The organism is Sphaerisporangium sp. NPDC051011 (assembly GCF_040653595.1).
Classification (GTDB): domain Bacteria; phylum Actinomycetota; class Actinomycetes; order Streptosporangiales; family Streptosporangiaceae; genus Sphaerisporangium.
Genome location: NZ_JBFAGG010000001.1, coordinates 749,731 through 806,761 on the forward strand (window position 1 = coordinate 749,731; position 57,031 = coordinate 806,761).

51 protein-coding genes and 1 tRNA gene (1 of these 52 cut by a window edge) are annotated in these 57,031 nt (G+C 70.8%); 18 read left to right on the top strand and 34 right to left on the bottom strand.

The annotated features are described in order from the left end of the window. Nucleotides 1-208: 208 nt before the first annotated feature. Both AB0H21_RS03280 and AB0H21_RS03285 read left to right on the top strand, forming a co-directional pair. On the top strand, nt 209-781 hold the full coding sequence (locus AB0H21_RS03280; protein WP_358510869.1) for an NADAR family protein: 573 nt from the start codon (nt 209-211) through the stop codon (nt 779-781). A 163-nt stretch (nt 782-944) separates the two neighbouring features. Next, the gene (locus AB0H21_RS03285; RefSeq protein WP_358510872.1) at nt 945-1,925 is read left to right on the top strand and encodes an acetamidase/formamidase family protein; all 981 of its coding nucleotides are present in this window, start codon (nt 945-947) and stop codon (nt 1,923-1,925) included. Here AB0H21_RS03285 and AB0H21_RS03290 read toward each other — a convergent pair. Next, nucleotides 1,898-2,836, bottom strand: a complete 939-nt coding sequence (locus tag AB0H21_RS03290; RefSeq protein ID WP_358510875.1) for an aminoglycoside phosphotransferase family protein — start codon at nt 2,834-2,836, stop codon at nt 1,898-1,900. The genes AB0H21_RS03285 and AB0H21_RS03290 overlap by 28 nt on opposite strands. Nucleotides 2,837-2,921: 85 nt before the next feature. On the opposite strand from AB0H21_RS03290, the gene AB0H21_RS03295 reads away from it, so the two are divergent. Together AB0H21_RS03295 and AB0H21_RS03300 are read left to right on the top strand one after the other, a co-directional pair. Next, nucleotides 2,922-3,974 carry an NAD(P)/FAD-dependent oxidoreductase gene (locus tag AB0H21_RS03295; protein ID WP_358510878.1) on the top strand — a complete coding sequence of 351 codons (1,053 nt, stop codon included), beginning with the start codon at nt 2,922-2,924 and terminating at the stop codon, nt 3,972-3,974. A gap of 62 nt (nt 3,975-4,036) precedes the next feature. Next, on the top strand, nt 4,037-4,426 hold the full coding sequence (locus AB0H21_RS03300; protein ID WP_358511371.1) for a TraR/DksA C4-type zinc finger protein: 390 nt from the start codon (nt 4,037-4,039) through the stop codon (nt 4,424-4,426). 168 nt (nt 4,427-4,594) lie between these two features. Here the strand turns inward: AB0H21_RS03300 and AB0H21_RS03305 are convergent, their stop codons facing one another. Then, on the bottom strand, nt 4,595-5,386 hold the full coding sequence (locus AB0H21_RS03305; protein WP_358510881.1) for an inositol monophosphatase family protein: 792 nt from the start codon (nt 5,384-5,386) through the stop codon (nt 4,595-4,597). 183 nt (nt 5,387-5,569) lie between these two features. Between AB0H21_RS03305 and AB0H21_RS03310 the strand changes: the two genes are divergently transcribed. Together AB0H21_RS03310 and AB0H21_RS03315 are read left to right on the top strand one after the other, a co-directional pair. Next, complete coding sequence (locus AB0H21_RS03310; RefSeq protein WP_358510884.1) at nt 5,570-6,709, top strand: histidine kinase; 1,140 nt, start codon at nt 5,570-5,572, stop codon at nt 6,707-6,709. Between the two features lie 13 nt (nt 6,710-6,722). After that, nucleotides 6,723-7,379 carry a response regulator transcription factor gene (locus AB0H21_RS03315; protein WP_358510887.1) on the top strand — a complete coding sequence of 219 codons (657 nt, stop codon included), beginning with the start codon at nt 6,723-6,725 and terminating at the stop codon, nt 7,377-7,379. On the opposite strand, the gene AB0H21_RS03320 is transcribed toward AB0H21_RS03315, so the two are convergent. Next, nucleotides 7,352-7,990, bottom strand: a complete 639-nt coding sequence (locus AB0H21_RS03320) for a DUF2306 domain-containing protein (protein WP_358511373.1) — start codon at nt 7,988-7,990, stop codon at nt 7,352-7,354. The two genes, AB0H21_RS03315 and AB0H21_RS03320, sit on opposite strands and share 28 nt — an antisense overlap. A 471-nt stretch (nt 7,991-8,461) precedes the next feature. After that, a complete protein-coding gene (locus AB0H21_RS03325) occupies nt 8,462-10,561 on the bottom strand; it encodes a hypothetical protein (RefSeq protein WP_358510890.1) in 2,100 nt (699 codons plus the stop codon). A gap of 238 nt (nt 10,562-10,799) precedes the next feature. On the opposite strand from AB0H21_RS03325, the gene AB0H21_RS03330 reads away from it, so the two are divergent. The 3 genes from AB0H21_RS03330 (at nt 10,800) to AB0H21_RS03340 (ending at nt 14,298) form a co-directional block, all read left to right on the top strand. After that, entirely contained in the window at nt 10,800-12,218 is a 1,419-nt protein-coding gene (locus tag AB0H21_RS03330; RefSeq protein WP_358510893.1) for a S41 family peptidase, read from the top strand. A gap of 125 nt (nt 12,219-12,343) precedes the next feature. Continuing rightward, nucleotides 12,344-13,645 (top strand): histidine kinase, encoded by a 1,302-nt coding sequence (locus tag AB0H21_RS03335; protein WP_358510896.1) that lies wholly within the window; start codon nt 12,344-12,346, stop codon nt 13,643-13,645. Further along, on the top strand, nt 13,642-14,298 hold the full coding sequence (locus AB0H21_RS03340) for a response regulator transcription factor (protein WP_358510898.1): 657 nt from the start codon (nt 13,642-13,644) through the stop codon (nt 14,296-14,298). Before AB0H21_RS03335 ends, AB0H21_RS03340 begins: the two co-directional genes overlap by 4 nt. A 140-nt stretch (nt 14,299-14,438) precedes the next feature. On the opposite strand, the gene AB0H21_RS03345 is transcribed toward AB0H21_RS03340, so the two are convergent. After that, the gene (locus AB0H21_RS03345; RefSeq protein WP_358510901.1) at nt 14,439-15,119 is read right to left on the bottom strand and encodes a response regulator transcription factor; all 681 of its coding nucleotides are present in this window, start codon (nt 15,117-15,119) and stop codon (nt 14,439-14,441) included. Next, nucleotides 15,116-16,270 carry a sensor histidine kinase gene (locus AB0H21_RS03350; protein ID WP_358510904.1) on the bottom strand — a complete coding sequence of 385 codons (1,155 nt, stop codon included), beginning with the start codon at nt 16,268-16,270 and terminating at the stop codon, nt 15,116-15,118. Before AB0H21_RS03350 ends, AB0H21_RS03345 begins: the two co-directional genes overlap by 4 nt. A 158-nt stretch (nt 16,271-16,428) precedes the next feature. Here AB0H21_RS03350 and AB0H21_RS03355 point away from each other — a divergent pair, with 158 nt between their 5' ends. Further along, a complete protein-coding gene (locus AB0H21_RS03355; protein WP_358510907.1) occupies nt 16,429-17,646 on the top strand; it encodes a lipase in 1,218 nt (405 codons plus the stop codon). On the opposite strand, the gene AB0H21_RS03360 is transcribed toward AB0H21_RS03355, so the two are convergent. Together AB0H21_RS03360 and AB0H21_RS03365 are read right to left on the bottom strand one after the other, a co-directional pair. Beyond that, on the bottom strand, nt 17,634-17,897 hold the full coding sequence (locus AB0H21_RS03360) for a sigma factor (protein WP_358510910.1): 264 nt from the start codon (nt 17,895-17,897) through the stop codon (nt 17,634-17,636). The two genes, AB0H21_RS03355 and AB0H21_RS03360, sit on opposite strands and share 13 nt — an antisense overlap. Nucleotides 17,898-18,176: 279 nt before the next feature. Next, nucleotides 18,177-19,136, bottom strand: coding sequence for an NADP-dependent oxidoreductase (locus AB0H21_RS03365; RefSeq protein WP_358510913.1), 960 nt, complete (start codon nt 19,134-19,136; stop codon nt 18,177-18,179). Between the two features lie 146 nt (nt 19,137-19,282). Between AB0H21_RS03365 and AB0H21_RS03370 the strand changes: the two genes are divergently transcribed. The 3 genes from AB0H21_RS03370 (at nt 19,283) to AB0H21_RS03380 (ending at nt 22,176) form a co-directional block, all read left to right on the top strand. Next, a complete protein-coding gene (locus AB0H21_RS03370) occupies nt 19,283-20,152 on the top strand; it encodes a LysR family transcriptional regulator (RefSeq protein ID WP_358510916.1) in 870 nt (289 codons plus the stop codon). Nucleotides 20,153-20,358: 206 nt separating this feature from the next. Then, a complete protein-coding gene (locus AB0H21_RS03375; RefSeq protein WP_358510918.1) occupies nt 20,359-20,892 on the top strand; it encodes a TetR/AcrR family transcriptional regulator in 534 nt (177 codons plus the stop codon). A 141-nt stretch (nt 20,893-21,033) separates the two neighbouring features. Further along, nucleotides 21,034-22,176: an acyl-CoA dehydrogenase family protein gene (locus tag AB0H21_RS03380; RefSeq protein WP_358510921.1), complete on the top strand. Its 1,143-nt coding sequence runs from the start codon at nt 21,034-21,036 to the stop codon at nt 22,174-22,176. Between the two features lie 449 nt (nt 22,177-22,625). Here AB0H21_RS03380 and AB0H21_RS03385 read toward each other — a convergent pair whose 3' ends face one another. From AB0H21_RS03385 to AB0H21_RS03400, 4 genes are all read right to left on the bottom strand, one after another. After that, nucleotides 22,626-26,087, bottom strand: coding sequence for an endonuclease/exonuclease/phosphatase family protein (locus AB0H21_RS03385; protein WP_358510924.1), 3,462 nt, complete (start codon nt 26,085-26,087; stop codon nt 22,626-22,628). Between the two features lie 498 nt (nt 26,088-26,585). Then, entirely contained in the window at nt 26,586-26,897 is a 312-nt protein-coding gene (locus AB0H21_RS03390; protein WP_358510927.1) for a hypothetical protein, read from the bottom strand. A 142-nt stretch (nt 26,898-27,039) separates the two neighbouring features. Then, nucleotides 27,040-27,894, bottom strand: a complete 855-nt coding sequence (locus AB0H21_RS03395; protein ID WP_358510930.1) for an MFS transporter — start codon at nt 27,892-27,894, stop codon at nt 27,040-27,042. Nucleotides 27,895-27,944: 50 nt separating this feature from the next. Next, nucleotides 27,945-28,091, bottom strand: a complete 147-nt coding sequence (locus AB0H21_RS03400) for a hypothetical protein (RefSeq protein ID WP_358510933.1) — start codon at nt 28,089-28,091, stop codon at nt 27,945-27,947. Between the two features lie 44 nt (nt 28,092-28,135). Here AB0H21_RS03400 and AB0H21_RS03405 point away from each other — a divergent pair, with 44 nt between their 5' ends. Beyond that, nucleotides 28,136-28,255, top strand: coding sequence for an ALQxL family class IV lanthipeptide (locus AB0H21_RS03405; protein ID WP_358510936.1), 120 nt, complete (start codon nt 28,136-28,138; stop codon nt 28,253-28,255). 101 nt (nt 28,256-28,356) lie between these two features. On the opposite strand, the gene AB0H21_RS03410 is transcribed toward AB0H21_RS03405, so the two are convergent. Both AB0H21_RS03410 and AB0H21_RS03415 read right to left on the bottom strand, forming a co-directional pair. Continuing rightward, nucleotides 28,357-30,234: a propionyl-CoA synthetase gene (locus AB0H21_RS03410; protein ID WP_358511375.1), complete on the bottom strand. Its 1,878-nt coding sequence runs from the start codon at nt 30,232-30,234 to the stop codon at nt 28,357-28,359. Between the two features lie 123 nt (nt 30,235-30,357). Beyond that, nucleotides 30,358-31,881 (bottom strand): aldehyde dehydrogenase family protein, encoded by a 1,524-nt coding sequence (locus tag AB0H21_RS03415; RefSeq protein WP_358510939.1) that lies wholly within the window; start codon nt 31,879-31,881, stop codon nt 30,358-30,360. 208 nt (nt 31,882-32,089) lie between these two features. On the opposite strand from AB0H21_RS03415, the gene AB0H21_RS03420 reads away from it, so the two are divergent. Further along, complete coding sequence (locus tag AB0H21_RS03420; RefSeq protein WP_358510941.1) at nt 32,090-33,727, top strand: GAF domain-containing protein; 1,638 nt, start codon at nt 32,090-32,092, stop codon at nt 33,725-33,727. Nucleotides 33,728-33,737: 10 nt separating this feature from the next. Here the strand turns inward: AB0H21_RS03420 and AB0H21_RS03425 are convergent, their stop codons facing one another. From AB0H21_RS03425 to AB0H21_RS03500, 16 genes are all read right to left on the bottom strand, one after another. Continuing rightward, nucleotides 33,738-34,508, bottom strand: a complete 771-nt coding sequence (locus AB0H21_RS03425) for a triose-phosphate isomerase (RefSeq protein WP_358510944.1) — start codon at nt 34,506-34,508, stop codon at nt 33,738-33,740. Nucleotides 34,509-34,639: 131 nt separating this feature from the next. Continuing rightward, complete coding sequence (locus AB0H21_RS03430; protein ID WP_358510947.1) at nt 34,640-35,110, bottom strand: ribose-5-phosphate isomerase; 471 nt, start codon at nt 35,108-35,110, stop codon at nt 34,640-34,642. Between the two features lie 217 nt (nt 35,111-35,327). Continuing rightward, on the bottom strand, nt 35,328-36,428 hold the full coding sequence (locus AB0H21_RS03435) for an alcohol dehydrogenase catalytic domain-containing protein (RefSeq protein WP_358510950.1): 1,101 nt from the start codon (nt 36,426-36,428) through the stop codon (nt 35,328-35,330). Next, a complete protein-coding gene (locus AB0H21_RS03440) occupies nt 36,425-38,269 on the bottom strand; it encodes a dihydroxyacetone kinase family protein (RefSeq protein ID WP_358510953.1) in 1,845 nt (614 codons plus the stop codon). Before AB0H21_RS03440 ends, AB0H21_RS03435 begins: the two co-directional genes overlap by 4 nt. A 41-nt stretch (nt 38,270-38,310) precedes the next feature. After that, the gene (locus tag AB0H21_RS03445) at nt 38,311-39,117 is read right to left on the bottom strand and encodes a DeoR/GlpR family DNA-binding transcription regulator (protein ID WP_358510956.1); all 807 of its coding nucleotides are present in this window, start codon (nt 39,115-39,117) and stop codon (nt 38,311-38,313) included. A 212-nt stretch (nt 39,118-39,329) separates the two neighbouring features. Further along, entirely contained in the window at nt 39,330-40,325 is a 996-nt protein-coding gene (locus tag AB0H21_RS03450; RefSeq protein ID WP_358510958.1) for a D-ribose ABC transporter substrate-binding protein, read from the bottom strand. A 60-nt stretch (nt 40,326-40,385) separates the two neighbouring features. After that, nucleotides 40,386-41,513, bottom strand: coding sequence for an ABC transporter permease (locus AB0H21_RS03455; protein ID WP_358510961.1), 1,128 nt, complete (start codon nt 41,511-41,513; stop codon nt 40,386-40,388). Continuing rightward, nucleotides 41,510-43,096: a sugar ABC transporter ATP-binding protein gene (locus tag AB0H21_RS03460; protein ID WP_358510964.1), complete on the bottom strand. Its 1,587-nt coding sequence runs from the start codon at nt 43,094-43,096 to the stop codon at nt 41,510-41,512. The genes AB0H21_RS03455 and AB0H21_RS03460 overlap by 4 nt, the downstream gene beginning before the upstream one ends. Continuing rightward, nucleotides 43,093-43,698 (bottom strand): DUF2291 family protein, encoded by a 606-nt coding sequence (locus tag AB0H21_RS03465; RefSeq protein WP_358510970.1) that lies wholly within the window; start codon nt 43,696-43,698, stop codon nt 43,093-43,095. The genes AB0H21_RS03460 and AB0H21_RS03465 overlap by 4 nt, the downstream gene beginning before the upstream one ends. A 680-nt stretch (nt 43,699-44,378) precedes the next feature. Then, a tRNA-Val gene (locus AB0H21_RS03470) sits at nt 44,379-44,453 on the bottom strand. A 36-nt stretch (nt 44,454-44,489) separates the two neighbouring features. Next, nucleotides 44,490-45,818: an ROK family protein gene (locus tag AB0H21_RS03475; RefSeq protein ID WP_358510973.1), complete on the bottom strand. Its 1,329-nt coding sequence runs from the start codon at nt 45,816-45,818 to the stop codon at nt 44,490-44,492. 360 nt (nt 45,819-46,178) lie between these two features. Then, nucleotides 46,179-46,463, bottom strand: a complete 285-nt coding sequence (locus AB0H21_RS03480) for a hypothetical protein (RefSeq protein WP_358510976.1) — start codon at nt 46,461-46,463, stop codon at nt 46,179-46,181. 93 nt (nt 46,464-46,556) lie between these two features. Further along, nucleotides 46,557-47,018, bottom strand: coding sequence for a peroxiredoxin (locus tag AB0H21_RS03485; RefSeq protein WP_358510979.1), 462 nt, complete (start codon nt 47,016-47,018; stop codon nt 46,557-46,559). A 99-nt stretch (nt 47,019-47,117) separates the two neighbouring features. Then, nucleotides 47,118-47,546 (bottom strand): DUF3052 domain-containing protein, encoded by a 429-nt coding sequence (locus tag AB0H21_RS03490; protein WP_358510982.1) that lies wholly within the window; start codon nt 47,544-47,546, stop codon nt 47,118-47,120. 136 nt (nt 47,547-47,682) lie between these two features. Then, a complete protein-coding gene (locus AB0H21_RS03495) occupies nt 47,683-48,090 on the bottom strand; it encodes a secondary thiamine-phosphate synthase enzyme YjbQ (protein ID WP_358510984.1) in 408 nt (135 codons plus the stop codon). A gap of 10 nt (nt 48,091-48,100) precedes the next feature. Continuing rightward, nucleotides 48,101-48,295, bottom strand: coding sequence for a DUF1918 domain-containing protein (locus AB0H21_RS03500; protein WP_358510987.1), 195 nt, complete (start codon nt 48,293-48,295; stop codon nt 48,101-48,103). A 122-nt stretch (nt 48,296-48,417) separates the two neighbouring features. Here AB0H21_RS03500 and AB0H21_RS03505 point away from each other — a divergent pair, with 122 nt between their 5' ends. Together AB0H21_RS03505 and AB0H21_RS03510 are read left to right on the top strand one after the other, a co-directional pair. Beyond that, entirely contained in the window at nt 48,418-50,058 is a 1,641-nt protein-coding gene (locus tag AB0H21_RS03505; protein WP_358510990.1) for an ATP-binding protein, read from the top strand. Next, nucleotides 50,055-50,717 (top strand): response regulator transcription factor, encoded by a 663-nt coding sequence (locus tag AB0H21_RS03510; protein WP_358510992.1) that lies wholly within the window; start codon nt 50,055-50,057, stop codon nt 50,715-50,717. Before AB0H21_RS03505 ends, AB0H21_RS03510 begins: the two co-directional genes overlap by 4 nt. A 79-nt stretch (nt 50,718-50,796) precedes the next feature. Here the strand turns inward: AB0H21_RS03510 and AB0H21_RS03515 are convergent, their stop codons facing one another. The 4 genes from AB0H21_RS03515 to AB0H21_RS03530 are packed head-to-tail and all read right to left on the bottom strand — an operon-like array spanning nt 50,797 to nt 54,314. Beyond that, complete coding sequence (locus tag AB0H21_RS03515) at nt 50,797-51,996, bottom strand: ABC transporter permease (RefSeq protein WP_358510995.1); 1,200 nt, start codon at nt 51,994-51,996, stop codon at nt 50,797-50,799. Continuing rightward, nucleotides 51,993-52,748 carry an ABC transporter ATP-binding protein gene (locus AB0H21_RS03520; RefSeq protein ID WP_358510998.1) on the bottom strand — a complete coding sequence of 252 codons (756 nt, stop codon included), beginning with the start codon at nt 52,746-52,748 and terminating at the stop codon, nt 51,993-51,995. Before AB0H21_RS03520 ends, AB0H21_RS03515 begins: the two co-directional genes overlap by 4 nt. Continuing rightward, nucleotides 52,745-53,797: a peptidoglycan-binding domain-containing protein gene (locus AB0H21_RS03525; protein ID WP_358511000.1), complete on the bottom strand. Its 1,053-nt coding sequence runs from the start codon at nt 53,795-53,797 to the stop codon at nt 52,745-52,747. The genes AB0H21_RS03520 and AB0H21_RS03525 overlap by 4 nt, the downstream gene beginning before the upstream one ends. Then, complete coding sequence (locus AB0H21_RS03530; protein WP_358511003.1) at nt 53,790-54,314, bottom strand: hypothetical protein; 525 nt, start codon at nt 54,312-54,314, stop codon at nt 53,790-53,792. The genes AB0H21_RS03525 and AB0H21_RS03530 overlap by 8 nt, the downstream gene beginning before the upstream one ends. 372 nt (nt 54,315-54,686) lie before the next feature. On the opposite strand from AB0H21_RS03530, the gene aceE reads away from it, so the two are divergent. Continuing rightward, nucleotides 54,687-57,031, top strand: the 5' portion of a protein-coding gene (gene aceE, locus AB0H21_RS03535) for a pyruvate dehydrogenase (acetyl-transferring), homodimeric type (protein WP_358511005.1). 412 nt of this gene lie beyond the right edge of the window; 2,345 of the gene's 2,757 nt are visible here — the first part of the coding sequence; it begins with the start codon at nt 54,687-54,689; the stop codon falls past the right edge of the window.

The window sequence follows — 57,031 nt, forward strand, 5'->3', positions numbered from 1 at the left end:
CGGGCCGACCATTTCCGGGTGACCTGGAAAATCCTTGACTGACGCCCTGTGGTCCGACGCTATATAAAGCGACCGAATCCCTCGATTCCCCACCCGCGGCGCGGCCGGATCCACGTTTCCCCCAGCCCCCGAGAACGCCCCGTCGACCCAGGGTGACGACGGGGGTTGCGATATGCGATGGCAGGCAGGCGTCCGGACATGTCACTGTATGACGGTGTCCGAGGCCCTCACCCTGCCGTGCTCCGTGGACGAGGCCGTCGCCGCCGAGAAAGCCGGCCGCGGCCTGCGCTATCTGTTCTTCTGGGGCCACCGCCCCGCCCGCGATGGCGGCGTCGGCCCGGGCGTGCTCAGCCAGTGGTGGCCGGGCGACTTCACCGAAGACGGCCACCTGTTCCGGTCCGCCGAGCACTACATGATGGCCCACAAGGCATGGCTGTTCGGCGACGGCGAGACCGCCGCCGCCGTCCTCGCCGCGGACCACCCCGCCGAGGCCAAGGCGCTCGGCCGCAGAGTGCGCGGCTTCACCGACGAGACGTGGAACGCGCACCGGTCCGAAATCGTGACCCGCGGCAACATCGCCAAGTTCGGCGGGGATCCCGAGCTGAAGGCCTTCCTGCTCGCCACCCGGGACCGCGTCCTGGTCGAGGCGAGCCCGCGCGACCGGATCTGGGGCATCGGGCTCGCGGCCTCGGACGAGCGCGCGGCCTCCCCCGCCACGTGGCAGGGCCTCAACCTGCTCGGATTCGCCCTCATGAGGGCACGCGACGCCCTGGCGGCCTGAGCCATGAAGGCCGCGATGCCCGGTCGATACCTCTGCCGGTTCGTCCCCGGCGGGGAACCGCGCCCTCCGGGCCGGGTGCGCCCCTCGCCGCCCCCGCCCTAGCCTGAGCGGGCCCGCGACGTCCCGAAGAGAGGCCATCCCCGTGACGCCACCGCCGCGCCCCGTGTCCGTAGACGCCGTGCTGAAAACCACGCGGGAGACCGCGATCTGGGGCCACTACCCCGACGACCGGCCGCCCGTACTCACGGTCGCCTCCGGCGCGGTCGTCACCATCGACGCCGTCAACATGTTCGGCGCCTCCGCCCCGGAGGGCCCGGTGGCGTACTTCGAGGCGCTCGGCGTGCCCGCGGGCGAGGTGCTGCCCGAGCTGGCGGAGGTCGCCGCGAACCCGCGCCCGCCCGGCGCCAGCGGTCACATCCTCACCGGGCCGATCCATGTCGAGGGGGCCAAGCCGGGCGACGTGCTGGAAATCCAGGTCCTGGACGTCTCGCCGCGCGTCGCCTACGGGGTCAACGCCACCGGGCCGGGCGCGGGGGCCTGCGGCGACCTCCTGGAGGAGGTGTCCGTCCGCCTGCTGCGGCTCGACGAGACGGGCCGCCACTACCGGTTCGCGGACGGCATCACGATCCCGCTGCGGCCGTTCATGGGCATCATGGGCGTCACGCCGCCGGCCTCGGCGGGCTTCGTGTCCGCCAACCCGCCGGGCAGATGGGGCGGCAACCTCGACTTCCGCGACCTCACGGCCGGCTCGACGCTGTACCTGCCGGTCTTCCGGCCCGGTGGCCTGTTCTACACCGGTGACAGCCACGGCGCCCAGGGACACGGCGAGGTAGGCCAGACCGCCGTCGAGCACTCGATGTCGCTGACCGCCCGGTTCTCCGTGCGCACGGACATGCGGCTCGAATACCCGCGCGCGGAGAACGACGCCTACGTGTGGTGCATGGGCATCGACGCGGACCTCGACATCGCGCTGCGCGTCGCCGTGCGCGAGGCCGTCGCCTACCTCGTCGAGGCCACCAAGGGAGCCCTCAAGCCGGCGGACGCGTACGCGCTGTGCTCGATGGCGGTCGACTTCGTGGTCGCCGAGGCGGTGAACGTCACCAAGGTCGTCGTGGCCTACATTCCCAAGTCCCTGCTCCCCTGAGCACCGCCGGCCGCGGCGTCCGGGTACAGCCGTTCCAGGGCGGCGAGGCTCTTGGACAAGTAGACGTCCTGGCCGGGGTTCAGGCCGTAGGCCAGGTCCTCCAGCAGAGAGCACCTGGCGTAGAAGGCGGCGCGGGCGGCGATCCCGTCGCCCGGGTAGCGGCTCAGGGCGCGGTCGAGCGCGGCGGGGCCGAGGTCGCGGTAGAGGAGGCCGAAGTCGTAGGCCGGGTCGCAGATCGCCGCATCACTCCAGTCGATGACGCCGGTCACCGTCCCTGTGGCCGGGTCGAGGAGGATGTGCTCGACGCCTAGGTCGTTGTGGGAGAACGCCAAGGCTTCGGGGCCGGGCGGCGGGGGCGCCTCCAGGAATGCCTCGATGGCCGGGCGGCGCGCCGCGGGCACCCGCGCGGCGACCGTCGCGTACATCTGCGCGGCCTCCTCCAGCCACACCCGGGGCGGCTGGTGGTCGACCTCGACCAGAGGGACCAGGTGCTCGTCCGCGGCGCCGTGCAGCGCGGCGAGCAGCTCGCCGGCGGCGGCGCCGACCGTCTCGGCGTGCTCCGGCCACCGCGACAGGGGGACGCCGGTCAGCGGCAGGCCGGGAAGCTTGCGGTAGGCCAGGCAGCCCCGCTCCGCGTCGGCGAAGCACGGCTCGGGTACGGGCAGCGGCGCGAGGTCCGCGACGGCGGCGAGCAGCCGGGCCTCGCCCTCGACCCGCGCGGCCCTGACCTCCGGGTCGGGGTCCTTGGCGAAGCGGACGATCAGCTCGCCGCCGACGCCGGTGACCTGGTAGGCGACGTTGTCCTCGCCCTCGCCGAGCAGCGTCACGGACCTGATGGCGTACCCCGGAAGGCGCGCCGCCACGATGTCGCGGACGTCCCGGCAACGGCTCCCCGCCTCGTCGTCGTTCATGCGTCCCATTTGCCAACACGGCAAAGAAATTCGTCAACCCGACAAGGGTTCCCGCACGATCTGCCTCGGAACGGAGGCAACACACATGAGCGAGCAATCAGGCCCTCTCACCGGCGGCGATCGGCGTTACGACGTGGTGGTGATCGGGGGCGGCGCCGCCGGCCTGAGCGGGGCGCTCACGCTGGCACGGGCCCGGCGGTCGGTGGTCGTCGTCGACGACGGCCGGCCGCGCAACGCCCCGGCCGACGGGGTCCACGGCTACCTCGGCCGCGAGGGCACCCCGCCCGGCGAGCTGCTGGCCACCGGACGCGAGGAGGTCCGCGCGTACGGCGGGCTGATCACGCGAGGCACCGTCGTGGCGGTCGAGCGGGACGCGGCAGGCTTCACCGCCCGCCTCGACGACGGGAACGCGATCCGCGGCAGGCGGCTGCTGGTGACGACGGGGCTGGTGGACGAGCTGCCCGAGGTGCCCGGCGTGGCCGAGCTGTGGGGCGAGGACGTGCACCACTGCCCGTACTGCCACGGATGGGAGGTACGCGACCAGGCGCTCGGGATCCTGGGGACCGGCCCCCTGACGGTGCACCACGCCCTGCTGTGGCGGCAGTGGAGCGACGACGTGACGCTCTTCCTGCACACCGCCCCCAAGCCCACCGACGAAGAGTTCGAGCGGCTCGCCGCGCGCAGCGTCGTCGTGGTGGACGGCGAGGTGAGCGCCCTTGAACGGTCCGGCGGCCGGCTGACCGGCGTGCGCCTGGCCGACGGCACGGTGATCCCCCGCCAGGCGCTGGTCGTGGCTCCGCGGTTCACCGCCCGCGCCGGCCTCCTGAGCGACCTCGGCCTGGAACCGGTCGAGCAGGAGATGGCCGGAGAGGTGATCGGCACGTACATCGCCGCCGACGCCACTGGGCAGACCGCCGTGCCGGGGGTGTGGGCGGCCGGGAACATCACCGGGCTGTTCGAGGGGGTCATCGGCTCCGCCGCGGCGGGCGTCCGCGCCGCCGGGGCGATCAACGCCGACCTGATGGCCGAGGACACCCGCCTCGCCGTGACCGCCCGCCGCGCCGGCGCCGCCTTCTCCCCCGAGATGGAACACCGGTCCGGCGCACGCGTGCTGGGCGATCTCCGCCACGGCCTCTGACGCCCGCGCCGGATCCGGCGTGGCGCCCGTGAATAAGCTGGAGGGGGAGGTGAGGCACCGTGATGGCAAAGCGATCCCGGGGGCCCGTGCTCTCCCCCTCCGAGCGGGCGGACTTGCGCGATCTCCTCGGCGCCGACCGCGAGTTGACCTTGGCGCGGATCGGGTCGCTGACGCACGACTGGGACGACATCGTCGAGTCGTCCGCGCTGGCGGGGAGCGACGACGAGCACGACCCCGAGGGGTCGGCCACCGCGTTCGAACGCGAGCACGTCCAGGCCCTGCTCCACCAGGCGCGTAAGCACCTCACCGACCTGGAGACGGCGCTGGAGCGGCTCGACGACGGCACGTACGGGGTGTGCGAGGGCTGCGGCGGGCCCATCGCCGTCGAACGGCTGAGGGCCCGCCCGGCGGCGAGGACCTGCATCGCCTGCGCGTCCGCCGTCCAGCACTGAAGCGACCTCCAGGGGTCAGCGCGCCGGCGCGGAGTGATCCTCCATCTCGTGTTCCGTCCCCGGCCGTCACCCGGTGCGAGGCCAGAAGGACCATGATCGAGAAGCCTCACTTCAAGATCTTTGGGCCGCCGGCCTCGGGCGCGCGCGGAACACTCGGGTGAACGAGGATCAGGCCTCGCGGGCCAGCTCGAGGATCTCGGCGAGGATGCCGGGGGCGGCCGCGATGGTCGCCGAGGACCGGGTCGTGTGCGGGGTGCCGTCGAGGTCGGTGACCAGCGCTCCGGCCTCCTTGGCGATGACGACGCCGGCCGCGGTGTCCCAGGGTTTGTTGGCCAGCATGAGACAGGCATCCGTCCTGCCCTCGGCGACCCACACCAGGTCGATCGCCGCCGAGCCGAACATGCGGATGCGCTGCACCTGGGACGCCAGCCGCCAGGTGATCGCGTGGCGCGCCCGGTTGCGTTCCACGGCGTCGTCGCCCACCGCGTAGTCGCCGACGGACACAAGGGCGGCGTCCAGGGTCGAGGCGCCGCTGGCCTTGATGGGCTGGTCGTTGACGGTGGCCCCCTCGCCCTCGGCCGCCGCGTACAACGAGCCGAGGAACGGCAGGCCGATGACGCCGAGAATTGCGGTGTCCCCGCGGACCAGTGCGAGGGAGACGCCGCACAGCGGCAGGCCGTGCAGGAAGTTGACGGTGCCGTCCACCGGGTCGAGGACCCATTGGAGCCCGTCGCCGATACGCCCGTCGGCGCCGCTTTCCTCGCCGAGGAATCCCACCGCGGGGGTGCGCAGGGCGAGGTGGTCGCGTACCGCGCGTTCGACGGCGTAGTCCACTTCGGTGGCCATGTCGCGGTCGCCCTTGGCGGTGACCAGGCCGGGCAGGCGCGTGGTGATCAGGTCGCCGGCGATGGCCGCGGCTTCCAGAGCGACGGGCAACAGGGCTCGGGCGTCGTTGGTCATGAGGCTCCCACTGGTGCGGCGCGGTCCTGGCCGGAAACGGGCAACAAGCTACCCGGCACGCCGCCGCCGCGCGATCCCCCTCACGTGCGTACGGGGAAGGAAGCACGCCGTCGGGACCGAAGGGTATGCCGTTGTCGTACTTTGGGCTGATCCGCAGGGGCGTGGGCTGCGTACGATATTTGCGTGCACGCCCTTGTTCGCTCCGTGTGGAACGAGCCCCGTCCCCCCAACCCGCCGGCTCGCGGATGGCGGGACTGGGCGCTCGTGGTGGTCCTCATGGCGGTCACGGTGCTCGAAGGGGTCCTGCGGCCGGACCTTCACTGGCGGGCCGTCTCCGTGACCATCACCGCCGGGCTGGTGCTCACGCTGTTGTGGCGCCGGAACAGGCCGCTGCTGACGGTCGCGATCGCCTTCGGCGTCTGCGCCCTGTCCCCGCTGGTGATGAACGGCGACCCCCTGGAGATGTACACCCTGGTGTTCCTTCTCCTGCTGTCGTACGCGTTGTGCCGGTGGGGGTCGGGACGCGAGGTCGTGATCGGGCTGGTGATCATCCTCGTCAAGGTGAGCGACTCGATGGTCTCCGACCATCCCGGCCTCCCCGACGTGATCGGCGGCTGGGCCGTCATATCCGTGTCCATCGCCGCGGGCGGGGCCCTACGGTACCGGGCGCGGGCGAGAGCGCGCGAGCTCGACAAGGTGAAGCTGCTCGAACGGGTGCAACTGGCCCGCGACCTGCACGACACCGTCGCCCACCACGTCTCGGCGATGGCGATCCGCGCGCAGGCGGGCCTCGCCACGTCGGCGTCGCACCCGGACGCCGCGACCGACGCGCTCCGCGTGATCGAGGCGGAGGCGTCCCGCGCCCTTGCGGAGATGAGCACCATGGTCCGCGTCCTGCGGCAGAACCAGCCCGCGGACCGGGAACCCGGACGGCGCGTCACCGACCTCAGAGAGCTCGCGAGCCGGGGCCGCTCCGGCCCGGCCGTCGACGTGGAGATCTCAGGCGACGTCGACGACCTCCCTCCCTCGGTGGAAGCCGCGATCTACCGCCTGGCCCAGGAGTCGATCACCAACGCCCGGCGGCACGCCCGCCACGCCACCCGCGTCGAGGTCCGCGTCACCGCCGACGACACGTCGGTGCGCCTGCGCGTGACCGACGACGGGGACGGCGGCCCCGCGCACCCGGCCTCACGGCCCGGGTACGGGCTCATCGGCATGAGCGAACGCGCCGGCCTGCTCGGCGGCACCTGCCAGGCCGGCCCGAACCCCGACCGGGGCTGGACCGTGACCGCGGTCCTCCCGCGCACCGGGACCGCGTCGTGAGCGAGGCGGGCCGATGAGCGTCCGCGTGCTCGTCGCCGACGACCAGGAGATCGTCCGCACCGGGCTCACGATGATCCTCAACGCCCAGCCGGACATCGAGGTCATCGGCGAAGCCGGCGACGGGCGGCGTGCCGTCGAGCTCGCGCAGCGGCTGCGCCCGGACGTATGCCTGTTCGACATCCGCATGCCCGGCCTCGACGGCATCGAGGCCACCCGCTCCCTCGCCGGACCGGGCGTCGAGGACCCGCTGCCCGTCGTCGTCATCACCACGTTCGACCTGGACGAGTACGTCTACGCCGCCCTGCGGGCCGGCGCGCGGGGATTCCTGCTCAAGAACGCCGGCGCCGACCTGCTCTCCCAGGCCGTCCACGCCGCCGCCAACGGCGACGCGCTCATCGCTCCGAGCATCACGGCACGGCTGCTCGGGACGTTCGCCCGCACCCGGCCCGCCTCACCGCCGGTGCAGCCCATCGAGGCGCTGACGTACCGGGAAGAGCAGATCCTGGCCACGGTGGCGCGCGGGCGGACCAACGGCGAGATCGCCGACGAGCTGCACATCTCCCTCAGCACCGTGAAGTCCCACATCGCGAGCCTGATGGCGAAGCTCGGCGCCCGCAACCGCGTCGAGATCGCCATGTGGGCCTATGAAACCGACCGCGTCAGGCCGTGATCCGGCCGTCGGAGACCGGTGTGGACGGAGGTCCGGGACCGCCCGCGGATGAACCATTCGGCCACGGCCAGGTTGATCACCCACGCGGCGCCTGAGAGCAACGCCCGGGGGAGTTCACTCGGCATGCCAGCGATCAGGATCCACGGCAACTGCGTCAGCGCCTGCGTGCCCGCCCCCACACCGATCGCGTAACCGCGCATGATCCAGGCGCGGTGCCCGGCGAAATCCCTCCGCCGCACGGCGACGAAGGCGAGAACGATGGACACGACCATGCCGACGCCGAACACGAGCCGAAATGCGGCGAGAAGATCACCGTCATTCACGGGCCGGGGATAGAACAAGGTCATCCACAGGCCCGAAACCGCCGTGCCGAGCCCGCACACGACCAGCACCCGCCCGGCGATCCGATGCCACCGAGGCCACCGACGCCGGAAACCCGCCACGAACTGAAAGGCCCCGAGAAGGCTGAACGGAAGAGCGGTGAGAACGTGCACCAGCACCGGCACGGGCTGCGCGAAGAACCGCGCGTTCGCCGCCGTTACCGCCGCCCCGCCGCTCAGTTCCCCCACCCGGACGACACCCGCGACAGCCGGAATGAGGCTGAGCACCACCAACCCCACCGGCACGAGCCACCCCGCCCTCCCCGAGGAGGACTCCGGCCGCCTGCTCCGAGACGGCACCGGCGCCTTTACGCCTACGCTCTGATCACCCATGCCCCGATCGTGCCAAGCGAAGCCATACGGACTCATCCGCAGAACAGCCCGTTCCGAGCCACCCGATGGTCCGCCAATCAGGCGTACTTTCGGCCGATCGCCGCCCGCTCTACTCAGAAAGCCGCCCACGGCGTGGAGCGTGCAATGGTTCCGGGCTACCTCGTGCGACTCAAAGACAAAGGGCCGGCCGTGAGGAAGGCTCGGGAGCTAGATACGTCCAGCGGCCCAGTGGGCCCCTCTGGATCCCAAGTAGAAGGAAGCCCTCGAATGGCCTCACGGCCGGGGGGCGAGGAAGGCGGGAAGACTAGAGATTCACTAAAAGGTGAGTGGAGAAGGAAGTCCTCCCATGGCCTCGCAGCCCCGACCTTATCAGGCGGGGATCAGCTCGTGCAGCGTGCTCGGCGTGTACACGCGCGCCCCCGACGGCAGACCGGCCGGAGCCTGCAAGCCGATATGGGTGGCCTGCCCGGACGCGGAGCCCTTCGCGCGCATGAGATCGACCAGGTAGCCGACGCGCAGGTGGTCACGCTCGACCATCGAGCGCACCAGCAGGGACGCGGTGACCCGGTTGCCCTCCACCTGGTTGAAGTGGGGATGCCCCTTCAGGTACAGATGCAGCCACTTCGCCCGCCAGCCGCCGTCCTCCCCGCGCAGGAAGACGAGCGGCAGCGCGATCCGGCCCGAGCCGCGCAGGTCCGACTTCATCCGCACGGTGCGCGGCTCGAACGGCGCGCCCTGCTGCGCGGCGTCCCTGGTCATGAAGCCGAAGAAAGCCTCGGCCGCCTCGTCGAACCGCTCCCCGGCGTAGATGTTGACCTGGGGGATGATGATCGGCCGGGACGCGGCGGCGAGGTCGATGTTGATGAACTCCGTCGCGCCGTCCGGTGCCGAGGTGAGGTCCCCGGAGTACTGGGCGAAGCCGTTGGTGTAGTTCGTCCACGAGATGTGCGCCGGGTTCGCGTAGGAGGCGTCGAGCATGAGCGCGGACAGGTCGTAGTCGGTGCGCTCCTCGGCCTGGCGCCAGTACACGAAGAACCTGAGCAGCTCACCGTCCACCGCCGACAGCGAGCCGCGGGGCAGCATGCCGAGCCCGGGCGCGACGGCCTTGCCCGACAGCGGCAGGGCGACGTCCAGCACGTCCGGGTCCACGGTGATCTCGCCGGGGTCGGGCAGGCGGCGCGTGATCTCCTCGTCCAGGGCGGCGAGCACCGACGCCAGCGCCTTGTCCTCCAGCGGCGGGCGGGAGTCGGGCGAGGTCCAGGCCCGGCCGTGCCGGTTGGTGAAGACGCGGCCGGCGGCGGGGGTGAGCCGGTTCTGCAGGTGCTCGCGCAGGGACAGCAGGACACGGCCGGACGCCTGGGGCACGGCCCTCTCGACGGCCTCCAGCACGGACGGGCCGGTGCGCAGCAGGTGGTCCAGGCGGCGCAGCAGCGCGCCCGGCGCGTTCTCCAGCAGCGCTACGGCGTCCGCGGTACGGCTCTGCGCCAGGGCGGCCTCGACCCGGCCGTCGAGGCTCGCGGCCCGGCGCAGACCCCTTGCCACCTCGAACACCTGGGCGGCGCGCGGAAACGCCGGATGCTCGTAGGGGTGCAGCCGCTCGCCGAGCCGCTTCCACTGCTCCCGGTGGCGTCCCACGTCACCGAGCTTCGCGGGAGAGGCGACCTGGTCCAGAGCCTGGAGCAGCGCACGGCGCTCGGCGCGGCGGAACGAGCGGAACCGCGTGGGGACGGTCAGCGTGACATCTCCGCCGGAGCAGCCGCAGGCCAGCCGCAGCACGTCGGTCACCGTGTCCACCAGGAGAGGACGTCCGGCGGCCAGCCGCACCTCGTTGATGACGGCCCGGTTCTCCCGCATGGGGATCCGCTCGGGCTCCTCAGCGCAGGACGAGGCCAGCGTCCGCAGCGCCACCAGGTCCTCGGCGGCGAGCGGCGCCTCGGAGCCCGCCAGCGAGAAGTACAGCTCACGCGCCTCCGCCTCCAGGCTGCCGCCCAGCTCAAGCACGGTGATCCGGTCCCCGGCCAGCGGGATGAGCTCGGCGTGCGCGGCGAGCAGGTCGGCGTAGGTGTGCTGGTAGGTGCCGTAGCGGGGCAGGTCGAGCAGGTTCAGCGCCGGCCCCTGCAGGCGCGCGGCGGCGACCGGGTCGAGCATGGCCTCGACCAGCAGACCCGCCCAGAACTCCAGGGTGTCGGGGACGTTGGCCGGGAAGTCGACGAAGTAGGGGTTGTGCCGCACGTGATCGCCCACCAGGTGGCGAACGACGGCGAGGACCCGCACCCCCAGGTCCATCACGGTCTCGCCGGGCAGCCGCGACAGCCGGTCGAGTAGGTCCGGCGAGCACGTGAAGCCGACGCTCAGCAGGGCGGCGTCGAACTGGCGGGCGGCGACCTCCCCCCATCCGGGCGCGGAACCGTCCAGGCTGTCGAGGGGGACACGTAACCGCCGGGCGATGACGAGGGCTTCCAGATCCACGCTCGGCACCCTATAGCCCGATCAACACGCCCGCTGAGCATATTTCCGGCCGCCCTGTCACGGCTACGACCCGCTTTCCTGGCCGCATCAGCTCCTGCGGGGGTGCGATTCTCGGCGTGGCGATGCGCCCGTCGGAGGTGACAAGGACCCCGCGGATCGGGTCACTCCCAGGAGGGAGCCGCCGGATGGTCCTCCGGGGTGACGCCGGTTACGGGACCGCGTTCATACCGTCGGCGCCATGAAAGAGAGCGGAACACGGATCACGGTCGCGGCTCTGGCGGCCGTCACGGTCATGGTGGCAGCGCCCACCGCGACGGCGGCCGACGGCGCGCGGGACGCCACCCTCGACGGCGTGTGGCAGACCGACGGCTACGGCACGATCATCACCGTCGAGGGGGACAAGCTCCGGTACTTCGACACGACGGCGATCAGTTGCCTGGCGGGAGTCATGTCGGCCGAACGGCGAGGCGCCCCAGGGTCGTTCGTCGCCGACGACGGCTCCCGCCAGATGACGATCAGGCTCCAGGGCCGGCAGCGGGCGCGGCTGCGCTACGTGGGCGCCGTCGGGGAGATCGGCCTGCGCCGGCTGCCCGCCCTTCCCGCCCGCTGCTCGGTGAAGGCCCCCGCCGTGGACCCGGTCACGGTGTTCGACGTCTTTTGGACCACGTTCGCGGAGAACTACCCGTTCTTCGCGACGAAGGGCGTCGACTGGCAGGCGGTGCGCGACCGGTACCGTCCCCGGATCGGCCCGAACACCACCGACGCCGAGTTGTTCGGCGTGCTGCGCGACATCCTGAAGGATCTCGGCGACGCCCACACCGCGCTGCGCGCCGGAAAGGACGAGTTCGCCCGGCCGCTGCGGCCCGGCACGAGGCCGCTGGACGGCCTGCCGGCCTTCATGGCCCTGAACAAGAGGGTCCTCGATCTCGTGGAGAAGCACGACGTCAAGAAGCCGCTGACGACATGGGGCCGGGGCGTGATCGGGTACGCCGACCTGCCGGGCGGGTTCGGCTACCTGCGACTGGCCGCGTTCGACGGGTACGCCGACGGCGGCTTCGCGGCCAACGCGACGGAGCTGGACCGAGCGCTGGACGAGATCTTCACCCCCGCTCGGACGGCGCGCCTGAAGGGCCTCGTCCTCGACGTCCGCCTCAACTTCGGCGGGTACGACGCCCTGGGCGTCCAACTCGCCTCCCGCCTCACCGGCCGGCCGTACGCGGCCTACGCCAAGCAGGCGCGCAACGACCCCTCCGACCCCACCCGATTCACGCGGGCGCGACCGACCTGGGTGCGCCCGGCCACCGGTTCTCGCCACACGGGGCCGATCGCCCTGCTGACCAGCCCGTTGACCATCAGCGCCGGGGAGACGTTCAGTCAGGCCATGACGGCCCGCACCCCCGCCCCTCGGCGGATCGGCGATGCCACCCAGGGCGCGTTCTCCGACTTCCTCTGGCGCACGCTGCCCAACGGCTGGACGTTCGCCCTGCCCAACGAGCGGTTCCTCACCCGGCAGGGGACCGGCTTCGACGTCACCGGCATCCCGCCGCAGGACAGGGTCGCCGAAACGCTCAGCGACGAGGAGCTCGCCGCGGGCCGGGACGCCGCCTTCGATCGGGCGCTGGCCTACCTGCGCACGGTCGGGAGATCCGGCCGGTGACCCGCGGCGCGCGCCGTCCGGTACGTGGCGCGGCGGCGGGGCGGGGCGGCCTCCCGTCCCAGATGGACGCGAAGGTCGGCCAGGAGGACGATGCGACCCGTCCGGCACGTCCATAGGCTGGGGAAATGATCCCTCAGAGGCCGATCGCGAGGCCGGCGCCGCTCCTGCGGGCCGTGGCGCGGGCGCTGCTGCGGGCGGTCGTCACCGGTACGGCCGACCCGCCGCCGCCCGCGCCACGTCGCGGGCAGGTGCGGGTGCCGTGGCCCCGCGGCCTGCGGGGGGCCACCCTGGATCTCGTCCGCATCGGCGACGCGGCCATGGCCTTCGTGGCGTTCGCCGGCGGAGTCGCGTACATGGAGGGCCCCGCGGCCGCAGCGCGGTGGCCGCACGACGAGGCGTACCTCGTGATCATGTCCGCGGCCTTCTCGCTGCCGCTGGTGCTGCGCGACCGGTGGCCGCTGGCGGCCTGGCGGTACGCGCTGCTGGCGCTTCCGGCCGGCGCGGCAGTCGTCGGCGAGTTCCTCAGCCCGCCGTACCCGCCGGGCGCGGCGATCGCCTGCCTGCTCGTGGCCTACTCCGTCGCGGTCCGCTGCGACGGCGCGATCGCGGCGGGGGTGTGGCTGGTCTCCTGCCTCGCGGCGGTGGCCGTCGACACCGGCACCGCGGTCCCCGCGGTGACCGGGATCACCGTCGCCGTGCTGTTCGGCCACAACGTACGGGCGCGGCGGCTGGCGACCGGGAAGCTGGCCGAGGAGGAGCGGCGGGCCGAGGACGCCTTGGCCGAACGGGCGGCGCTGGCCGAACGGGCCAGGATCGCCCGCGAGCTGCACGACGTGGTCGCCCACCACATGTCGGTGATCGCCATCCAGGCCGAGGCGGTCCCGCTGCGGGCGGGGGGCGACGCGGGCCTGCTGGCGCGGGGGCTCGCCGAGATCCGCGCGCTGTCGCTGAAGACGCTGGCCGAGATGCGCCAGGTGGTCGGCGTGTTGCGCGGCGCGGAGGGCGCCGACACCGCGCCCCAGCCCGGCCTCCACCAGCTCGACGAGCTGGTGGAGGCCGCGTCCCGCGCCGGGGTGACCTTGAGGGTGTCCGGTTCGGGCGAGCTGGGCGACCTGCCGGGCACGGTGGGGCTGACGGCGTACCGGATCGTGCAGGAGTCATTGAGCAACGCGATGCGGCACGGGTCGGGGTCGGACGTCACCGCGGAGCTGGTCCGCGACGGCGCCGAGCTGCGGATCCGCGTGGTCAACGGCCTGCCCGCCGATCCCGGAACCACGCCGGGCGCACTCCCCGGAAAGCGATCGGGCCACGGGCTGGCCGGCATGCGGGAGCGGGTGGCGATGCTCGGCGGCACGTTCCAGGCGGGCCGGGTCGGCACGGAGTTCGTGGTGACCGCGACCCTGCCGATCGGAGGGGACACCGGATGACGATCAGGGTGCTCGTCGCCGACGACCAGGGCATGGTGCGGACCGGGTTCACGGCGTTCCTGAGCGCGCAGCCGGACATCGACGTGGTGGGCGAGGCCGCCGACGGCGAGGAGGCGGTGCGCCGCGTCGCGGAACTCTCGCCCGACGTGGTGCTCATGGACGTCAGGATGCCGGTACTGGACGGCCTGCAGGCCACCCGGCGGATCCTGTCCGCAGGCGGCCGTCCCCCGAAGGTGCTGATCCTGACCACGTTCGACCTGGACGACTACGTGTACGAGGCGCTCCGGGCGGGCGCCAGCGGCTTCCTGCTGAAGGACGCCTCCGCCGGGCAGCTCGCCGAGGCGGTCCGGGTGGTCGCGGCCGGCGAGGCCCTGCTCGCGCCTTCCGTCACCCGGCGGCTGATCTCCGAGTTCGCCCGCCTCGGCCCGCGCCGTCCCCGCGCGACCTTGGACGGGGTCACCGAACGCGAGTCGGAGGTTCTCACCCTGGTCGCCCATGGCCTGTCCAATCAGGAGATCGCCGAACGGCTCGTCCTGTCCGAGCAGACGGTGAAGACCCATGTGGGCCGCGTCCTGGCGAAGCTCGGCCTCCGCGACCGGGCCCAGGCGATCGTCCACGCGTACGAGACGGGCCTGGTGCGCGCGGGTGAGTGAGATCCTGGACGCCGATCGGGTCACCCGATTTCCGTGCTCGCCCGCCATGGTCAGGAACCCGGTAAGGCCCGGAGAGTCGGGCCCGGGCGGCCCTGGACGCCGCGATCGACGCCCGTCGCCTCGGTCACGAACCGGGTGGGTCAGCCGGGCCGTCGCGCCGGGGAGACCAGGCCGGTCTCGTAGGCCACGATGACGAGCTGGGCCCGGTCGTGGACGGACAGCTTCGCGAGGAGGCGGCGGACGTGGGTCTTGACGGTGGAGACGCTGACCCCCAGCCGGTCGGCGATCTCGGGGTTGGTCAGGCCACGGGCGATGAGGGCCAGGACCTGCCGCTCCCTGCCGGTCACCTGGCTCAGCTCGCGGGCGATCGACGCGTCGGTCTCGTCTCGGCGCGCGAACTCGGCGATGAGGCGGCGCGTGACGGTGGGGGCGAGCAGCGCCTCGCCGGAGGCCACGACACGGATCGCGGCGAGCAGATCGGCCGGCGGAATGTCCTTGAGCAGGAATCCGGCGGCCCCCGCGCGCAGCGCCTCGTACACGTACTCGTCCAGGTCGAACGTGGTCAGGATGACGATGCGGACCGCGGCCAGTGCGGGGTCGGCGCGGATGAGGCGGGTCGCTTCCAGACCGTCCATGCCGGGCATGCGCACGTCCATCACCAGGACGTCGGGCCGCAGCCGGACGGCCGCCTCCACCGCCTGCGCGCCGGTGCCCGCCTCGCCGGCCGCGACCATGTCGGGGGCGGTGCCGACCAGCATGGTGAGCGTGGCCCGCAGCAGCGGCTGATCGTCGGCGACGACCACCTGGATCGGGCCGGTCACGACGCCGCCCGGCGTACGCAGGGCAGGCGGGCCAGCACCCGGTAGCCGCCTTCCGGGCGAGGCCCGGCGGTGAGGCTCCCGCCGTACATCAGGCACCTCTCGCGCATGCCGATCAGCCCATACCCACCGCCGGCGGTGGGGAGGCCCGGCCCCTCGTCGGCCACCTCGACCTCCATCACGCCCGGCTCCGGCGAGGTGATCCGCACCCGGCAGCGGGCCGCGCCCGCGTGCTTGACCACGTTCGTCAGCGCCTCCTGCACGATGCGGTAGGCGGCCAAGGCCACCCCTTCGGACGGCTCGACGTCCAGGTTCACGGTCAGGTCCACCTCGACGTCCGCGCGGACGGCGAGCGCACGCAGGTCCCGCAGCCCGGGCGCGGGCGCCGTCTCCGCCACCCCTGATACCCCGGGCGTGGGGTCGATCTCCCCCGAGCGCAGCATGCCCAGCGCGGCCCGTACCTCGGCCATCGCCGTCCTGCCGGTGGCCTCGATGACCCGCAGCGCCTCGCGCGCCTCCTGCGGCCGGGCCTCGGCGACCATGCCGGCGACTCCGGCTTTGAGCGTGATCAGGCTCATGCTGTGCCCGATGACGTCGTGCAGATCCCTGGCGATCCGCAGGCGCTCGCCCGTCACCGCCCGCGCGGCCAACTGCTCCGCCGCCCGTACGGCGTGCAGCCGCTGCTCCCGGACCGTCAGGCCGGCCGTCCAGGCCAGGCCCATCAGCAGCCAGCAAAACGCGATCTCTGAAAGGCCCCCCGGCCACGCGAATCCCCCGGCCGATGCCATCGCCGCCGCGACCCCGGCCAGGGACGGGACAAGGCAGGCGATCGCCCGCCGCCGGGGCTCCAGCGACCCGACGGCGTACAAGATGACAGCGACGGGGATGTACAACGCCTCCACGCCCATGAGCAGCCCCGCCGCGGCCCCGGCAAGCGATATGGCGAGCATCGGCACAGGCCACGACCGCCGGGCCGCGACGGGCAGGGCGGCGACGGCCACCGCGGGCAGCGCCAGGACCGGCGGGCCCGTGCGGGCGCTCGCGGCGAAGCCGAAGGCGACGGCGAGCAGCAGCGCGGCGACCGCGTCCACGGCGACCCAGTAGACGAGGCGCGGCCGGCGTGGGAACAGAGGGCGCGAATCGCGATCGGTCACCCCTCGACCGTAAGGGGCGCGGATCACCGGGTGGAAAAAGCTCCTCCTGAAGGATGACCCGGCGGCGGGAACCGGCCCAGGCGTACCCTCCTGGGCCGACGCGAGGCTCGTGCCCGCGTTCGATGCGGGGCGGCGACGCGTGCGCGAGCGTTGAAGGCATGCACAGATCACGATTCATGATCGGCGTCACGGCGGTGCTGGCCGCCGTCGTGACCATCACAGCGGGCGCCGCCCACGCAGACGCGCCGCCCAAGACAGCGGGACCGGCCGGACCGGCGGCGTCCCCGGTGAGGCTGGTCCTGCCCGCCCCGTCGGGGCCGCATCGGATCGGCACGGTGGCACTGCACCTGGTGGACGCCTCCCGGCCGGACCCCTGGGTGCCGACGGTCCGCAATCGGGAGCTGATGGTCAGCCTGTGGTATCCGGCGCGGAAGGCGGATCGTCATCCGCTCGCCCCCTGGATGCCCGCGTCCGCCGCCGAACACTACCTGCGCGACATCGGCGTACCGCCCGGCACGCTGCTGCTGGACACGACGCACGGCCGCCAGGGCGCGCCGCTCGACGACCGCCTCGGCCGCCTTCCCGTCGTGCTGTACTCGCCCGGGGCCAACGCCTCGCGCTCGTACGGCACCGGCGTGGTCGAGGAGCTGGCCAGCCGCGGCTACCTGGTGGTGACCATCGACCACACCTACGACGCCGCCGTTGTGGAGTTCCCCGGCGGCAGGGTCGCGAAGAACCCCGACGGCGAGATCACCGACTACGCCAAGGCCGCCCGGGTGCGCACCGACGACGTCCGCTTCGTCCTGAACGAGCTGACCGCACTCAACGCGGGCCGCAATCCCGACGCCGAGGTTACGCCCCTGCCCAGCGGGCTGCGGGGCGCGCTGGACCTGAAGCGGATCGGGATGTTCGGCCATTCGCTGGGCGGCGCGTCCACCTCCTCGGCCATGTACGCCGATCGGCGGATCAAGGCCGGGCTCGGCCTGGACGGCGCGGTGATCGGCCCCGTCGCCGAGGCCGGGCTGGACCGGCCGTACATGGTGGTGGACACGCCAGGCAAGGGCGGCATGTCCACGAACCCGGCCCTGCGGACGTTCTGGTCGAAGCTGCGCGGGTGGCGGCTCAACCTGACCGTCAAGGGCGCCGCGCACAACTCCTTCGGCGACGATGTCCAGCTCATCCCGCTGGTCGCGCCGCTGGTCGGGCTGACGCCCGAGGAGGTCGCGGAGTCGGTCGGCGCCATCCCCACCGCACGCGCCCTGGCCTTCCAGCGGGCCTACCCGCGGGCGTTCTTCGACCTGCACCTGCGCGGGAAGAAGAGCCCGCTCCTTGAGGGGCCGACCCCCCGCTTCCCGGAGGTTACCTACACCCGCTGACCGCGCCCCGTCGCACTCGCCGTCCCGCCGTCGGCCACCGGCACGGCTCCGGTGTGAGACCCGAACAACCACAGCCTGGCCGCGTCGCCCTCGGGCACCTCCTCGATCCGCCGCCAGGCGGTCATGAACGTCTCGGCCACCACGTCGGCGGCGTCGTCGGGGTCCTGGCAGCGCCGCAAGGCATAGGCCAGGACGGGACGGTAGGCATGCTCGTAGATCTCTACGAACCGGCCGGGGGGATCTTCTCCCATCCGGTCTCCTCATGTGGATGGTCTGTCACCCCATCCATGTCCGGAAATTGAGGAGCATTACTGGGTTTTAAGCGACTGATCGGCCGCCGTTCAGCGCCGGACGTGGTCCATCCAGGCTCGCGGGGTGGTGCGGGCGAGCTCGGCGGTCTCGCGGCCCCCGAGGGCGGTGAACGCCTCGATCGCCTCCTGCCAGTGTCGCGCCGCCGAGGCGGGGTCCGGCTCCGACTCGGCGGCGGCGAGGTCGCGCGGCTACGACAGCGTCACCGAAGGCCCGGGGACTCAGCGCACCTGCAGCACGGTCTTGCCGCGCAGCCCCGTGACCTCGACACGGCCGGTGAGGGCTCGCGGCGCCTCCTCGAGGGGGAGCGTCGCACCGATGACGGGCCGGAGGGTGCCTGCCGTGACGAGCCTCGCGATGTCGGCGATCCGCTCGGGCTTGCGATCGAGCCGGTAGTTCGCGGTGCGGATGCGCTCGTCGGCGAGGAGCTTCTCGTCGAGGCCGAAGGCGATCGAGAACAGCGCCCCGCCGTCCCTCACGGCGCCGGCCAGGCTGCTCGTGATGGACCGGTCGCCGACGGCGTCGAGGATCGCGTCGACGCCCTCGGGTGCGAACTTCTGCAGCGCCTGTTCGAGGGACTGCTCGCCGCGGATGATGATCTCGGTGGCGCCGAGCTCTCGCACCTGCTCCGCGAGCTGGGCGGAGGCCGTCGCGATGGTCCGGATCCCGCGGGCCGCGGCGGCCTGTACCGCGAAGGTGCCGACGCCTCCCGTGGCGCCGATGACGAGAAGCGTGCCGCCCTCGGGCACCTGCATGTGGTCGATCGCGCCGATCGCGGTCATACCGGAGGTCGGTAGCGCGGCGGCCACATGGCTCGGCAGTTCGTCGGGGATGGCCGCCAGCGCGCCGAACGCGGGTACCGCCTGCACCACGGAGACCTCCGCGAAGGTGCCGAACTGCAGCGGCCGGCTCCAGAACTGACCGAAGACGCGATCCCCCATGCGGAACTTCGTGACGCCATCGCCGATCGCGGTCACGGTGCCGGCGCCGTCCATGCCGAGCGTGAGCGGGAATCGATACTCTCCCAGCGCCGCCAGACCCCCGGAGGCGATGCCCATGTCCAGCGGGTTGGTCGCCGCCGCCTCGATGGCGACTTGCACCTGGCCGCTGCCGGGCTCGGGCACGGGCAGTTCCTTGAGGGCCGGGGTGTCGCCGAAGCGCTCGATGACGATCGCTCGCATGCTCTCTCTCCATTCCGCGGCGGACCGTCCGCCCTGCCGCCACGCCAGCCTGCAGTAGAGCGAGGTCTCGGGGAATGACCGATCCGGCAGCGACCATGACCGGAAAGGCATCAATCGCGGTGCCGATCAGGTAATAGTGTGTGGGCATGGCAGCGGAGTCCCGACCCTTGCGATACTTCGTCGCGGTGGCGGAGGAACGCAGTTTCACGCGCGCCGCAGGACGGCTCGGCATCGCCGGCCCCGCGCTGTCGCGAGCGATCCGCAACCTCGAGGCCGAGCTCGGCGTGCGCCTGTTCGAGCGCTCCACGCGAGTGGTGGAGCTGACCGAGCCAGGCGCGGTGCTGCTGGCTCATGCGCGGCCCGCCCTCGAGGCTCTCGACGCGGCGGCCCGTCGTGCCGTGCGGGCCTCGGCGCCGCATCGCAGCGTGCTGCTCGCCGTCAAGGCGGATGCCGACGGCGGCCTGCTGGAAGACATCCTCGCCGCGGCGGCCGCCGAGCCCGACGCCGCGCCCGTCGCCGTGCGCCTGTGCGGCTGGCGGGAGCACACACGGCTGCTGCGGACGGGCGAGGCCGATGCCGCGCTCATGTTCGAGCCCTACGACCCGGCCGGTATCGACGTGGATGTCGTCGCGGTCGAGCCTCGCGTGGCGGCGCTGCCTGCCGACCATGCCCTCGCCGGGGCCTCCCGGGTACGGCTCGCCGACCTCGGCATAGGCCCCGAGGAGGTCGGCGAGCGGGCGGAACGCGACATCGGCGAGCAGGGCGTGCACGACCTCGCGCAACTGCTCGCGCTCATCGGCCTCGGCGCGACGACGACCCTGCTCCCGAGGTCGGTCGCTGCGAGATACCCCCGGCAGGCGGTGGCCTACGTCCCCGTCGAGGACTGCCCTCCCGCCCTGCTGGTCATCGCCTGGCCGGAGCGCTCCCGCAGCCGGGGCGTGGCCGCGCTGGTACGCGCGGCGGCCGCCGTCGCCGAGTCGCGAGGAATGGGTGCCGCCGTCGAGGCGTCGCGGTGAATCGTCGACCTGGTCGATTCTTTGGGACACGCCCGGCAAGGGCGGACACCGGCCACGACGACACGGGCGCGCATCAGGACTTCCGAAACCAACGACAGTACTCACGTACTATAGAAGGTACCGCTGGGGTTGTGTAGCCTTCCACGGTGAATCACCGAGTTCCCTCTGATCGCGCCGCATCGCGACGCGAGGACCTGCTGGACCAGTTGACCGAGCTCTTCTTGGCCGAGGGCTTCCTCCAGTTCGGGATCGGCGATCTCGCGGCTCGCCTCCGGTGCTCTCGCAGCACCCTGTACTTGGTGGCCTCAAGCAAGGAGCAGATCTTTCTCGCGGCCGTCCGGCATTTCTTCCGGAGGGCGACCACGCGCATCGAGACTCTCGTGGCGAACGATCCGTCACCCCGCTCCCGTCTGAGCACCTACCTCAACGCGGTCGCGGCCGAACTGGCGCCCGCATCGGAAGGCTTCTACTCCGACGTCGCGGCGTTCGCGCCCGCGAACGAGGTCTACGAGGAGAACACCATGCGCGCCGCGGCGCGCGTCGGCGAGCTGGTGAAGGAAGGCATCGACGCCGGGGAGTTGCGCGCCGCCAGTGCCGCCTTCGTCGGGGTCGCCGTCGCCGAGGTGATGAAAGCGATCCAGGACGGCCGCGTCGACGCCGCGGCGAACATGAGCGACTCGGACGCCTATCAGGCACTGACCGATCTCGTCATCAACGGCCTGCGACCACACGAAGGCTGAGTCGACCCGCACCGAGACCTCTCACGGCCGCCGTACGGCGTTCGGAGTGCGAACGGTCGCGCCAAGCCCGCGTACCATGACTAGTACTACAGTCCGCATACCAGTACTATCGCTGTTCCAAGAACGTGGAAGGGGTTCTCGATGCCAGTGACACGCCTGATGCCGACATCCGAGGCGGATGACCTGATCGTTCTGACGCGAAGCATCGTCGACAAGGAGTTGAGGCCCCGAGTCGACGAAGCGGAGCGGAACGCGGACTTCCCCCGCGACGTGTTCCGCACGCTCGGAGCAGCGGGTCTGCTCGGCCTGCCTTACCCCGAGGAGTACGGCGGCGGTGGGCAGCCGTACGAGGTGTACCTGCAGGTGCTCGAGGAGATCGCCACCGCGTGGGCCAGCGTGGGCGTGGGCACCAGCGTGCACGCCCTCTCGTGCTTCGGCCTCTCCATGTTCGGCACCGAGGAGCAGAAGCAGAGGCACCTCCCCGACATGCTCGGCGGCGAACTCCTCGGCGCGTACTGCCTCTCCGAGGCGCACGCCGGTTCGGACCCGGCGGCGATGCGAACGCGCGCCGTCCGCGATGGTGACGACTACGTCATCACCGGCGCGAAGGCATGGACCACCCACGGCGGCAAGGCCGACTTCTACAAGGTCATGGCCAGGACGAGCGACGAAGGCGGTCGCGGCATCTCCTGCTTCCTGGTGCCCGCGGACGCGCCCGGACTCACGGCGGACGTCCCGGAGAGCAAGATGGGCCTGATGGGATCGACGACGGCGACGATGCTGTTCGACGGCGTACGCGTCCCGGTCGAGCGCCGGCTCGGAGCCGAGGGGCAGGGTCTGCCGATCGCGTTGGCCGGGCTGGACGCCGGACGACTCGGGATCGCCGCGGTCGCCACCGGCGTCGCCCAAGGTGCGCTCGATGTGGCGGTCCGGTACGCCCGCGAGCGTGAGACCTTCGGCCGGCCGATCATCGAGCACCAAGGCCTCGCGTTCCTGCTCGCCGACATGGCGGTCGCCGTCGAGACCGCTCGCGCGACCTACCTCCACGCCGCGCGACTGAAGGACGCCGGCAAGCAGTACTCCCGGCAGGCCTCCGTCGCCAAGCTCGTGGCCACCGACAACGCGATGCAAGTGACCACCGACGCCGTCCAGGTCCTCGGCGGCGCCGGCTACACGAAGGACTTCCCGGTCGAGCGATTCATGCGGGAGGCCAAGGTCATGCAGATCTTCGAGGGGACGAACCAGATCCAGCGCCTCGTCATCAGTCGCGGACTCGCGCGGTGACCACCTGCTCGATGGAGAACTCATGCGGCTCGCCGGCGTCACCTTGCCGGATGAGAGCCGGATGAGAGTAGTGGAGCTTCGTGCCCTACCTGGGAATGTCCACGCGCGCCCGTGCGGCGATCTCGACGAGCCGGCCGGGGAGCGCGAGTGCGACCACTCCCCACGCCGTGCTCGCAGGGCAGGGGGGAACCGAAGTACCGACGATGGAAGTCGGACACGATCGGGAAGTGCTCGCGGAGTGCTGCACCTGACCAGAGATTTGGACTCCTCCCCGGCCTGAAGTGGAGGCCGGAGGTTCTCCCGTCGCGTCGCGGTCAAGCGGCGCGCGGGGGTTGACGCTTCGCAGACCGGGCAACCCCCTCGTTCTACCCGCCCACGGACGGTTGAGGCGCCGGGCTTCCTCACGGTCGCCCGGCACCCCTGGTGGGAGGGCTATGCCCCCGCTATGGTCAGCTCTCGGACGGGCCGCCGTTCTCGGCGATCAGGGCGTTGGCGTCGCGCAGGAGCAACGCCTTGACCTGGTCGTCCGAGACGTTCTTAGGATCGTTGACGGCGTCAACGAACTTTTCGAGCTTCTTGACGATCTTCTTCTTGTCCCGCTCTCGGTCCTTGTCCTCCGAGACCATGACCTTGGAGATGCGGTCCTGGAGCTTGGCCGCGCCATGGGCGGTCAGCTTGCCGACCTTCTCGAAGCGGTCGATCAGGGCGGAGATGTCGTTGGTGGAGGTGCCGATGGTGAACTTCACCGTCTGCACGGTCTGGTTGCCGGCGTTGTTGACGGCGGTGACGGTGAGCGTGTGCTCGCCCAGGGCCGGCTCGTGCAGCTTGAGCGTGCCCGGCTGGAACGGCTGCCCGTCCAGCGTGCCGGTCACCGTCTTCACCCCGGAACGGGTGTCGACGACCTGCCAGCCGATCGGCAGGTCCAGGCTGTCGCCGTAGGTGGTGCCGTCCGCGATACCGGAGATCACCACGGTGGGGGAACCGGTGTCGATCTTGACCGTGACCGCCTTGCTCTCCTCGACGTTGCCGGCCTTGTCCGTCGAGCGGTACCGCAGCTCGTGCTCACCCGCACCCGAGACGGTGACCGTCGCGGTGTACGGGGTCCAGGCGCCGCCGTCCAGCGCGTACTCGGTGCCCGCCACACCGGAACCGGCGTCGGTCGCGGACAGGGTCACCGGCACGCCGCCGTTGTGCCAGCCGCCATTGCCCGGCGGGAAGGACGCGGTGGTCACCGGTGCCGTCGCGTCCACCTTGACCGCCAGGGTCTTGGTCTCCTCGACGTTGCCCGTCTTGTCGACGGAGCGGTAGGCCAGCGTGTGCGGGCCGTCCCCGGCGACGACGACCGGCTCGGTGTAGCCGGTCCAGGCGCCGCCGTCGAGCTGGTACTCGGTACGGTCGACCCCGCTGCCCTGGTCGGTGGCCGACAGCGTGACCAGCAGCGCGCTGGTGAACCAGCCGCTCGTCGGCTGGGCCGGGTCGATCGTCGCGCTCGTCACCGGCGCGACCCCGTCGAGGGAAAGGGTGAGCACGGCCGGGTTGTGGTCGGCCACCTTGTGCCCGTCGGCGCCCGCGCCGCCACCGGTGAACCGGTCCGCGTAGTCGGTGTTGATCGGCGCGTAGCGGAAGTCCGCCACCGCGCTGTCCAGCCCGTCGGTGACCAGCACGTGGTCGAGCGTCTGCAGCACGCCCTGGTATTGCGAGCTGTAGCGGAACTCGGCCGGAGCGCTGCCCCAGAGGTTGGTCAGGCTGGTGCCGGTCTGCAACGCGGCCAGCGGCGTCTCGGTCTCGAACTGGTTGAGGTCACCCAGCACGATCACCTGTCGGCCGGCCGCCTCCAGCGACGCCACCTGGCCGCGGAGCCGGTTGGCCTGCTGCAACTGGCAGGCGCCGGACGCGCCTGCGCCGCCCTTGGACTTGAAGTGGTTGTTCACGATGGTGAACTCCCGGCCGTACACCTTGACGTCGAGCGCCAGCGGCGGCCGGTCGTAGGCGAGGCCCGAGTCGTCGCACCCCGGGGTGGTCCTGTCGAACTGGCGCAGGTTCGCCACCTGCACCCCGTCCTTCACCAGGTAGCCGACGTCGATGCCGCGGGAGTCGTTGCCCTCCAGCAGGTACGCGGTGTAGCCACCGAGCGTGGCGGCCAGGTCCCGGAGCACCGCCAGGTTGTAGACCTCCTGCACGGCCACGATGTCGGGACGCTTCAGCAGGCGGTCGATCGCGTCTGCCAGGCGCGCCTTCTTCTCGTCGTACTCGGCCTGGCCGACCGGGGACAGGTCCAGCTCCACACCGACCGGGAAGTAGTTCAGCACGTTGAAGGACACCACCCGGACCTGACCCGGGGTGGCCTGCGGGACACCCGTGTACGGGTAGGCCACCGGACCGTCCACGACGGACGGCAGCGCGCCCGGCTGGGGCATCAGCTTGTAGTTGCTGAAAGAGAAGGAGAGCGGACCCGTAGCGTCGCGTACCTGGTCGAAAAGGTCGGCCGTGACGTAGGTGGTGGACGGAGCCGGCGGCTTGTGCGGGTTGGCCGGGTTGCCGGCGCCCGCGTCGGCGTCGAGCGCGAGGAGCGACACCGGCAGCGGCTCGCCCTCCAGGATCCGGTCGCGGGTGGTCCCCGGCGTGAGGAAGAGCTCGCCGAACTTGTTGGTACCGCCCGAGTTCGCCGTACCCACGGGCAGCTTCACGAGCATGTTCTCCAGCGACTCGTAGTACGCCCTGTCGGCGCCCTGCGACTCGGCGCGCGCCTGGTCGATGACGACCGGGGCCGGCACGGCCGCGGTGCCGAGCTTCGTCGGCTCCTGGCCGATCTGCTCGGCGATCTCGGTGAGGCCGAACTTCTCCTTGACCTGGCCGGTCACCCGGACGACGTCACCGGGGCGGAACGAGGAGGCAGTGTCGACGTACCCGACGAAGACGCCCTCGGAGGTGGCCGGGTTGTTGTCGTCGTCGGACGGCAGCGACTGCAGGAAGATGCCGCGGTCCTCCGGGTAGGTGCGGTTGTAGTCGGCGCCCACCTCGTCGTCGATGCCGGTGACCACACCCTGCACGGTGACCGTCCTGCCGACGCACGGGGACACGGGGCCGCTGCCCTGGATACCGTTGATCTTCGTGCAGTCCGGGGTGGTCGGGTCGGGGTTGCCCGGACCCTCGTTCACCCCGCCCTTGGTCAGCTCCACGTCATCCCAGTACGTGGTCATGTTGGGTAACGGGGAGACGGCCTTGCGGTCCTGTAGGTTGCCGACCCGCACCGAGGTCACGGTGAAGTCGGTGATCCCGAACTTGGTCCGGATGTCGGCGTCGAGGTCCCGGGAGTTGGCGACCCAGTCGCCGTTGCCGGTGAACCGCTCGCCGATGATGTACTTGGTCGTGGCCGAGTCCTGCGGCGAGCCGGTGTAGTCGGTACGCGACATGGGGTGGAAGTAGCGCAGGCTGTTGGCCTGGCCGCCCGAGGTGAACTGCACCTCGGCCATCGCACCGGCCCAGTTCGCGGAGCGCGAGTCGGGGTAGAAGGTCTGCGCGGCGTCGTAGCTGAAGTACAGGTCGTTCGCGCTCGGCACGTTGACGTTCTGCTGGGCGGCGATGCCCATGACGCCAAGGTTCGAACCAACCTGCCAGAACATCTCAAGTCCGAATTGCCCATCCGGGATCGGACTGGGCGGCGGATACTGACCGGACGCGTTGAAAGTCTGGACGACCCACCGATACGGAGCGGTCTCATTCCCAATCAGCACCGGCGTCCACCCGGTGGGGGCGGCCGCGTTGGCGCCGGGCTGCTCGAAGCTCGGGTTCTGCAGGTACTCGGTGACGGTGTCGGCCTGGGCGACCGCACCCGACAGGGGTGCGGCGACCAACGCGGCCACGATCACGGCAGCGATCCGCCGGCCGATTCCTCGCTGGAGGGATCTCATGGCGTAGTTTTCCTCCTCGTTGTGCGCGGATTCATGATCCACATCCGCAGCCAAGCGAGTCGGGATGGCGTAGCGCTGAATTCCGATCGGCTACCAACCGTCGATTTGGCACGATCTACTACTTATGTCGCCGCACCAAGTGGCTCATGAGGCCACATCCCCGCGACCGCAGCCGTTCACCCGCTGGTCGATCCGCGAACGTCGATCCGCAAACAGCGGAAGCCATCCGATGCGGTGCTCCGGGCCGATGGGGAAGCCCATCGGGGCCGGCGCGATGAGATCCTCCTCGATCAGGGCCGGGCCAGGCTCCCGTACGAAGAAGGCGAAGGCGAACCTCGATCTTCGGGAGTCGCGCCCTTTCTCGTGCCCGAATTGGGCCAGTTATTACATGCGGCGAAGGCCGGTGCCGGCCGCACGCAAGAAATCAAACCCGGTCAAAGCTTCGAGATGCCGGGGCCATGGCCCACCGCCCCCGCGTACGCGATTTTCCGGCGAAACCTACATGTAATAGAATGCCGCAATGCCCATGAAAATCCAACCACCGGCGAATACGAGCAGGCTGCCCAGCAGGAACCCGATAGCGGCTCCGAACCGGCGGTATCCACGGCCGTACGACTTCGTCTGGAGTAAGCCGATCACAGCGCCCGCGATCGGCACTCCGGCTGCCGTGACGATCGATGGAAGTTTGGGCGAGGGAAACCAATCACGGAAAACCCACATGGACACGGCGAGCAACACGGCGGCCAGTAGTGCGAAACCAACTGTCACCTGCTCGTAAGGCGATCTGCTTTCGTTGTCCTGATAATCCACAGGATGAGTGTCTCATGAGCCCAGTTACGCACGAACTGGTGTTCTCGACCCAGAGCGGCTTGCGGCGGTGCCGATGCCCTGACGATCGGCGCCGCTGGCGCCATTTCAGCGGATTTCGGCTCTATTTACAAACGCCATAGGACTACGGGAGATCACTTGACACCGCTTGCGGGGTGCTTACAACCGCCTCCTCTCCGGGGGGGCCGGCCGGCAGCCTGGTGGCGAGCACGGCGGCCATCCCGCAGGCCGCGATCAGCGCGACGAACAGCACCGTGCCGAGCTCACGCTCCAGCAGAGCACCGGCGATCACCGGCCCGATCGCGAACCCCGTGGTGTAGGCCAGCGTCGCCGCGCCGTTGTAGCGGCCGCGCAGTGACTCCGGCGCGAGTTCGTTGACCAGCGGAGGCACGGTCGGTGACATCAACGTCTCGCCCAGGCCGAAGACCAGCGCGGCCAGCAGCACCGCCGCCACCGCGGCCCAGCCGGACATGCGGCCGGAGGCCAGCACCAGCGCCCACGTCACCGCCCACGACAGGCACAACAGCAGCAGGGCGGTCCGGCGTCGTATCCGGTGGAGCACACGGAGCACCAGCAGTTGTGCCAGCGTGACGGTCACCATGTTGACGGTGAAGGCTATGGCCAACATGCCGGCGCCCAGCCCCGTCTGGGCGGTGTAGGCGGGCAGCGCCGAGGTGAACTGGGCGTAGCCCGCCGTGACCAGCACCGCGATCAGCAGCCAAAGGCGCAGGAAGACCCGGTCGGACACCACCGCGCGGTACCCGCCGTCGGCCGCGTGCTCGGGCGGATCGGCTGGAGGCACCGCGACCGGCCATAGAAACATAAGGGGTATCGCCAGCAGGAAGCTGGCCGCGTCCAGTCCGTACAGCAGGGCGTAGGAGGGATCGTGGCGCGCGCTCACGATGAGCGCGGCGGCGGTGCCGCCGATCGCGAAGCCGGCGTCGCGGGGGTGCTCGGCTTCCTGCTCCGGCTGCGCCACGGCGGCGCCCGCTGGTGGATGGTCGACTCGCCCGACGTGGTGGTCCCGCCTCAGGCGGGGAAGGCCACGTCGGCGAGTTCGACGACGCCGGCGGGGACGTTCTCGCCGAACGTGCCGTCCGGTTCCTGGTCTCGGGAGCCGCGTGAACCAGCGGCTCCGAGGACCCTTTGATGCGACGCGCGACGCGTCGATCTCATCGGGTCGAGTCATTCCTCGTCATTGGAGAAGGGGGGTGAAAGCCATGGAGATCGATCTCAACGCGCTGCAGCTTCTGCCGGTCGAGGAACCGGTGGAGTTGAAGCCGTGCCTGCCGTTGAGCACCTGCTTGTACACATGTACGCCCAAGGTGACCGCGGGCTGATCGCTTCCGCCACGGCCGGCGGGCCGGGCCTTCCCACCGCCCACCGGCCTCGCGGGTCGCGCACGCCCTCGAGCGTACTTGGCTGGAGCGAACAGGTCGCGTCACTCCCGGCGCAGGTGCGGGCGTAGCGACTCCAGCACTCCCGGGTCCTCGATCGTCGAGGGCACGGGCTCGTCGTGGCCGTCGGCGATCGCGCGCATCGACTTGCGCAGGATCTTCCCTGACCGGGTCTTCGGCAGGCCGTCCACGATCGTCACCTCCTTGAACGCGGCCACCGGGCCGATGTCGCGGCGCACCGCCGCGACAAGCTCCGCCTGGAGGGTCTCCGGCGCGATGTCCACGCCGGCCTTCAGCACCACGAAGCCGCGCGGCACCTGCCCCTTCAGCGAGTCGCGCACGCCGATCACCGCGCATTCGGCCACGGCAGGGTGCGCCGCCAGCACGGCTTCCATGGAGCCGGTGGACAGGCGGTGCCCGGCCACGTTGATCACATCGTCGGTGCGGCCCATGACGAACAGGTAGCCGTCGGAGTCGACATAGCCGCCGTCGCCGGTCAGATAGTAGCCGGGATACCGGGACAAATACGACGAGAGGTACCGTTCGTCGTCGCCCCACAGCGTCGGCAGGGTGCCGGGCGGCAGGGGCAGCCCAATACAGATCGCACCCTCGGCGCCCGGCGGCACCTCCTGCCCCGATGGGTCCAGGATCCGCACGTCATAGCCGGGCACCGGCACGGTGGGAGAGCCGGGCTTGATCGGCATCGGCTCCAGTCCGCGGAGGTTCGCCGCGATGGCCCATCCGGTCTCGGTCTGCCACCAGTGGTCCACGACCGGCACGCCCAGTTTCGCCGAGGCCCACCGGTAGGTCTCCGGGTCGAGCCGCTCGCCGGCCAGGAAGAGGGTACGGAACGCCGACAGGTCGTACTTAGCCGTCTCGCGGGCGTCCGGGTCCACCTTCTTGATGGCCCGCACCGCCGTCGGGGCGGTGAACAGGGCCTTGGCGCCGTACTGGGAGATCACCCGCCAGAACGCGCCGGCATCCGGCGTGCCCACCGGCTTGCCCTCGTAGAGCACCGTGGTCGCGCCGACCAGCAGCGGTCCGTACACGATGTAGGAGTGGCCGACGACCCACCCGACGTCCGACGCGGTCCACCACACGTCTCCCGGCCCGATGTCGTAGACATTGGCCATCGACCAGGTCAGCGCGACCGCGTGACCGCCGTTGTCGCGCACAACGCCCTTCGGCTTACCCGTGGTGCCCGAGGTGTAGAGGATGTACAGCGGGTCGGTCGCCGCCACGTCGACGCAGCCGACCGGCTCGGCCGCCGCCATCAGGTCGTCCCAGTCGACGTCGCGCTCGCCCATCCGGGCCCGCGCGGGGTCGCGCTGGAGCACGACGACCTTCTCTGGGGCGTGCGGCGTGGCCGCGATCGCCTCGTCCACGATCGGCTTGTACTCGACGACCCGGCTCGGCTCGATCCCGCAGGAGGCGCACACCAGCGCCTTCGGCGCGGCGTCGTCGATCCGGGCAGCCAGCTCCTTGGGCGCGAACCCGCCGAACACCACCGAGTGCACCGCGCCCAGCCGCGCGCAGGCGAGCATCGCGATCACTGCCTGAGGCACCATCGGCATGTAGATCACGACGCGGTCGCCCCGTTCGACGCCGAGGCCGCGCAACGCCCCGGCGAACCGCGCCACCTGGTCGCGCAGCTCGGCATAGGTGTACCGCGCGGTCGCGCCGGTCGCCGGGGAGTCGTAGAGCAGGGCGGTGCGATCCCCGTGCCCCGCGTCCACGTGCCGATCCAGGGCGTTGTAGCAGGTGTTCAGCTCCCCGTCGGGGAACCAGCGGTAGAACGGCGCACGGTCGGCGTCCAGCCCGCGCCGGGGGCGGCGCGACCAGGTCACCGCGTCGGCCGCCGCGAGCCAGAAGGCATCCGGATCTTCCAAGCTCGCCGAGTGGACGTCCTGGTAGTCACCCATCATGATCCCGTCAGTCGTTCGTAGCCGACGCATCGCTCCCTCGGCAGCCGGGGTAGCGCGGCAGGCGAGTGTCCCATGACGCCCAGGGAAACCCTGGGCGGCCCTCGCGCACGGCCTACTCGATCAGAAGAATCCCTGGGCGTTTTGAGAGTATGACACCAGGATGTTCTTCGTCTGCTGGTAGTGGTCGAGCATCATCTTGTGGTTCTCGCGACCGATCCCCGACTGCTTGTACCCGCCGAACGCGGCGTGCGCCGGGTAGGCGTGGTAGCAGTTCGTCCACACCCGGCCCGCCTGGATGTCCCGGCCGGCCCGGTAGGCGGTGTTGCCGTTACGCGACCACACCCCGGCGCCCAGGCCGTACAGGCTGTCGTTAGCGATCTTGATGGCGTCGTCGTAGTCATCGAACCTCGTCACCGAGACCACCGGCCCGAAGATCTCCTCCTGGAAGACGCGCATCTTGTTGTCGCCATCGAACACCGTCGGCTGGACGTAGTAGCCGCCGGACAGCTCACCGCCGAGATCGACCCGCTCACCACCGGTGAGGATCTTCGCGCCTTCCTTCTTACCGATGTCGATGTAGGAGAGGATCTTCTCCAACTGGTCGTTGGACGCCTGCGCGCCGATCATAGTGTCGGTGTCCAGCGGGTTGCCCTGCTTGATCTTCTTCACCCGCTCCACCGCGTCGGCCAGGAACGACGAGTAGATGGACGACTGGATCAGCACGCGGGACGGGCAGGTGCACACCTCGCCCTGGTTCAGCGCGAACATCGCGAAACCCTCCTGCGCCTTGTCGTAGAAGGCGTCCCGCGCGTCCGCGACGTCGGCGAAGAAGATGTTCGGGCTCTTGCCGCCCAGCTCGAGGGTGACCGGGACGATGTTCTCGCTGGCGTACTGCATGATGAGCCGCCCGGTGGTGGTCTCCCCGGTGAAGGCCACCTTCCGGATTCCGCTGTGCTGCGCGAGCGGCTTGCCCGCCTCCACGCCGAACCCGTTCACCACGTTGACCACGCCTGGCGGGATCAGGTCGGCGATCAGCTCCAGCAGCACGTGGATCGACGCCGGGGTCTGCTCGGCCGGCTTGAGCACCACCGCGTTGCCCGCGGCCAGCGCCGGGGCCAGCTTCCAGGTGGCCATCAGGATCGGGAAGTTCCACGGGATGATCTGCCCGACCACGCCGAGCGGCTCATGGAAGTGGTACGCGACGGTGTCGGCGTCGAGTTGCGAGATGCCGCCCTCCTGCGCCCTGATCGCGCCGGCGAAGTAGCGGAAGTGGTCGATGGCCAGCGGGATGTCGGCGGCCAGGGTCTCCCGCACCGGCTTGCCGTTCTCCCAGGACTCGGCGACGGCGATGGCCTCCAGGTTCTGCTCGATCCTGTCGGCGATCTTGTTCAGCACCTCGGCGCGCTCCGCCGGCGAGGTGCGGCCCCACGCGGCCGCGGCGCCCTCGGCGGCGCGCACGGCCCGATCGACGTCCGCAGCGGTCCCCCGGGCGACCTCGGTGAACGTCGCGCCCGTGATCGGTGTCGGGTTCGCAAAATATTCACCACCGGCCGGCGGCACGTACTCCCCGCCGATGAAGTGGTCGTACCGCGGGCGAAACTGAACCACGCTGCCCGAATCTCCTGGCGCCGCATATATCGCCATGTGTTCGCCCTCCTGGGTGCTGTACCGACGAGATGCAGTGAAAGTAGAGACCTGGACGTTGCAGCGCCGTTGCAGGGGCGTGAACGGGGGATGTGCCGCCCTTGTCCGCGAAGGAACGGCAAGGCATGCTGCTGTGAGCAAGACCAATGCGGGGGCGGTCGCTCAGGTGGGCGCAACTGCCCTCGTCGACGTCGCCGCGGAGTGCACCATGGACGCTGAGATTGCGGAAGCCGCGACCACCATGGATCTGACATCCGATCCCACCGAACAGTTCCACGTTTTGCAGCAGGTTCACGAGGCCGTGCTGAGCGGCGACCGGCCGCGGGTGACACCGCGTTCGGTGATCTTGGATTCCTGGCGGCGCTCCCTCGCGGCACGGGTCGATCCGGAGGTTTTCCGCCCGCCGATGGTGTACAAGCCGGAGGACGTGCCGGACGTGCGCTCCGCACATCCGATGCGCGACGTGCTGCCCCTGCTGCGCGAACTGCTCGTCAGCATCGCCGACGAGTCGTCGTACGTCATGATCGTCACTGACGCGGACGGCACCATCCTGTGGCGGGAGGGGCCCGCCGAGCTGTGCCGGCTCGCCGACCCGGTCGGATTGCGCGAGGGCACCGGCTGGGCGGAGGGGGCCATCGGGACCAACGCTATGGGCACGGCCCTCGCGGTCAACGCTCCGGTGCAGATCTACTCCGCCGAGCACCTGGTGCGCGCCTACCACACGTGGACCTGCGCCGCCGCGCCCGTTCACGACCCCGACAGCGGGCGGGTGCTCGGCGTGATCGACATCAGCGGACTGCTGCAGGAGCTGCACCCCGCCATCGTCACCCTGGTCTCCGCCAGCGCACGGCTCGCGGAGAGCCATCTACGCAGGCAGATGGAGTTGCGAGACGAGCGATTGCGGGTGAAGCACCTGTCCCACCTGATCGGCCTGCGCGGCGAGCCCGCCGCGCTGCTCACCACCACGGGGCGGGTGATCGCCGCAGAGCCGTACGGCGGGCCGTGGCCCGCGCGGCTGCCCATCCGGGCCGGCAGCGACCGGGTGCTTCTCGCGGACGGTCGCGAGGCGCTGGTGGAGCCGCTGTCCGAGGGCTACCTGATCCGGCTGCCGAGGTCGGCCCAGGCCTCGCCGGCGACGCGGCGCCCCATGCTGTCGCTGTCGTTCCTGGGCGACCGGCCGGTGGCGGTGCTGGACGGCCGGGAGCTGCCGCTCACCCTGCGGCGCGCCGAGCTGCTCGCGCTGCTCGCGCTGCGCCCCGCCGGGCTGACCGCCGAGCAGCTCGCCCTCCAGCTGTACGGCGACGACGGCAACCCGACCACGGTGCGCGCCGAGATCCACCGGCTCCGGGCCCAGCTCGGCGAGGCCTCCATGACGGCCAAGCCGTACCGGCTGCGAGCCGAGGTCGAGGCCGACTTCCTGACCGTGCGCGACGCGCTGCGCTCGGGCGACATCCGCGCCGCGGTGGCGGCGGCGCACGCCCCGCTGCTCGCCCGGTCGGAGGCGCCGGCGATCAGGGCCGAACGCGACCAGCTAGTCACGGCGCTGCGATCCGCGGTCCTCGACACCCGGGACCACGAGGCGCTGTGGACGTTCGGGCAGAGCGAGCCCGGCAGCGAGGACATCGAAGTGTTCGAGCGCCTCATCGGGGAGTTGCCCGCGCACGATCCGCGTCAGGCGGTCGCCGCGGCCAGGCTCGCATGGCTGCTCAGGGATGACGACGATACCGCCGATACCGCCGATACGGCTGGGATCAGCCGTCACGCAGGGTCCGGGAGAGCCCGGATTCGCCCGCATGGTCCTGCCGCGCCGGTCGCGGCGGCTGTCCGGGGCCCGCGTCGGGCGTAGCCCCCACTGGTCACTCGTCGACGTATCGGCGGCCGATCGCCAGCAGCCGCAGCAACCCGTCCACACTCCACGCGGCCCGCCCGACGAAGAGGCCGTCGGCCGGCGTCTCGCGAAGCAGCGCGGCGGCGTTGCCCGCGTCGACGCCGCCCCCGTACAGCAGGGCCCGGCAGCCGGCCCCGGCGCCCAGCCGGCGGGCTTCCTCGGCGATTCGGCTCATCACCGGCGCGACCTGTTCCGGCGTCGCCGGGGTGCCGCCTGCCCCGATCGCCCACACCGGCTCGTACGCGATCAACGTCTGACGTATCTCCTCCGGTTGGAGCCGGGACAGGGCCGCCCGCACCTGCGCGGTGACGAACCGCTCCGCGTCACCGGCTGCGCGCACCGCCCCCGGCTCGCCGACACAGATCAGCGGCAGCAGGCCGTGATCGACCGCCGCCCGGGCTTTGCGCGCCACCGTCTCGTCGGTCTCCCCGAACTGCTCCCGCCGTTCGGAATGGCCCATCTCAACGAGCTGGGCGCCCGCGTCGGCGACCATGCGCATGGAGACCTCGCCGGTACCGGCCCCCTCCGGCGCCCAGTGTGCGTTCTGCGCGCCGAGCAACACGGGCGCTCCGGCGAGCTGGTCGCGGACGGCCGCGAGGCTCGTGTGCGCCGGCAGGATGAACGGCCGCACCTCGTCCGGCAGCGGCGTCTCGGCCAGCGCCTCGGCGAGCAGCCGCGCGTATTCGCGGCTCTCCCCGATGGTCTTGTTCATCTTCCAGCTCGTACCGATCCAGACCATGGCCGGCGCCGGCTCCTCTCTCGTCGGTCAGCCGGCCGGGTGGCCGGCGGGAAACGCTTCCACCTCGTCCCGGGCCCGCGCCGGTGCCGCGTCGATGACGACCGCCCCCGCCGCGGTTCCGCCCCGTGCCGTCACGCCTTGGTCCTCGCCTCGTACTCGCTGATGGCGGCGACCTTCTCCGCCGACGCGGAACGGGGGTCGAAGCGGTAGCCGAGCCACTCCCTGGCCAGGCGCCGGGCGAGTTCCAGGCCGACGACCCGCTCGCCCATGCAGAGCACCTGCGCGTTGTTGCTCAGCACCGCCCGCTCAACGGAATAGCTGTCGTGGGCGGTCACCGCCCGGATCCCCGGGATCTTGTTCGCGGCGATCGCCACGCCCATGCCGGTGCCGCAGATCAGCAGGGCCCTGTCGGCCTTGCCCTCGACGATGAGCCGGGCCGCCGCCGCGGCGACGTGCGGGTAGTGGGTCTCCTCGTCCTCGTCGACGCCGACGTCGATCACCTCGCTCACCCGGTCGTCGGCCTGCAGATCCTTCGCCAGTTGTGTCTTGTAGCGGAGCCCGGCGTCGTCGCTGCCGAGCACGATCCGCAGTTTGTCACCCATCGTCGTTCTCCTTGGTGGGGTGTTTCGGCGACACCGCCGGAGGTGCGGCGGCATCGCCCCGTTCGGGTCCTGGTCCGAAGGCCCGCGGCTACTGGCGGGCACCGCGCCGGCGTATTGGGGAGGGGGCCGGCGCGGGTCCCGCCAGTAGCCGCCGGCCAACGGCCAGACCTGTCAGACCGGGCCTGCCGAAATCCGGGCCTGCCGGCGGCCGGCGGCGTCAGCCGGGGATCAAGGACACCTTGATCGACTTCGTGCCGTCGGCGACCAGGTCCAGCCCGTCCTGGAACCGGCTCAGCGGCAACTGGTGGCTGCAGATCTGGTCCATCGGCAGCTTCCCGGACTCCAGCAGCCGGATCGCGGCCGGCCAGCAGTGCGGCCCGAGGTGCGCGCCGAGCACGTCCAGTTCCTTGTCGTCGCTGATGATGCTCCAGTCGACGGTGACGTCGGAGCCGAAGACGCTGTACTCGACGTAGCGGCCGAGCTTGCGCAGCAGGTTCAGGCCCTGGGCCACCGCGGAGGGGTGCCCGGTGCCCTCCAGGTAGACGTCGGCGCCGTAGCCGTCGGTGAGGTCCTTGACGATCGCGACGGCGTCCTGCTCGGCGACGTTGATGGTCCGGGTGGCGCCGCACAGCTTGGCGAGCTCCAGCTTGTCCTGCGACATGTCAAGGGCGATCACCTCGGCCGGGAACTTCTGGGCCGCACCGGCGATCATGCCGAGGCCGATCGGACCGCAGCCGGCGACGACCACGACGTCCTCGAACCGGATGTTGGCCCGCTCGACGGCGTGCAGCGCGCACGACAGCGGCTCGGTGAACGCCGCGTGGGCCGGAGGCAGGTCCTTGCTGATCTTGTAGACGAGCGCCTCCGCCGGATAGACCATGTACGACGCCATCCCCCCGGGGTGGCGGCGCTTGAACCCGTACATCTGGTGCGGGGCGCACATCCAGTACTCGCCGCGGAGGCAGTATCGGCACTTCCAGCACGGCACGATCTGCTCGGACACGACCCGGTCGCCGACCTCGACGCCCCAGCGGCGGGAGGCCTCCTCGTCGAGCTGCACGATCTCACCGACGAACTCGTGCCCCGGGATCACCTCGGTCTCGGCCCATGCCGGACGGTTCTCGTCGCCCCAGAACTTCGCCGCGCCGTGGTAGCACTTCAGGTCGCTGGCGCAGATCCCTACCGCCTCGACGCGGACGAGCGCCTCGCCCTTGCCGGGCTTGGGCACAGGCACCTCCTCCAGGCGGTAGTCCTCCGGGGCGTGACAGACCACGGCCTGCATGGTCTCCGGAATCGGCTGGACGCTTGTCGCAGTCATCGCGCTTCTCCTTGGTTCAAATCGGCGGGGGGCAAATCGGCGAGAGTCGAATCGGCGGGCACGCCGCTGTGCGCCGCCGCTGTTGGCTGATGAGAGACAACGAAGGCTGGACCACTCACGCAGTCGGCCTGCGCGAGCACCTCCCCGACGGCGGTGAGGATCAGCCCCATCGAGACGGCGCCCGCGTCGGGTGTGCCGACGCCGCGCTCGGCCAGCGGCCTGGCCCGGCCGACCCGCGCCCGAAGTGACGCGGTCGCGGCCCCGGCCTCGACGGCGGCGGCGGCAGCCACCCGCCACGCGTCGGACAGGTTCAATCCGGCGCCGAGCTGCCGGTCCAGTTCCTCGGCGAACGGCAGCAGAGCGTCGAGCATCGTCTTGTCGCCGCGCTCGGCCTTGCCGACCCGCTGAATCGCCGCGGCGCCCGCGTGCACGGCGTCCCGCAGCAGCGCCGGGGTGACCTCGTCGGTGTTGCCGAGGACGGCGCCGACGGCGGCCAGGCCCACTCCCCACAGCAGACCGCTGGTGCCGCCGGCCTTGTCGCCGAACGCGTCACCGGCCACGGTCAGCACGTCGCCGACCCCGCCGTCGGCCGCCTCAGCCGCCGCCTGGGCCGCCCGCAGGCCGCGGACCATGCCGATGCCGTGGTCACCGTCGCCGGCGACCGCGTCGATCCTGCCGAGGTTCTCCTCATTCTCGGCCACGACGGCGGTCATGGCCGCGATGGCCCGCCGGGCGACCCCGGCCGCCGCGCGGGACACCGGGCTGGCCTCCGCCGGGCGCTCGTCGGTGACCTCCTGTTCCGCCACGTCGGTCCGCCTGGCGTACGTCGGCAGCGTGGAGGTCTCGCCGCGCCGGAAGGCGGCGGTGTCGGCCGGGGCGAGCCAGTACCGTTCCAGCTCGTCGTCCAGCCAGGTCAGCGACAACGAGCAGCCGGCCATGTCGAGGCTCGTCACCAGCTCGCCGACCTCGGGCAGCACGGGCTCGACCCCCGCGGCGGTGAGCAGCCTCTGGACGTGTCCGTAGAGTACGAACAGCTCCTCGTACTTGGTGCTGCCCAGACCGTTGAGGATCACCGCCGCCCGCCCGCCGGCGCCGGCGGGCCGCTCGGCGAGCACGGCGTCGACCAGCGCCTGGGCCAGCTCCCTGGCGGGCATCCACTCCCCCGTACGGATCCCCGGCTCGCCGTGGATGCCGAGGCCGAACTCCATCTGGTTCTTTTCGACCGAGAACAGCGGCTCGGCCCGGCCGGGCAGGGTGCACCCGCCGAACGCGACCCCGAAAGAGAAGGTGGCGGCGTTGGCCGCGCGCATGACCCGCTCGACGGTGTCCACGTCGCAGCCGCTGTCAGCGGCCGCACCGCCGATCTTGTAGACGAGGAAGGTGCCGGCGATGCCACGCCGCCGGTCGGCCTCGTCCGGACCGGCAGAGGCGATGTCGTCGGTGACGTACACGTTGCGGCAGTCGATGCCGGCGGCGCGCAGCCGCTCCTGCGCGCCGCCGAAGTTGAGCCTGTCCCCGGCGTAGTTGCCGTAGGAAAGGATCACGCCTGCGCCCCCGTCGGCCGCCCGGGCGATCCGGACGACCTGCTCCGTGGACGGGGAGGTGAAGACATCACCCAGGACGCAGCCGTCGGCGAAGCCCGGGCCGACCGTGCCGGAGTACGACGGGTAATGACCCGAGCCGCCGCCCACGACAAGGCTGACCTTTCCCGCCCGGGGGCCGCCCCGCCGGATGAAGCCGGATGCGCCGGGCACCCGCTCGACGTAGCGGCCGTACGCCGCGGCAAAGCCCTCGATGACCTGTTCCTTGAAGTCCGAGGGGTCGTCGTAGATGTGCGTCATCGCCAGTCTTTCCTACGCGCGTGTCGATGTGTTGTGGTACGTCATGTGGCGACCTCGTACCGGATGCCGGCCGCCTTCCACGCGTCCAGCACCTTCGGGTCCGCTCCCGCGTCGGTGATGACGAGGTCGAACACGTCCAGCGGCACGATCTTGTGCAGGGCGACCCGGCCCAGCTTGCTGTGGTCGACCAGCAGGAAACGCCGGGTCGCGGCCTGCACCATCGCCCGTTTGAGGGCGACGATGCGCTCCTCCTGATGGAAGGCGTCGGTCGCCGAGATCGCGGAGGTGGACATGAACAGGGCGTCGGCCTGCAGGCCCGCGATCTGCTCGATGGTCTGCAGCCCGACGAAGGAGTCGTGCGGCATGTCGTAGACGCCGCCGAGGCCGATGACGGTCAGGTCCACCTCGGCCGCGAGCTGACTGAGCCGGCGAAGTCCTTCCAGGAATGTCGTCGCCACGTGGAGAGGTGCCCGCTCACGCAGTCCCTCGATCATGTGCATGACCGTGGTCGAGTCGTCGAGCAGCACCGACATGCCGGCGTCGACGTAGCGCAGCGCCGCCGCCGCGATCGCCTGCTTCTCTTCGGTGCGGGACATCATCCGGTACGACATCTGGGACTCGAAGACTCCGGACGGCTGGGCGGTCACCCCGCCGTGGAACCGGCGCACGATGCCGCGCCGCTCCAGTTGTTCGAGGTCGCGGTGGATCGTCATGATGCTCACCCGGAACTCGGCGGCGAGTTCCTGCGGCGAGCAGGAGCCCTGCGCGGCGACGCGTTCGGCGATCTGCCGCTGCCGCGTCTCGGTCTTGCGCTCCCGCTGCCGGAATGGCCCTTGGCCGTTGGTCATCTGATGTCCTCGTGATCGCCGGGGGTCGGTCATGGACTGGCACGCACTGCTGTTCGCCCGTGCCGCTGGATAGCATCCTCCCGATGCGGGCGACCAGGCTGTCCCGCCGCGTTTGCGGGCCTGGTCCTTGCCCTGGGCGCGAGGTGGCTGCCACCGCCCACGACCGACCACCCCCTCGACGTGTCGCCGTAACGGTCCGCCGGAGTCGCGGATCAGCTACTCAGGACGAAATTGTTGAGCTTGTCCGCGTTGTCCTTTGTGATCAGGATGCAGTCGAGTGCCTGCTTCTCCTGGGCGGCGCCGGTCTTGCCGGTCTTGAGGAAGCTGTCGGCCTGCTGGACCGCCAGCGTGGTGCCCTGGACGATGGGCTGGAGCACGGTGGCGACCATCTCGCCCGCCTTGACCGCGTTGACGGCATCCTGGTTGCCGTCGAAGCCGAGCACCTTGACCTGCGCCAGCTTTCCGGCATCCTTGAGCGCCTGGATCGCGCCGAGGGCCATCTCGTCGTTGCCGGCCACCACACCGGTGATGTCCGGGTGGGCGCGCAGCATGACCTCCATCTTCTGCTTGCCCTCCGCCCGGTCCCAGTTCGCGGTCTCCTGCTGCACAAGCTTCAGGTCCGGGAACTGTGACAGCACCTCGGCGTACCCGTCGGAGCGGACCTTGGCGTTGTTGTCGGTGGGGTTGCCGAGCAGCTCCACGTACTGACCCTTGCCGCCCATGACCTTGGCCCACTCCTGGGCGCCGAGGGTGGCACCCTGAGCGTTGTTGGACACGATCTGGGACTTCGCGATGCCCTGCTGGTTGATCTCGGCGTTGACCAGGAACACCGGGATGCCGGCGTCGTTGGCCTTCTGGACCGCTCCGACGCTCTCCTTGGCGCCCGCCGGGTCGAGGATGATCGCCTTGACCTTCTTGGAGATGGCCGCGTCGATGAACTGGTTCTGCTTGTCCGGATCGCTGTTGTGGGCGTCCACGGTGGTCTCGTACCCGAGCTTCTTGGCCTCGTCGGCCGCGGTGGTGACCTCGGCCTTCCAGTACGGGTTGGACGGGTCAACCGTGATGACGGCGAATGTGCCGCCGCCGGCGGCGGCGGAACCGCTGCCGGAGCCGGAACCGGAGTCGGAGCTGGAGTTGGAGCCGCCACAAGCGGTCAAGCCGAGGACGAGGGCCATCGGCAGGCCGAGCAGAGCAAGCCTGCGCTTCATCGGACACCTTCTTTTCATGTAGGGGTGATGGGGGTGGGGGTGTGATCGGCTGGGACGGCGTCACCGGCTACCGATGAGTGCCGGATCCGAGCCGGGGGATCCGGCCGTGGGTGTCGACGGCGGGTTCGCGGCCGCGGCCCGCTTGAGCTCGCGGCGCTTTTGCAGCTTCTGCTGGATCTGGTCGACCGCGACGGCGAGCACGATGACCGCGCCCTTGATGACCTGCTGCCAGAACACGGAGACCCCGACCAGGACAAGGCCGTCGACGAGGAAGCCGATGACGAAGGCGCCGATGATCGTGCCGCGGACCGTGCCCCGGCCGCCGGACAGGGCCGCGCCACCGATGACGACCGCGGCGATGGCGTTGAGTTCGTACAGTTCACCACCGCGCGGGGTGGCGGCCGGCAGGTCGGCGGTCAGCAGAAGACCGACCGTGGCGGCGCAGAAGCCGGCGATGACGTAGATCAGGACCTTGATCCGCTTCACCCGTACGCCGGACAGTTCCGCCGCCCGCTCGTTGCCGCCGCTGGCGTACAGCCAGCGGCCGAACGCGGTGCGGTTGAGCAGCAGGGAGAAGACGATGGCGAAGACGACCATCAGCCACACCGGCATCGGAATGCCGAGCGGGGTGCCGGCGAGCAGGGAGAGAAAACCGGTGTTGCCCAGCTTCTCCTCACCGCGCAGCTTGGTGAAGGTCTCACCGTTGGTGATCAGCAGGGCGATGCCGCGCGCGGCGTAGAGCATGCCGAGGGTGGCGATGAACGGAGCGACGTTCAGCCGGGTGATCACCAAGCCGTTGAGGTAGCCGACCAGGGCTCCCACGGCCACCGAGATCAGGATCACCACCCACACCGACGGGTAGGCGATCAGGTCCGTGAAGGGAACATGGGCCCCCTGCAGCAGATACCCGGCGATCACGCCGGTCACCCCGACGGTGGAGCCGACCGACAGGTCGATCCCGCCGTTGAGGATCACCAGCAGCATGCCGATCGCCAGGATCGCGTTCATGGCGACGTGCCGGGTCATCAGGATGAGGTTGTCCAGCTCCAGGAAGTGGGGCGACAGCGCGGAGAAGCCGACGACGATGATCGCCAGGGCGATGAGGGCTCGCCCCTCGACCAGCAGCTTGTTGACGTTCATCCGGCGGCCCAGGATCCGCGGGCCGGCGGCGGCCTGTGTGTCGCTCATTCCGTTGCTCCGATGTGTAGGGCTTCAGGCCCGGGCTCGCCGGAGGCGGCCAGGACTTCCTCACGGCCGGCGGTACGGGGGTCGAACTCCCGCACGATGCGGCCCTTCGACATGACCACCACCCGGTGCGAGGCCGTCAGCGCCTCGCTGATCTCGGACGTCGCGTACAGCACCGCGAGTCCTTTGCGTGCTTCGCGGAACAACAGCGAGAAGATCTCGCCCTTCGCGCCGACATCGATGCCGCGGGTGGGCTCGTCGAGCAGGAGCACCTTGGGCCGGGTCAGCAGCATCTTCCCGATGACGACCTTCTGCTGGTTGCCGCCGCTGAGAGAGGTGATCGGAGCCTCGGGCCCGGCGGTCTTCACCCGTACCTCTCTGGTCATGGTCTGGACGTCGGCGTTCTCCTTCTTCCGGGAGACGAACCAGCGTTCGACCATGGACAGCAGGCTCGACAGCGACATGTTCGACCCGACCGACATGAGCTGGACGAGGCCGTCACGCTGCCGGTCCTCCGGCACGAGCCCGATGCCGGAGGCGATGCGTTCGGAGATGGACAGCGGCCGCAGGTCCTGCCCGCCGAGGAGCACCCGCCCTGCCGCGATGGGCTGCCGCCCGGCCAGCGCCTCGAGCAGTTCGGTCCGGCCGGCGCCCATCAGCCCGTAGAGGCAGACGATCTCCCCGGCCCTGACCTGCAGCGAGACGTCGTTGACGGCGAGCCGGCCGCCCGCGTCGGCGTCGGGTACCCGGAGATTCTCGATGGCGAGGGCGACGTCCCCATGCTCGCGGGGCTCGCCGGCGAAGTCGTACTCGGCGGCGCGTCCGACCATCTTGGACACCACCCACGGCAGGTCGATGTCGGCCGCGTCCGCCGTGGCGACCAGCGCCCCGTCCCGGAAGACGACGGCGTGGTCGGCTATCTCGATCGCCTCTTCCAGGTGGTGGGAGATGTAGACGATGGCCACGTTCTGGGCCTTCAGCTCACGAATCACCTTGAACAGGACGACGACCTCGGCCGCGCTCAGCGCCGACGTGGGCTCGTCCATGATCAGGATGCGGGCGTTCGTGGCGAGCGCCCGCGCGATCTCCACCACCTGCTGCTGGCCGAGGCGCAGGTCGGACACCAGCGTCGTCGGCGCGATCTCCTCCTCCAGCCGCGCCATCACCTCGCGGGCGATCTCACCCTCCCGGGCATAGTCGACCCCGCCGCCTCGGCGGCGCAGCTCGCGCCCCAGGAAGATGCTGTCGCGTACGTTCAGGTTCGAGCAGAGGTTGAGCTCCTGGTGGATGATCGAGATGCCCAGATCGACCGCCTGGGTCGTCGACTGGAGGTCGATCACCTCGCCGTCGAGTTCGAGGTGGCCACTCGTCGGCCGCTCGACCCCGGAGAGGATCTTCATCAGGGTCGACTTGCCGGCGCCGTTCTCACCAAATAGAACCGTTACTTTCCCACGACGCACTTCGAAGTTGACGCCCTTGAGCGCCTGTGTGACGCCGTACGTCTTGGTGATGTCGACCGCCCGTAGGACGACGTCGCCGGCGACCGGCGCGTTCCCGGGTACGGTCCGGGCGGCGACGGCGCTCACGGCGTCACCTCGATATCCACAGGCTGGATGAGGAACGACTTCGCCGGGCCACCGGTTGACCAAGCGCCGTACACGGTGACCCGCTTGCCCTTCAGCGAGGAGGTGTCGAGCTTGGCCAGCACGGCCTGCTGTATCTGAAGCTTGAACTGGTTTGCCACGGACTGGTAATCAGTCTGATCTGTGAAATCACCAAACTTGATCGTTCCTGTGGCGTCCCGAACCGGTGTCCCGCTGACGGATGCGCCGACCGCGACCCGCACCACGGTGTCCTTCGGCACGTCCCGGACGGCCAGCAGGACGAAGTTGTCGGCGACCTCCTCGACCGTGCCGGTCGCCTTGACCGGGAACGCGAAGTTGCCTGTGCCGAGGTCCTGACCGTACTGCCTGCCGGCGGCCCCCTGGTCGGACTCCACGGCCGGAGCCAGTACGGCGAGGTCGGTGGCCTTCTGCTTAATCATTGCCGTGACCTTCGGAAACTTGTCGGCCGCGTAGCTTTCGGCAATGAACGGGGGCGGGTTGAGGTCCGCCACCTGCTGCGGCGAGAGGACCTTGGTGTCGAACGCCGCCGCAACCACTAGAGCCGCGAGGGCGACGACACCCACGAGCCACCTCATCGAGGCAGGTCGATGTTTGAGATCGGGACGCATGCCCGCCACCTCCAGATCGGGGGATTGCCACAGACCCGGGGAGACGCAGGGGTAGCACTCAGGCCGTCTGTGATATTCGCAGCGTAGGGTGTGACCTAGAACAGTACAAGTGTTAATTCGAGATTTCCTCACAACACGGGACGTTCACGGCTGTAACCCGACAGCAACACACCAACGACCACGCAAGCCCCGGCTCTCCCCGCGACGCGACCGGCTGCGGCGTCGTCCCGTCGAACGTCGCCTTGTCGAACATCGTCAGTGCGTCGGCCCGGCCTAGAGAAAGCCGAACCGGCCGGCCGGCATCATGGCCAGGAGCGGGTTCCCTGATACTGTCTTCGCGTGCCCCGAAGGAGCATCGGTCGGGGCTTGGCCGCCGCCTACTCCGGCTGCCTCAGCCGGGGAAAGCGAGTCCGGAACGACACGCCAGGGCCCCGGCGAGCGATGATCTACCAAGACAGCACGGCACAAGCCGACTGGAAGATCGCCCACGCGATGAACAGCGTGATCCAAGAAGCCGGTAACGGCGTGTGATCACCCCGAAGGATCACGGTCCGCAACGGCCGTGATCGCGAACCTAATGGCACGCCAATGGCACGAACCCCCGGCCAGATGATCGCTGGCGGGGGTGTTTTGGCTGGTGGGCGCTACTGGGTTCGAACCAGTGACCCCTCGCTTGTAAGGCGAGTGCTCTACCGCTGAGCTAAGCGCCCCCGTCGCCGACCCCTGATGGTCGATCGGGGTACACCTTACGGTACTGAAGGGGACCTCAGCACATCCAGCGCCCAAGTGGTGCCGGGGTCGGGGACGCCGGCGGCCTGCCAGCCGAGGAGGGCCGCGCCGAGCATGCCGGCGTTCATGCCGAGGGCGGCGCGGCGCAGGGGTGGGGCGGCGCGGAAGGTCAGGCGGGACTGGAGGCGTTCGGCCAGCGGGTCGAACAGCGCTGGGCCGGCCTCGGCGAGGCCGCCTCCGAGGACGATCATGGAAGGGTCGAGCAGGAGGGTATAGGTGGCCAGGGCGTAGGACAGGGCCTCAAGGGCGTCGTCCCAGACCGCGGAGGCGGCCGGGTCTCCGCGCATGGCGAGGTGGACGACGTCCTCGGCGGTGGCGGGGACGCGCGCGGACGCGATCTCGCCGACGTAGGGGGAACTGCCCAGGGAGGTTATTACGTCCTGAGATGGCTCGGGTAAGGGGGCGTGACCTTCCAGGGATCCGGGCGGACGGAGACCCGGCGCGGGTGAGAAAGCGCGGCCTTCCACCGGCCCGGGCGAACGGAGGCCGAGCGCGGGCGAGTGGAAGTCCTCGTGTGCGCCGGCGTGCGGCAGGTCGCTTTGCGCGGGAGGACCTGCGTACAGGTCTCCGGTGCGGCGAGGGAGGCCTGGGGGGCGCGTGGAGGCCGCTCGGCTGAGTCTTTCGGCGTAGCGGCGGGCCACCGAGGCGGCGGAGGCGTAGGTTTCCAGGCAGCCGATCTGGCCGCAGGCGCAGCGTTCGCCGCCGGGGAAGACGGGGACGTGCCCGATCTCGCCGCCACAGCCGGCCGAGCCGCCGTACGGGGTGCCGCTCATCACGAGGGCACCGGCGATTCCGGTGCCGATGGGGAGAAAGAGGAAGTCGCGCTCGCCGCGGCCGGCGCCGAGGACGCTCTCGGCCAGGCCGCCGGTGCGGACGTCGTGGCCCAGGCGGACGGGGACGTCCAGCGGGGAGAAGTCGGCGGCGGGGACGTCCTTCCAGCCGATGTTGGCCGAGTAGACGGCCCGATCCTCGGTGACCAGGCCGGGGACGGCGACGCCGACGCCGGAGGGGGTGCCGTGGCCGGCGCGGGCGAGGTCGGCGACGAAGGCGCGGATGGCCTCGATGACGCGCAGAGGGCCCTCGTCGCGCGGCGTCGGGCGGCGGTCGGTGAGGAGGATCTCCCCTTCCGCGCCGACGAGACCGCCCTTCATCGCGGTGCCGCCGACGTCGAGGGCCACGACATAGCCGCGTACGGCCGAGGTGGCCGCCGCACCACCGGCCGGAACCGGATCCGAGCCCGCACGCCGGGAGGGAGCCGGGTCCGAGCCCGCACTCCGAGCCGGCACCGGATCCAAGTTCCCACTCCGGGAGGGAGCCGGATCCAAGCCCGCACTCGGGGAGGGAGCCGGGTGCGAGACCGAAGTCGGAAGTGGAGGCTCTGTCGGCGCTGTGGGGGGGTTGGTGGGGGGACTCCCAGGGGTGGGTTCGTGCACGGAGTTCGTCCCCTCTGTCGCGATCTTCACGGCCGCGTCGCGGACCGCTCGGCCCCCCGCCGGCCTGCGACCCGGGTCCGGCGCCGCAAGGGGCGGTCCATATCCCCGCGCGTCACCGGACCGGATGACTACTGCACATTCCCGCGCAGTTTTGCTCAAATGAGTGCATGAGTCAAAACCGGATGAACCGGAAAAAACGGACAGCCGATGTGATCAGCGGCTGGGGTGACGGCCGAGGACGCGGCTGAGGGCGGCCTCGACCTCCTCCGAGAGCCCGGGCGCGCCGGCGCGGACCAGCGACGACCCGGTTTCCGCCTCGGACGAGCGCGCGACCCGCACCCACCCGCAGGACCGGCACTCGACCTCCCCCAGCCTGCAGATGAGCTGGGTCGAGCCGCAGGACCCGCAGTGGTCCAGATCGAGATCGTGTTCACGCTGACAGGCCGGGCAGATGAGCACCTGGGCCTCGCGACGCACCCCGCGCCGCCAGGGGCTCACGCCGCGCTCCGGGTCCGTCTGCCGGACCCCGCATCGATAGCAGGGCATCGTCGCCACCGCCTTCGTCTTCGCCAGGCCGTCGCCTGGCGCACATCACTGGGGGATTGTCGCGAGCACCCGGTGGTACTCGGTGATGTCGCGCGCCGAGGGGATCGGGTTCACGGCCTTCCACCGGACCACGCCCTCGCCGTCGATGACGAAGGTGCCGCGGACCGCGACGCCCCTCTCGTCGTCGAGGACACCGTACGCCCTGGCCACCTCTCCGTGCGGCCAGAAGTCGGAGAGCAGCGGAAACGTGAAACCCTCCTGGTCGGCCCACGCCCTGTGTGCGAACACCGAGTCGACCGACACGGTGAGCACCTGGACGTCCTCGGGTGCCGATCCGACGAATTCGTCACGGAGGGCGCTGAGCTCGCCGTGGCAGACGCCGCTGAAGGCGAGCGGGTAGAACATGAGCACGACTCGGCGGCCCCGCAGGTCGGCCAACCTCACGGGGACGCCGTGCTGATCTTGAAGCTCGAACTCCGGAGCCTTGTCACCCACCTCGGCAGCCATGCCATTCCTTTCCCCGCAGAAGACGGACGAATGACTGCGAGACACACCAATCCTGCCGTACGGCCAGTGCGAGCCGTACGGCAGGGGAAGGGAAGAATCCTAGCGACGTCCCTTGGGAGTGACGAGCCGCGTGCCCGACCAGTCTCGGGCCGCGCTCACGCTGCTGGTCTGGGCGAGGCCGGCAGTGGTGGCGTCCTCCCCGATGTCGCTGGGTTCGACGTGACCTTCCCGGCCCACCTTGGGAGTCAGCAACCAGATCTGGCCGCCGTCGGCCAGCCCGGTCATGGCGTCGCTCAAGGCGTCGAACAGATCACCATCTCCATCGCGCCACCACAGCAGCACGACGTCGACGACGTCCTCGGAATCTTCATCGACCAGTTCGTTGCCGGTCAGATCTTCGATCGACAGGCGGAGCTCATCGTCCGAGTCCTCGTCCCAGCCGATCTCCTGCACCACCTGACCCGGCTTCAGACCGAGTCGCTCGGCCAGGCCGCGCTCGCCCTGCGCCTGACCCGCGGTCGCGCTCACGTGTATCCCTCCTGCTTGAATGGCCCCGCCCTCTGGCGGCTCAACCGGCCCCTGAGAGGCCGCTTCGGCACAGTCCACACGCTGTGACCCATCGTCGTCAACGGTCGCCACGACCGGTGACCCGCACCGTTATCTGCTAGTCCGACAAAAACGACAAACGAACACGTCGTTCCGGGTTGTCGACGTTGAGGTCGACGATGGCGACGGATTGCCACGTCCCCAGCGCCAGCCGCCCGTCCAGTACCGGAACCGTCGCGTACGGCGGGACGAGTGCCGGCATCACGTGTGACCTGCCATGACCCCGCGAGCCGTGGGCGTGACGCCAACGGTCGTCGGCCGGCAGCAGATCGTCCAACAGATTGAGGAGATCCTCGTCGCTGCCGGACCCGAGTTCCAGCAGCGCCACCCCCGCCGTCGCGTGGGGGACGAACACGTGGAGTAACCCGTCTCCCCCGCACGACCGCGCGAACTCCTCGCAGTGCCGGGTGATGTCGTACACCCGTTCCCTGGTCCCCGTGCTCACCTCGAACGTCTGAGATTTCACCTAACGGATCTTATGATCCCCGCTGAACTGGGACGACAATCGCATCCGGACCCGGAAAAACCAATCCGGTGTGCCCGTCGTCGAACCGGACGACATATGGCGGGCAACCGTCGGGGCCCCGTACCTCGATGATCAAGCCCGGCCTGTCCCTGTCACCCACCGTGGTCCCGTGGACGAGGAGCCGGTCGCCTACGGTCGCGTACACGTCGATCCCTCCTTCTTCAGGGTCTCTTCCAGACTGGTACCCAGGTCGGCCCGCGAAAAGAGGGAGAGGCCCTCCCCCGACAGAGGGAGGGGAAATAAAGACCGAAACGTTACTCTGCGGGGATGTGGCGCTTCGGGCTCCGGACGCGGACGGCCGCCTCTTACGTACTGGTCACCACGGCCGCCGTGCTCATCGTGGAAGCGATCCTCGTCGGCTACGTGATCTCCTCGGCCAACGGCTCGGACCTCCTCTCACGGCTCCAGAACCAGGCGGGCAACGACGCCAAGGTGCTGAGCGCCACCGCGAGCAAGGTGTACGCGCGCACGCCGGACATCGACCAGCGGACGCTGCTGATCATGGCGATGAAGGGGTCGATCGGCCTGACCGCCCTGAACGGGCCCGCCGAGGGCCTTCGGTTCGGGACCCCGAAGAAGGGGTCGCCCGGCGCGGTCGAGGCGCTGGTGGACACCCAGGGATGGACCCTCAGCAGCACGGCCCCGGAGGCGTTCCTCCCGAACCGCCTCCTGGTGAGCAAGCCGCCGTCCACGACCGAGGGGGCAGGGGGAAAGGGTCAGACCCCGCTGGGCGTCGCCGTCTGGTGGATCAGCCCGATCCTCGCCCCCGCCGCCTTTCCCTCGTCGCAGGAGAAGTCGTGGGGCAGCTCGCGGACCCCGGCGGACGACCCGCTGAAGCCCTCCAGGACCCCCGCGAGCGCCGATCCCGCCGGCAAGGGGCTCGGCAAGAAGCTGCAAACAATCGGATACGTATACGTGCAGGCGCCCGTGGATACGAAGACGACCACCTCGTACGGGGACGTCGTCATTCCCCTGCTGCTGCCTGGCGCGCTGGTGCTGGCGCTCGTGGTGCCCATTGGCGTCGTGTTCGGGATGTTCAGCACGGGTCCGCTGATCCGCCGCATCACCCGGCTGGCCGAGGTCACCACGGCCGTCGCCACGGGGGACTTCGCGCCCAGGGTGAAGGTCTCGGGACAGGACGAGGTCAGCCGCCTGGAGGACGGGTTCAACAAGATGACCGAGCGGCTCGGCGCCGCCGTGGAGGCCGAGCGGCTCTCGGCGCGGGCCGACGCGCGCCAGGCCGAGCGGTCGCGGATCGCCCGCGAACTACACGACTCCATCTCGCAGGACCTGTTCTCGCTGAGCCTGCTCGCCGCCGGGATGCGCAGGGCCGCTCCCGGGGAACTGCGCCGCGAGACCGAAGCCATGGAGCGGACGGCCGCGCGCGCGATGCGCGAGATGCAGGCGCTGCTGCTGGAGCTGCGCCCGGTGGCGCTGGAGGACTCCGGCCTGGTCCCGGCGCTGGAGGAGCTGTCCCGGGCGTACGAGACCCGGCTCGGGATCAGCGTGCGCACGTTCCTGGCCGAGGTGCCGCTGACGCCGCCGGCCGAGCACGCGGTGCTGCGCCTGACGCAGGAGGCGCTCGGCAACGCCGTCAAGCACGGGGACCCGGAGGGCGTCGAGGTACGGCTGTGGCACGAGGGGCGTGAGGTGGGCATCCGGGTGGCTGACGACGGCCGGGGCTTCGACCCGTCCCACCCTCCGCCGAGCCACGGGATGGGCCTGCGGCTGATGCGCGAGCGGGTGGAGGAGCTCGGAGGCCGGTTCTCGCTGGTCAGCGAGCCGGGCGGGGGCACGGTGGTGACCGCCGTCTTCCCCGCGGCTCCGGGCGGCACCCCCGGCGAGCCGCGGACGCCGGAGGACGCGACCGAGCACACGCGTCGCCGGGACCCCGTGGAGGCCTCGTGATCAGGGTCCTCATCGTGGACGACCACGAGGTCGTGCGGCAGGGGCTGCGGTTCGTCCTCGACCAGGAGGAGGGCATCGAGGTCGTCGGGGAGTGCCCGGACGGCGACCGCGCGCTCGCCGCCGTCCGGGCGCTACGCCCCTCGGTGATGCTGCTGGACATGGTGATGCCCGGCATGGACGGCCTCGAGGTGCTGCGGCGGCTCGGCCCCGACCGGCCGGCGGTCATCGTGCTGACCTCTTTCCAGGAGGACGAGCGCGTGGTGGCCGCCGTGCGCCTCGGCGCGCTGTCCTATCTGCCCAAGACCACGGCCGTGGACCGCGTGGTGGAGGCCGTACGCGCGGCCGCGCGGGGCGGAAGCGTCCTGGAGCCGGGAATCGCGGCGCTGCTGCTGCGCCAGGTGCGGCGCGGCGAGCCCCGCGGCCGCCTGGACGCGCTGACGCCGCGCGAGCGGGAGGTGCTGACCGCGCTGGCCAAGGGGCGTTCCAACTCCGAGATCGCGCGGTCGCTGTCGCTGGGGAAGGAGACGGTGAAGACGCACGTGTCGAGCATCCTGGCCAAGCTGGGCGTCGCCGACCGCACGCAGGCCGCGATCGTCGGCCTCCAGCAGGGCCTCGTGCCGCTGGACGAGGCGCTGGAGGCCGACGGCTCGCAGAGATGAACGGCTCTCACGGGGACGAGCCGGGATGAGCATGGATAAGCGCGGGCAGACGGTGCGCAAGGTCAGACGGTGAGCCCGGTCAGACGGTGCGCAGGGCGTCGGTCGGGGGCAGGCGGGCGGCGCGCAGGGCCGGATACAGCCCCGCCAGCCCGCCGACCAGCAGGGCGACCGCGAACCCGCCCCACAGCCCCTCCGCCGGGATCAGCACCGCCCAGCCGCGGGCGCGCGCCAGCGCGAGCGTGACGGCGCAGCCGATGCCCACTCCCCCGGCGCCGCCGAGCGCGGCCAGCACGAGCGATTCGGTGAGGAACTGGCCCGCGACGTGCAGGCGGGCGGCGCCGAGAGCCCGGCGCAGGCCGATCTCGCCGCGCCGCTCCAGCACCGAGATGACCATGATGTTGCCGATGCCGATCCCGCCGACCAGCAGCGCGATGGCGCCGAGGCCGAGGAACAGGGCGGACCCCGACTCCGCCACCGCCACCCGCGTGGTCAGGGCGTCCGACGGGCGGTTCACGTCCACCGTCTCGGGCCGGGCGGGGTTGGTGGTGGGGCCGAGAAGGCCCGCGACCTCCTCCACCCGGTCCTGCCGCGCCCGCACGTACACCCGGGTGGGGTGGCCGTTGTACCCGAGCAGGCGGGTGGCGACCGGGAAGCCGACTAGGGCCGACCGGTCGACCTCGGGGGCCAAGGTGAAGGGGTCGAGGATGCCGGTGACGGTGAACCAGTGCTCCTGGATCCAGACCCGGGTCCCGGCGTCGACCCGGCTGATGCCGAGCGTCCGCGCGGCCTCGTAGCCGAGCACGACGACCGGGTACGCCGCGGTCGTGGCGTCCAGGAAGCGGCCCTGGCGGACGTGGCCGTCCAGGGTGGTGAGCAGGGAGACGTCACACGCCCGCACGGCCAGGCCCCCGGTCTGGCCCACCGGCACGTGATCGTGGCGGTAGACGTTCTGGCCGAGCATCTGCGTGGTGGGCGCGACGCCGGTGACGCCCTCGACGCGGCGGATCATCCGCGCGGCGTCGGCGGGCAGCTCGGCCTCGGCGCCGCCGAGATCCCTGCCGTTGGCGACCGTGAGCAGGTTGGTGCCGAGCCGGTCGATCTGGGCGAGCAGCGCCGACTGGCTGGAGCGGGTGACGCCGAGGACGGCGACGATGGCGGCGATCCCGAGGGCGATGCCGAGGGCCGACAGCAGGGCGCGCGGCCGCCGGGCCCGCAGACCGAGGGTGCCGACCCCGATCAGGTCCGCGGCCCGCAGCCGGCTGAGATTCGCCGCGCTCACCGGAGGGCCGTGCCGGTGTCGGCGACGACGCGGCCGTCGCGGATCTCGATCCTGCGCGGGCAGGCGGCGGCGACGCCGGGATCGTGGGTGACGATCACCAAGGTGGTGCCCTCCTGGTTGAGCTCGTGGAGCAGGCCGACGATCTCCGCCCCGGTGGCGGAGTCGAGATTGCCGGTGGGTTCGTCGGCGAAGACGATGGACGGCCTGCCGACCAGGGCCCGGGCGATGGCGACCCGCTGGCGCTCGCCGCCGGACAGCTTGGACGAGCGGTGCCGAGCCCGGTGCGCGAGCCCGACCCTCTCCAGCGCGGCGACGGCCAGGCGGCGGCGCTCGGTGGCGGGCACGCCCCGGTAGAGCAGCCCCGTGGCGACGTTCTCGGTCGCCGTCAGGCTGTCCAGCAAGAAGAACCGCTGGAAGACCACGCCGACGTGGTGGGCGCGCAGCCCGGCCAGGCGCCGGTCCCTGTACCGCTCGACGGCGTGGCCGGCCAGCCGGACCGAGCCGGAGGTCGGACGGTCGAGCGCGGCCATCAGGTGCAGGAGGGTCGATTTGCCTGAGCCGGACGGCCCGAGCAGCGCGACCATCTCCCCGGCCCGGACGGTCAGCGAGACGTCGCGGACCGATTCGACCGGCGGCTCACCGGGGTAGACCTTGCGGACGCCGCTCAGTTCCAGCACGGGGCCGCCGGCGTCGCCGTCCCGGGGTGAGGGCCCGGCCGGGACGGTGGAGGTGGCGGGGGGCGTGCGCGTCATTCGACGGGCACCTCGACCTGCGCGCCCTCGTCCACGCCGGTCACCTCGACCACCCCGGCCGCCTCGTCGAACAGGCCGGTCTCGACCAGGACCTTCTGGCGGCGGCCTCCCTGCACCGTGACGACCGCGGTCACGCCACCCGGTTGGGCGAGCAGCGCGACGATCGGCACGGTGAGGACGTCGCGGTGCCGCTCTACGGTGATGTCGACCTGGACCAGCGCCTGGTCGAGCGCCTTGACGGGCTTGCCGCGCAGGCGGACGGTGACCGGGACCGCCGACTGCGTCTGCCCGGGGTCCTGCGCGCCCGCCACCTGCACCGCGACCGTGCCCACCCGGGTGACCGAGCCCTCGCGCGTCCTGCCGTCGGGCAGCGTGACGATCACCTTGTCGCCGCGCCGCACGGTCGGGGCCATCGTGGGGTCGAGTTGGACGGACACGATGGGCTCCGCGCTGGTCCCGTGCAGGACGCGGCCGCCCGCGGTGTCCCCCGCCTTCACGTCCTGGCCGGTCACGCGTAGCGGCCTCGGCAGGAAGACGACCTGCCCGAGCGGCACGGCGCCGGTGACGGGCAGGTGGACGTCGTGCTGCCAGCGCCGTATCGCGAAATAGGTGGAAAGGTCGAAGTCGCGGTCCACGGTGAAGCCGGTGTAGCCGAGCGCCCGCAGGTTGCGTTCGAGCTGCAGGACGTCGGCGCCGTCGGTCATGCCGAGGGCGAACTCCCGCCAGGCCGGCCTGGCGCCGTACATCAGCGGGACCTTGCGGCCGTTCACCTCGTAGAGCGCGTGTCCGCGGGTGATCGTCGCGCCGATGGCGGGCAGCCGGGTGACGACGCCTCCCGCGCCGTTGACGGTGTAGGAGCCGTCGTAGGTGACGGTGCCGTTGACCTGCCGGCGCTCGGCCACGTCGGTGCGGGTGACCGGGGCGGTGCCGGTGGCGACCGGGGGGACGGTGGTGGCGGGCTGAGGGGCCTCGCGCAGCAGCGCCCAGCCCCCTCCGGCGGCGGCGAGCACGACGACGCCGGCGAGCGTGGTCGTGACCGCCCTACCCACGCGCGCCGTCCGAGGAGGCTTTGACGCCCTTGCCGGGGAGGTACTGCCCGCATGCCTCGAACTGGGTCCTGAGACCCCTTTTGCCGAGGTCGTCGAGCCGCTTGGGCAGCGAGAAGGCCCCCTCGGGGTTCGGGTCGGGCCAGTCGCGCAGGCCGTGCTCGCGCATGCAACGGGAGAACTCGCGGAGCTTGGCCATCTCGGCGGCGGTGACCGGTTTGCCGCCCTGGCCCTTGTCGGGCAGGCGGTCGATGTACGTCCTGCAGGCGTCCAACGCCGCCCGGCCGGGCTTGGCGGCCCTGTCGGGCACCCCGACCTCCCCGGTACGCGGGTCGACGGTCGGGTCGGGGAAGCCGGGCATCCCGTGGGTCCTGAGGCACTTGGCGACGTCCTTGAACAGGGCAAGCGTCCGCGCGGCCCCGGTGGGGGAGGGTGAGGGCGTCGCGGTGCCGGGCGACGTGGACGCGCATCCGGCGAGCACCGCGACCAGGCATGACGTAGCCGTGAGTCGGCGCATCATCGATCTTTCCTAGCGTCGTGGGTGGACGGGCCCCGCGGGAGCCGTGATTTCAAGGCTTCCGGGGTGGAGCCGTCCGCGCATCGCGCGAGGGCGGGGTTGAATGTCCCTCTTGCGGGGGAGGCAGAGGGGTGCGGGCACCCTGATGAACCCCCTGCTAAGAACGGAGTATCTCTCCGGTTTTGCATGATTTGCCGCTAGCGGGGAGGATCGTCCTACCATCGGTGGTCTAGGCCATGATTGTGTCCCTGCCAGCAGGGACATCTTGGTTACCGGACGGTAGAGATGCACTTTCCGGAGCAAGCGGCCAGGATGGAAGACGACCTAGACAACGTAGAAGAGGCTTACCAGTCCATAATCGGAAGGCGAGACCCAGTGGCTTCCGGACGCCAGCGTTTCTCGATCATCAGCGACGGCCTACCCAGCCAGTTGCCTGATGTCGACCCCAGCGAGACTCAGGAGTGGCTCGAGTCGCTTGACACCGTCGTGAAGACGGAGGGTCGTAGCCGAGCCCGCTATCTGATGCTGCGCCTGCTCGAGCGAGCGCGCGAGCACCAGGTGGGGGTGCCCGGACTGCGGAGCACCGACTACATCAACACGATCCCGCCGGAGCGCGAGCCCTGGTTCCCGGGCGACGAGTACGTCGAACGACGCATCCGCGCCTATATCCGGTGGAACGCCGCCGTCATGGTCACCCGGGCCAACGCCCGCACCAACGTCGGCGGTCACATCGCGACCTACGCCTCGGCCGCGTCGCTGTACGAGGTGGGCTTCAACCACTTCTTCCGCGGCAAGGACCACGGAGAGTCCGGTGACCAGGTCTTCATCCAGGGCCACGCCGCCCCGGGCATCTACGCCCGGGCGTTCCTGGAGGGCCGCCTGAACGAGGCGCAGCTCGACGCGTTCCGCCAGGAGCTGTCCCACGGCTTCAAGGGCCTGCCGTCCTATCCGCACCCGCGCCTGATGCCCGACTTCTGGGAGTTCCCCACGGTCTCCATGGGCCTCGGCGCGATCGACGCGATCTACCAGGCGCGGTTCAACCGCTACCTGCTCAGCCGCAAGATGAAGGACACCAGCCGCAGCCACGTCTGGTGCTTCCTCGGCGACGGCGAGATGGACGAGCCCGAGTCGCTCGGCGCGATCGGCCTGGCCGCCCGTGAGGAGCTCGACAACCTCACGTTCGTGATCAACTGCAACCTGCAGCGGCTCGACGGCCCGGTACGCGGCAACGGCAAGATCATCCAGGAGCTCGAGTCGTTCTTCCGGGGGGCCGGATGGAACGTCATCAAGGTCGTCTGGGGCCGCGACTGGGACCCGCTGCTGGCCGCCGACGTCGACGGCGTGCTCGTCAACAAGATGAACACCACCCCCGACGGGCAGTTCCAGACCTACTCCGTCGAGTCGGGCGAGTACATCCGCGAGAACTTCTTCGGGGACGACCCCCGCCTGCGCAAGATGGCCGAGCACCTGTCCGACGACGACATCCGCAAGCTCTCGCGCGGCGGCCACGACTACCGCAAGGTGTACGCAGCGTTCAAGGCGGCCCGCGAGCACGTCGGCCAGCCCACGGTCATCCTCGCCCAGACCATCAAGGGATGGACCCTCGGCAAGGACTTCGAGGCGCGCAACGCGACGCACCAGATGAAGAAGATGACCAAGGCCGAGCTCAAGGAGTTCCGCGACCGGCTCTACCTCCCGATCCCCGACAAGGACCTCGAGGGCGACCTGCCCCCGTACTTCCACCCGGGCGAGAACGACGAGGAGATCGCCTACATGCGGGAGCGCCGCGCGGCGCTCGGCGGGTACCTGCCGCGACGCGTCACGCGCGCCAAGGCGCTCAAGCTCCCCGGCGACAAGGTCTACGCGGACCTGAAGAAGGGCTCGGGCAAGCAGAACGTCGCCACGACGATGGCGTTCGTCCGCCTCCTGAAGGACCTGATGCGGGACAAGGAGATCGGCGCGAGGTTCGTCCCGATCATCCCCGACGAGGCGCGCACGTTCGGCCTCGACGCGATGTTCCCGACCGCCAAGATCTACTCCCCGCACGGCCAGACGTACGAGGCCGTCGACCGCAACCTGCTGCTGTCGTACAAGGAGTCGACCGAGGGGCAGATCCTCCACGAGGGCATCAGCGAGGCCGGCTCGATGGGCTCGACGATCGCCGTCAGCACGTCCTACGCCACGCACGGCGAGCACATGATCCCGATCTACATCTTCTACTCGATGTTCGGGTTCCAGCGCACCGCCGACCAGATGTGGGCGATGGGCGACCAGATGGGACGCGGCTTCCTGCTGGGCGCGACGGCCGGGCGCACCACGCTCAACGGCGAGGGCCTCCAGCACGAGGACGGCCACACGCCGCTGATCGCCTCGACCAACCCCGCCGCGGTCGTCTACGACCCGGCGTGGGCGTTCGAGATCGCGCACATCGTGCAGGACGGTCTGCGCCGCATGTACGGCGAGAACCCCGAGGACGTCTTCTACTACCTCACCGTCTACAACGAGCCGTACCCGCAGCCGGCCGAGCCCGAGGGCCTGGACGTCCAGGGCGTCCTCAAGGGCCTGTACCGCTTCGCCGAGGCCCCGGACGTCGAGGGGCCGCGCGCGAACATCCTCGCCTCCGGCGTGGCCGGTCGCTGGGCCCTGGAGGCGCAGCGACTGCTGGCCGAAGAGTGGGGCGTCGCGGCGACGGTGTGGTCGGCGCCCTCGTGGTCGGAGCT

What these genes read in the sequence shown, in the direction of transcription:
- AB0H21_RS03440 (WP_358510953.1), bottom strand. Translation starts at nt 38,269, where the DNA reads ATGACGCACATCTACGACGACCCCTCGGACTTCAAGGAACAGGTCATC.
- AB0H21_RS03295 (WP_358510878.1), top strand. Translation starts at nt 2,922, where the DNA reads ATGAGCGAGCAATCAGGCCCTCTCACCGGCGGCGATCGGCGTTACGAC.
- AB0H21_RS03420 (WP_358510941.1), top strand. Translation starts at nt 32,090, where the DNA reads ATGGACGCTGAGATTGCGGAAGCCGCGACCACCATGGATCTGACATCC.
- AB0H21_RS03450 (WP_358510958.1), bottom strand. Translation starts at nt 40,325, where the DNA reads ATGAAGCGCAGGCTTGCTCTGCTCGGCCTGCCGATGGCCCTCGTCCTC.
- AB0H21_RS03300 (WP_358511371.1), top strand. Translation starts at nt 4,037, where the DNA reads ATGGCAAAGCGATCCCGGGGGCCCGTGCTCTCCCCCTCCGAGCGGGCG.
- AB0H21_RS03370 (WP_358510916.1), top strand. Translation starts at nt 19,283, where the DNA reads ATGGCAGCGGAGTCCCGACCCTTGCGATACTTCGTCGCGGTGGCGGAG.
- AB0H21_RS03520 (WP_358510998.1), bottom strand. Translation starts at nt 52,748, where the DNA reads ATGACGCGCACGCCCCCCGCCACCTCCACCGTCCCGGCCGGGCCCTCA.
- AB0H21_RS03485 (WP_358510979.1), bottom strand. Translation starts at nt 47,018, where the DNA reads ATGGCTGCCGAGGTGGGTGACAAGGCTCCGGAGTTCGAGCTTCAAGAT.
- AB0H21_RS03355 (WP_358510907.1), top strand. Translation starts at nt 16,429, where the DNA reads ATGCACAGATCACGATTCATGATCGGCGTCACGGCGGTGCTGGCCGCC.
- AB0H21_RS03425 (WP_358510944.1), bottom strand. Translation starts at nt 34,508, where the DNA reads ATGGTCTGGATCGGTACGAGCTGGAAGATGAACAAGACCATCGGGGAG.
- AB0H21_RS03410 (WP_358511375.1), bottom strand. Translation starts at nt 30,234, where the DNA reads ATGGGTGACTACCAGGACGTCCACTCGGCGAGCTTGGAAGATCCGGAT.
- AB0H21_RS03455 (WP_358510961.1), bottom strand. Translation starts at nt 41,513, where the DNA reads ATGAGCGACACACAGGCCGCCGCCGGCCCGCGGATCCTGGGCCGCCGG.
- AB0H21_RS03280 (WP_358510869.1), top strand. Translation starts at nt 209, where the DNA reads ATGACGGTGTCCGAGGCCCTCACCCTGCCGTGCTCCGTGGACGAGGCC.
- AB0H21_RS03360 (WP_358510910.1), bottom strand. Translation starts at nt 17,897, where the DNA reads ATGGGAGAAGATCCCCCCGGCCGGTTCGTAGAGATCTACGAGCATGCC.
- AB0H21_RS03505 (WP_358510990.1), top strand. Translation starts at nt 48,418, where the DNA reads ATGTGGCGCTTCGGGCTCCGGACGCGGACGGCCGCCTCTTACGTACTG.
- AB0H21_RS03340 (WP_358510898.1), top strand. Translation starts at nt 13,642, where the DNA reads ATGACGATCAGGGTGCTCGTCGCCGACGACCAGGGCATGGTGCGGACC.
- AB0H21_RS03335 (WP_358510896.1), top strand. Translation starts at nt 12,344, where the DNA reads ATGATCCCTCAGAGGCCGATCGCGAGGCCGGCGCCGCTCCTGCGGGCC.
- AB0H21_RS03530 (WP_358511003.1), bottom strand. Translation starts at nt 54,314, where the DNA reads ATGATGCGCCGACTCACGGCTACGTCATGCCTGGTCGCGGTGCTCGCC.
- AB0H21_RS03330 (WP_358510893.1), top strand. Translation starts at nt 10,800, where the DNA reads ATGAAAGAGAGCGGAACACGGATCACGGTCGCGGCTCTGGCGGCCGTC.
- AB0H21_RS03380 (WP_358510921.1), top strand. Translation starts at nt 21,034, where the DNA reads ATGCCAGTGACACGCCTGATGCCGACATCCGAGGCGGATGACCTGATC.
- AB0H21_RS03315 (WP_358510887.1), top strand. Translation starts at nt 6,723, where the DNA reads ATGAGCGTCCGCGTGCTCGTCGCCGACGACCAGGAGATCGTCCGCACC.
- AB0H21_RS03415 (WP_358510939.1), bottom strand. Translation starts at nt 31,881, where the DNA reads ATGGCGATATATGCGGCGCCAGGAGATTCGGGCAGCGTGGTTCAGTTT.
- AB0H21_RS03405 (WP_358510936.1), top strand. Translation starts at nt 28,136, where the DNA reads ATGGAGATCGATCTCAACGCGCTGCAGCTTCTGCCGGTCGAGGAACCG.
- AB0H21_RS03435 (WP_358510950.1), bottom strand. Translation starts at nt 36,428, where the DNA reads ATGACTGCGACAAGCGTCCAGCCGATTCCGGAGACCATGCAGGCCGTG.
- AB0H21_RS03290 (WP_358510875.1), bottom strand. Translation starts at nt 2,836, where the DNA reads ATGAACGACGACGAGGCGGGGAGCCGTTGCCGGGACGTCCGCGACATC.
- AB0H21_RS03430 (WP_358510947.1), bottom strand. Translation starts at nt 35,110, where the DNA reads ATGGGTGACAAACTGCGGATCGTGCTCGGCAGCGACGACGCCGGGCTC.
- AB0H21_RS03385 (WP_358510924.1), bottom strand. Translation starts at nt 26,087, where the DNA reads ATGAGATCCCTCCAGCGAGGAATCGGCCGGCGGATCGCTGCCGTGATC.
- AB0H21_RS03305 (WP_358510881.1), bottom strand. Translation starts at nt 5,386, where the DNA reads ATGACCAACGACGCCCGAGCCCTGTTGCCCGTCGCTCTGGAAGCCGCG.
- AB0H21_RS03445 (WP_358510956.1), bottom strand. Translation starts at nt 39,117, where the DNA reads ATGACCAACGGCCAAGGGCCATTCCGGCAGCGGGAGCGCAAGACCGAG.
- AB0H21_RS03365 (WP_358510913.1), bottom strand. Translation starts at nt 19,136, where the DNA reads ATGCGAGCGATCGTCATCGAGCGCTTCGGCGACACCCCGGCCCTCAAG.
- AB0H21_RS03400 (WP_358510933.1), bottom strand. Translation starts at nt 28,091, where the DNA reads ATGAGATCGACGCGTCGCGCGTCGCATCAAAGGGTCCTCGGAGCCGCT.